General features: G+C 42.6%; 49 protein-coding genes, 2 tRNA genes, 1 rRNA gene and 1 riboswitch (1 of these 53 running past the window's edge). Of the genes, 48 read left to right on the top strand and 4 right to left on the bottom strand.

All coding sequences use genetic code 11. The features are described 5' to 3' along the window. Window positions 1–782, bottom strand: partial view of a lipopolysaccharide biosynthesis protein gene (locus tag BLR42_RS11405; protein ID WP_091869159.1) — the 5' portion only. Its footprint begins 754 nt before the window's first position; 782 of the gene's 1536 nt are visible here — the first part of the coding sequence; the start codon lies at window positions 780–782; the stop codon falls past the left edge of the window. A 65-nt stretch (window positions 783–847) separates the two neighbouring features. On the opposite strand from BLR42_RS11405, the gene BLR42_RS11400 reads away from it, so the two are divergent. From BLR42_RS11400 to BLR42_RS11380, 5 genes are read left to right on the top strand one after another with little or no spacing between them, the layout of a single operon-like run. After that, window positions 848–1903: an NAD-dependent epimerase/dehydratase family protein gene (locus BLR42_RS11400; protein ID WP_022760264.1), complete on the top strand. Its 1056-nt coding sequence runs from the start codon at window positions 848–850 to the stop codon at window positions 1901–1903. After that, window positions 1904–3004, top strand: coding sequence for a DegT/DnrJ/EryC1/StrS family aminotransferase (locus BLR42_RS11395; RefSeq protein ID WP_091869157.1), 1101 nt, complete (start codon window positions 1904–1906; stop codon window positions 3002–3004). A gap of 14 nt (window positions 3005–3018) precedes the next feature. Beyond that, complete coding sequence (locus BLR42_RS11390) at window positions 3019–4608, top strand: DUF6056 family protein (protein ID WP_091869155.1); 1590 nt, start codon at window positions 3019–3021, stop codon at window positions 4606–4608. Between the two features lie 24 nt (window positions 4609–4632). After that, a complete protein-coding gene (locus BLR42_RS11385) occupies window positions 4633–5889 on the top strand; it encodes a hypothetical protein (protein WP_091869153.1) in 1257 nt (418 codons plus the stop codon). Continuing rightward, the gene (locus BLR42_RS11380; protein ID WP_139165146.1) at window positions 5882–7417 is read left to right on the top strand and encodes a glycosyltransferase family 39 protein; all 1536 of its coding nucleotides are present in this window, start codon (window positions 5882–5884) and stop codon (window positions 7415–7417) included. The genes BLR42_RS11385 and BLR42_RS11380 overlap by 8 nt, the downstream gene beginning before the upstream one ends. On the opposite strand, the gene BLR42_RS11375 is transcribed toward BLR42_RS11380, so the two are convergent. Next, entirely contained in the window at window positions 7389–9218 is a 1830-nt protein-coding gene (locus tag BLR42_RS11375; protein ID WP_091869149.1) for a hypothetical protein, read from the bottom strand. The two genes, BLR42_RS11380 and BLR42_RS11375, sit on opposite strands and share 29 nt — an antisense overlap. A gap of 147 nt (window positions 9219–9365) precedes the next feature. Here BLR42_RS11375 and BLR42_RS11370 point away from each other — a divergent pair, with 147 nt between their 5' ends. The 34 genes from BLR42_RS11370 to BLR42_RS11205 all read left to right on the top strand — a co-directional run bounded on the left by BLR42_RS11370 (window position 9366) and on the right by BLR42_RS11205 (window position 49558). Further along, window positions 9366–10361 (top strand): radical SAM/SPASM domain-containing protein, encoded by a 996-nt coding sequence (locus BLR42_RS11370; RefSeq protein ID WP_091869147.1) that lies wholly within the window; start codon window positions 9366–9368, stop codon window positions 10359–10361. Window positions 10362–10380: 19 nt separating this feature from the next. Further along, on the top strand, window positions 10381–12138 hold the full coding sequence (locus tag BLR42_RS11365; protein WP_139165145.1) for a DUF6044 family protein: 1758 nt from the start codon (window positions 10381–10383) through the stop codon (window positions 12136–12138). Between the two features lie 15 nt (window positions 12139–12153). Further along, window positions 12154–13098, top strand: coding sequence for a glycosyltransferase family 2 protein (locus BLR42_RS11360; RefSeq protein ID WP_091869143.1), 945 nt, complete (start codon window positions 12154–12156; stop codon window positions 13096–13098). Window positions 13099–13138: 40 nt separating this feature from the next. Next, entirely contained in the window at window positions 13139–14341 is a 1203-nt protein-coding gene (locus BLR42_RS11355) for an SGNH/GDSL hydrolase family protein (protein WP_091869141.1), read from the top strand. Between the two features lie 53 nt (window positions 14342–14394). Further along, window positions 14395–15798: an MBOAT family O-acyltransferase gene (locus BLR42_RS11350; RefSeq protein WP_091869139.1), complete on the top strand. Its 1404-nt coding sequence runs from the start codon at window positions 14395–14397 to the stop codon at window positions 15796–15798. Between the two features lie 11 nt (window positions 15799–15809). Continuing rightward, window positions 15810–17315 (top strand): hypothetical protein, encoded by a 1506-nt coding sequence (locus BLR42_RS11345; protein WP_091869136.1) that lies wholly within the window; start codon window positions 15810–15812, stop codon window positions 17313–17315. A 47-nt stretch (window positions 17316–17362) separates the two neighbouring features. Continuing rightward, window positions 17363–17989 carry a uridine kinase gene (udk, locus tag BLR42_RS11340; protein WP_091869133.1) on the top strand — a complete coding sequence of 209 codons (627 nt, stop codon included), beginning with the start codon at window positions 17363–17365 and terminating at the stop codon, window positions 17987–17989. A 2-nt stretch (window positions 17990–17991) separates the two neighbouring features. Beyond that, on the top strand, window positions 17992–19170 hold the full coding sequence (locus BLR42_RS11335; RefSeq protein ID WP_091869130.1) for a DUF6077 domain-containing protein: 1179 nt from the start codon (window positions 17992–17994) through the stop codon (window positions 19168–19170). Between the two features lie 12 nt (window positions 19171–19182). After that, a complete protein-coding gene (locus tag BLR42_RS11330) occupies window positions 19183–19944 on the top strand; it encodes a hypothetical protein (RefSeq protein WP_091869128.1) in 762 nt (253 codons plus the stop codon). Then, window positions 19941–21482 (top strand): MBOAT family O-acyltransferase, encoded by a 1542-nt coding sequence (locus BLR42_RS11325; protein ID WP_091869126.1) that lies wholly within the window; start codon window positions 19941–19943, stop codon window positions 21480–21482. The genes BLR42_RS11330 and BLR42_RS11325 overlap by 4 nt, the downstream gene beginning before the upstream one ends. An 18-nt stretch (window positions 21483–21500) precedes the next feature. Continuing rightward, the gene (locus BLR42_RS11320; protein WP_091869124.1) at window positions 21501–22580 is read left to right on the top strand and encodes a hypothetical protein; all 1080 of its coding nucleotides are present in this window, start codon (window positions 21501–21503) and stop codon (window positions 22578–22580) included. 31 nt (window positions 22581–22611) lie between these two features. Next, the gene (locus BLR42_RS11315) at window positions 22612–23586 is read left to right on the top strand and encodes an SGNH/GDSL hydrolase family protein (protein WP_091869122.1); all 975 of its coding nucleotides are present in this window, start codon (window positions 22612–22614) and stop codon (window positions 23584–23586) included. Continuing rightward, window positions 23576–23932: a DMT family transporter gene (locus BLR42_RS11310; RefSeq protein ID WP_026498268.1), complete on the top strand. Its 357-nt coding sequence runs from the start codon at window positions 23576–23578 to the stop codon at window positions 23930–23932. The genes BLR42_RS11315 and BLR42_RS11310 overlap by 11 nt, the downstream gene beginning before the upstream one ends. Beyond that, window positions 23929–24279 carry a DMT family transporter gene (locus BLR42_RS11305; protein WP_022763143.1) on the top strand — a complete coding sequence of 117 codons (351 nt, stop codon included), beginning with the start codon at window positions 23929–23931 and terminating at the stop codon, window positions 24277–24279. Before BLR42_RS11310 ends, BLR42_RS11305 begins: the two co-directional genes overlap by 4 nt. A 61-nt stretch (window positions 24280–24340) precedes the next feature. After that, window positions 24341–25429 (top strand): dTDP-glucose 4,6-dehydratase, encoded by a 1089-nt coding sequence (gene rfbB, locus BLR42_RS11300; RefSeq protein WP_022763144.1) that lies wholly within the window; start codon window positions 24341–24343, stop codon window positions 25427–25429. 99 nt (window positions 25430–25528) lie between these two features. Continuing rightward, entirely contained in the window at window positions 25529–26458 is a 930-nt protein-coding gene (locus tag BLR42_RS11295; RefSeq protein ID WP_091869188.1) for a glycosyltransferase family 2 protein, read from the top strand. Window positions 26459–26597: 139 nt separating this feature from the next. Next, a complete protein-coding gene (gene rfbA / locus BLR42_RS11290; protein ID WP_022763146.1) occupies window positions 26598–27467 on the top strand; it encodes a glucose-1-phosphate thymidylyltransferase RfbA in 870 nt (289 codons plus the stop codon). After that, on the top strand, window positions 27457–27783 hold the full coding sequence (locus BLR42_RS11285; RefSeq protein ID WP_022763147.1) for a hypothetical protein: 327 nt from the start codon (window positions 27457–27459) through the stop codon (window positions 27781–27783). Before rfbA ends, BLR42_RS11285 begins: the two co-directional genes overlap by 11 nt. A gap of 23 nt (window positions 27784–27806) precedes the next feature. After that, window positions 27807–28373 (top strand): dTDP-4-dehydrorhamnose 3,5-epimerase, encoded by a 567-nt coding sequence (gene rfbC / locus BLR42_RS11280; protein ID WP_022763148.1) that lies wholly within the window; start codon window positions 27807–27809, stop codon window positions 28371–28373. Next, a complete protein-coding gene (locus BLR42_RS11275; RefSeq protein ID WP_091869120.1) occupies window positions 28373–29392 on the top strand; it encodes an ABC transporter permease in 1020 nt (339 codons plus the stop codon). Before rfbC ends, BLR42_RS11275 begins: the two co-directional genes overlap by 1 nt. A gap of 38 nt (window positions 29393–29430) precedes the next feature. Next, on the top strand, window positions 29431–30780 hold the full coding sequence (locus tag BLR42_RS11270) for an ABC transporter ATP-binding protein (protein ID WP_091869118.1): 1350 nt from the start codon (window positions 29431–29433) through the stop codon (window positions 30778–30780). A gap of 3 nt (window positions 30781–30783) precedes the next feature. Continuing rightward, window positions 30784–32910, top strand: coding sequence for a class I SAM-dependent methyltransferase (locus BLR42_RS11265; RefSeq protein ID WP_022763151.1), 2127 nt, complete (start codon window positions 30784–30786; stop codon window positions 32908–32910). 28 nt (window positions 32911–32938) lie between these two features. Continuing rightward, window positions 32939–35023: a glycosyltransferase family 2 protein gene (locus BLR42_RS11260; RefSeq protein ID WP_091869116.1), complete on the top strand. Its 2085-nt coding sequence runs from the start codon at window positions 32939–32941 to the stop codon at window positions 35021–35023. Further along, window positions 35023–37086, top strand: a complete 2064-nt coding sequence (locus BLR42_RS11255) for a glycosyltransferase family 2 protein (RefSeq protein WP_091869114.1) — start codon at window positions 35023–35025, stop codon at window positions 37084–37086. The genes BLR42_RS11260 and BLR42_RS11255 overlap by 1 nt, the downstream gene beginning before the upstream one ends. A 73-nt stretch (window positions 37087–37159) precedes the next feature. Further along, on the top strand, window positions 37160–38899 hold the full coding sequence (locus BLR42_RS11250; RefSeq protein ID WP_091869112.1) for a phospho-sugar mutase: 1740 nt from the start codon (window positions 37160–37162) through the stop codon (window positions 38897–38899). A gap of 76 nt (window positions 38900–38975) precedes the next feature. Continuing rightward, window positions 38976–40358, top strand: a complete 1383-nt coding sequence (locus tag BLR42_RS11245) for a glycosyltransferase (protein ID WP_091869110.1) — start codon at window positions 38976–38978, stop codon at window positions 40356–40358. 21 nt (window positions 40359–40379) lie between these two features. Continuing rightward, window positions 40380–41366, top strand: a complete 987-nt coding sequence (locus tag BLR42_RS11240) for a glycosyltransferase family 2 protein (protein WP_091869108.1) — start codon at window positions 40380–40382, stop codon at window positions 41364–41366. Between the two features lie 63 nt (window positions 41367–41429). Then, entirely contained in the window at window positions 41430–42833 is a 1404-nt protein-coding gene (locus BLR42_RS11235; protein WP_022763157.1) for an undecaprenyl-phosphate glucose phosphotransferase, read from the top strand. 79 nt (window positions 42834–42912) lie between these two features. Continuing rightward, on the top strand, window positions 42913–44004 hold the full coding sequence (locus BLR42_RS11230) for an LCP family protein (RefSeq protein ID WP_242879304.1): 1092 nt from the start codon (window positions 42913–42915) through the stop codon (window positions 44002–44004). Window positions 44005–44073: 69 nt separating this feature from the next. Continuing rightward, window positions 44074–45003: a glycosyltransferase family 2 protein gene (locus tag BLR42_RS11225; protein WP_022763158.1), complete on the top strand. Its 930-nt coding sequence runs from the start codon at window positions 44074–44076 to the stop codon at window positions 45001–45003. Between the two features lie 25 nt (window positions 45004–45028). Further along, complete coding sequence (locus BLR42_RS11220) at window positions 45029–45664, top strand: GTP pyrophosphokinase (RefSeq protein WP_022763159.1); 636 nt, start codon at window positions 45029–45031, stop codon at window positions 45662–45664. A 333-nt stretch (window positions 45665–45997) separates the two neighbouring features. After that, window positions 45998–46573, top strand: coding sequence for a hypothetical protein (locus tag BLR42_RS11215; RefSeq protein ID WP_091869104.1), 576 nt, complete (start codon window positions 45998–46000; stop codon window positions 46571–46573). 3 nt (window positions 46574–46576) lie between these two features. Continuing rightward, window positions 46577–48154, top strand: coding sequence for a M23 family metallopeptidase (locus tag BLR42_RS11210; RefSeq protein ID WP_091869102.1), 1578 nt, complete (start codon window positions 46577–46579; stop codon window positions 48152–48154). Window positions 48155–48265: 111 nt separating this feature from the next. After that, on the top strand, window positions 48266–49558 hold the full coding sequence (locus BLR42_RS11205) for a UDP-N-acetylglucosamine 1-carboxyvinyltransferase (RefSeq protein ID WP_026498262.1): 1293 nt from the start codon (window positions 48266–48268) through the stop codon (window positions 49556–49558). A 54-nt stretch (window positions 49559–49612) separates the two neighbouring features. Here BLR42_RS11205 and BLR42_RS11200 read toward each other — a convergent pair whose 3' ends face one another. Both BLR42_RS11200 and BLR42_RS11195 read right to left on the bottom strand, forming a co-directional pair. Further along, window positions 49613–50689: an HD-GYP domain-containing protein gene (locus BLR42_RS11200; RefSeq protein WP_091869100.1), complete on the bottom strand. Its 1077-nt coding sequence runs from the start codon at window positions 50687–50689 to the stop codon at window positions 49613–49615. 137 nt (window positions 50690–50826) lie between these two features. Then, on the bottom strand, window positions 50827–51594 hold the full coding sequence (locus BLR42_RS11195; RefSeq protein WP_091869098.1) for an ECF transporter S component: 768 nt from the start codon (window positions 51592–51594) through the stop codon (window positions 50827–50829). Between the two features lie 77 nt (window positions 51595–51671). Then, window positions 51672–51801, bottom strand: a riboswitch (FMN riboswitch). Window positions 51802–51895: 94 nt separating this feature from the next. Here BLR42_RS11195 and tsaE point away from each other — a divergent pair. From tsaE to BLR42_RS11150, 9 genes are all read left to right on the top strand, one after another. Continuing rightward, window positions 51896–52336 carry a tRNA (adenosine(37)-N6)-threonylcarbamoyltransferase complex ATPase subunit type 1 TsaE gene (gene tsaE / locus BLR42_RS11190; protein WP_091869096.1) on the top strand — a complete coding sequence of 147 codons (441 nt, stop codon included), beginning with the start codon at window positions 51896–51898 and terminating at the stop codon, window positions 52334–52336. A 3-nt stretch (window positions 52337–52339) separates the two neighbouring features. Further along, on the top strand, window positions 52340–53584 hold the full coding sequence (gene tsaB / locus BLR42_RS11185; RefSeq protein WP_091869094.1) for a tRNA (adenosine(37)-N6)-threonylcarbamoyltransferase complex dimerization subunit type 1 TsaB: 1245 nt from the start codon (window positions 52340–52342) through the stop codon (window positions 53582–53584). Next, on the top strand, window positions 53577–54506 hold the full coding sequence (locus BLR42_RS11180; protein WP_091869091.1) for a ribonuclease Z: 930 nt from the start codon (window positions 53577–53579) through the stop codon (window positions 54504–54506). Before tsaB ends, BLR42_RS11180 begins: the two co-directional genes overlap by 8 nt. Before the next feature lie 27 nt (window positions 54507–54533). Continuing rightward, complete coding sequence (locus BLR42_RS11175) at window positions 54534–55124, top strand: DUF6715 family protein (RefSeq protein WP_091869089.1); 591 nt, start codon at window positions 54534–54536, stop codon at window positions 55122–55124. Between the two features lie 63 nt (window positions 55125–55187). Further along, entirely contained in the window at window positions 55188–56273 is a 1086-nt protein-coding gene (tsaD, locus tag BLR42_RS11170; RefSeq protein WP_091869186.1) for a tRNA (adenosine(37)-N6)-threonylcarbamoyltransferase complex transferase subunit TsaD, read from the top strand. Window positions 56274–56305: 32 nt separating this feature from the next. Beyond that, window positions 56306–57022 (top strand): 2-C-methyl-D-erythritol 4-phosphate cytidylyltransferase, encoded by a 717-nt coding sequence (ispD, locus tag BLR42_RS11165; protein WP_170832741.1) that lies wholly within the window; start codon window positions 56306–56308, stop codon window positions 57020–57022. 169 nt (window positions 57023–57191) lie between these two features. Then, window positions 57192–57277, top strand: a tRNA-Ser gene (locus tag BLR42_RS11160). Window positions 57278–57315: 38 nt separating this feature from the next. Next, a tRNA-Ser gene (locus tag BLR42_RS11155) sits at window positions 57316–57404 on the top strand. 192 nt (window positions 57405–57596) lie between these two features. Then, a 16S ribosomal RNA gene (locus tag BLR42_RS11150) occupies window positions 57597–57671 on the top strand; the annotation flags it as partial.

The following is a 57671-nucleotide window of genomic DNA, read 5'->3' as shown; positions in this document are numbered from 1 at the left end:
ACTTTGACTTCAATGAAAGAAGAAATTATCAGAGTATCAGTCTGAAGTCTTGCTACATCGCCCACCTTGTGCATAACGAGAGCTTTGGTCTTTTTCCATACTTCATCGTGTTCATCCCTGGAGAGGGGAGTTACGTCCTTATCTGCAAGATATGGATAGAGTTTATTCAAATAGCTGTTGACGAATATCTTCTGGATAAGCTGAACAGCAGCATCGGTTAGCAGGTACAGGTAGAAATTCGGAATAACAAGGAGGACAATTATCTGGAAAAATACGGTAATTATCTTCGTTATAGTAATAATATTGGTCTGTATGTAGTTTTTCTGCTCGGCATTAACAAGGCTGTACTTATAGGATACAAAGTAAGTGCTTACCGTATTAAACAGAAAGATGAGATAATATAATGTAAGGTCGCGGGGCGTGATATCTCCGGGATTTTTGGTGAGATACTTAAGAAAAGGTGTGAGCGAAAGACCGATCACAGCCACTACAATGGCTATAGTGTGATATGCCTTGCGGTACATCTGCATGTAGGACTTTACCTTCTCTATGTCCTTTTTGGCAACGGGAGCATACAGGCTGAAATTAAGAGCGGTCCCTATGCCGAGCTCAGCCATTGACAAAAGTGATAGGATATTGCTATAGAGTGCATTGACACCAAGAAGAGTCTCGGCCAGTCGATGAATGAAAATGGTACGCAGAATGAAGGACATTAGCGCTGTTGCCAGCTGTCCTACGTATCCGAATGTTATGTTTTTGGCAACAAGCTTTGTTCTGCCCATAAATTGACCTCCGGGACTTTTTTCACTATCATGTTATTATATCATTTTAAGGAGAGTTTTTAGTAATGAAAGAAAAAAATGTTAAGTTAGATGGCAAAACAGTTCTTATCACAGGTGCTGCCGGATTTATCGGCTCTCATCTTGCCGCAAGACTACTTGATGAATTTAAAGATATAAAGGTTGTCGGATACGACAATGTTAATGATTACTACGATGTTCGTCTTAAGGAAGAGAGACTTGAGAAGCTTTCAAAATATGAAGACTTCATTTTTGTAAAGGGCGATATTGCTGACAAAGCAGCTGTGGATGAGGTATTTGCAAAGTATAAGCCTGCAGTTGTTGTAAACCTTGCTGCTCAGGCCGGAGTCAGATATTCAATCGAGAATCCCGGTGCTTATATCGAAGCAAATGTAATCGGCTTCTACAACATTCTTGAAGCATGCAGACATTCCGATCCCAAGGTTGAGCATCTTGTTTATGCATCAAGCTCAAGCGTATACGGCGGAAACACAAAGCTTCCGTTCAGCACAAAGGATCAGGTGGATCATCCGCTGTCACTTTACGCTGCTACCAAAAAATCCAATGAGCTCTTTGCATATTCTTACAGTAATCTATATGACATGGCTACTACAGGCCTTCGTTTCTTTACTGTATACGGTCCCATGGGAAGACCTGATATGGCACTTTTCCTCTTTGCGGATAAGCTCCTCAGAGGTGATACAATTCAGATCTTCAACTATGGTAACTGCAGACGTGACTTCACCTATGTCGATGATATCGTAACAGGTGTTGTGAATGTAATGCAGCACAAACCCGATGAGGATGAAAAGGGCAACCGCTACAAAGTATACAATATCGGTAACCACAATCCCGAAAACCTCATGGACTTCGTGGATCTTCTTCAGAAAGAGCTTGTTGCTCACGGAGTTCTTCCGGAGGATTTCGATTTCGAGGCACACAGAGAACTTCTTCCCATGCAGCCCGGAGACGTTGAGGCAACTTTTGCTGATGTAGACGACCTTATGGAAGATTTCGACTTCAAACCTGACACACCCCTTAAGGACGGCATCCACCGTTTTGTTGACTGGTATGCAGGATACGTAAAAAGAAGAGACAACTAAATGGATAATATAATGCAAAGCCGTATGGATCGCGGCTTCTTAAGACATCAGGATGAATATGAGGCAAAGGCTCTGGAGGTTCTTCGCTCGGGCTGGTATATTCTCGGCAAGGAAGTGGAGAGCTTTGAGGAGGAATTTGCTTCCTATGTCGGGACAAAGTACAGCGTGGGCCTTGCCAGTGGCCTTGATGCACTTTGGCTGGCGTTTAAGGTGCTGGGAATCGGCGAGGGCGACGAAGTTATTGTTCAGGGGAATACATACATAGCAAGCGTTATGGGAATAACCATTAATAACGCAACACCCGTTTTTGTTGAACCTGATGAGTATTATCAGATAGATGTCTCTAAGATCGAAGAGAAGATAACTGACAAAACCAAGGCTATTCTTGTGGTTCATCTCTACGGACAGGCTGCGAGAATGGACAAGATTACCGCTCTTTGCAAAAAGTACAATTTGAGACTTGTAGAGGACTGCGCGCAGTCCCACGGAGCTCTTTTTGATGGTAAGATGACGGGAAGCTTCGGAGATATCGGATGCTTTTCATTTTACCCGTCCAAAAACATGGGTGCCTTCGGAGATGCCGGGGCTATCACTACAAATGATCCGGAACTTGCAAGACTCATGAAAATCTACCGCAATTACGGCAGTGAGAAGCGCTACCACAATATGGTGGTTGGTGCCAATTCAAGACTGGATGAAATGCAGGCGGGACTCTTAAGGGTCAGACTCAAGTATATAGAAGAGATAAATAACGAACGCTATCAAATCTCTCGAAAATATGCTGAGGGTATTACCAATCCCCTTGTTATTAAGCCTCAGGTGGCAGACGGAGCCACCAGCGTATGGCATCAGTATGTGATCAGAATTAAGGATCGCAGGGATGAATTCATGGAATATCTGAAGGATAATAACATAACAACCATTATTCATTATCCCATTCCTCCGCATCTTTCGGAAGCATATTCATACCTGGGAATAAGGGAAGGTGATCTTCCCATATCTGAAAGCTATGCCAATGAGGTTCTGTCGCTTCCCATTTATGCAGGGATGACTGATGAAGAACAGACCTATGTAATAGACTGTATAAATTCCTTTGAGTAAACCGGAGCCGATACATGAAAAAGAATATAAAGGTAAAAAGCCTTAGAATTATTCTGTTTTTGATAAATGTTATAGCCGTTCTCCCCATACTTTTTGTTTCGCTTTATAATGTGCCTTCTGCAGACGATTTCAGCATGGCCTATGAAGTCCATGAAGCCTTTGTCTCCGGCGGCATTTTTGCGGCGATATTTGAAGCTGTATATATGGGAGTATGGTATTACCTGAATTGGACCGGAGTGTATTTCAGTGATGCGCTCACGGCTCTGGCACCTCATGTATTCGGAGAGAAGCTTTATTTTCTCGGAACATGGATTGTTCTTTTGATGTTTACCGTAGGGCTTTGCTATTTCCTTCGGCAGCTTTTGCACAATGTTCTCAGAGTGGAAAAGCACCTCACCGGATGCATAACCGGTGTTATATATTTTATTCTGATACAGTGCATGCCTGCCGGAATGAGCAGAGTGGAGAGCCTTTTCTGGTACAGTGGTGCGGTAAACTATCTTTTTATGTTTGGTCTTGGGCTTTTGTGGCTGGGATTTCTTATGAAAATCGCAAATGCCGAGTATTATAAGAGCTACAAGATTGTCCTTTTATCTATCCTTGGTTTTTTGCTTGGCGGAGCCAACTATATGACTTCACTGAGCCTCGGAATAATATCAGTATGTATTTTAATAATATCAGTGGTATCGATGTGTTCTGGAAAGGCTTCGCTGGAGAAGCAGATTGAATACAGGAAAAAGCTTGTGGTACGTATTGCGGAGCGATTTTCCGGATTCAGAAGAGTTGTTTCTCCTGCTATATGTATGCTAATAGGGCTGATCCTGGCAATGATAGCACCGGGAAATGCTAAGAGATCTTCTGCAGCTGCGTATAATCCCATAAAAGCAATTTTGATGGCGATCTACTATACTTTTGATGCAATGCTTGGGAAATGGCTTACCTGGCCGGTAATTGTACTTCTGGCGCTCCTTATTCCACTTCTGTGGAAGGCCACCGGAAGAATCAAGCGGTTTTACGGATTTGATCATCCGGTTCTTTTTGCTGCATTCTGTTTTTTGCTGACTGCAGCGGAGATAACGCCTCCAATTTACGCAACAGGAAGTATAGAGGCCGGAAGAATTCAGGCGCTTTTCTATATGCAGGGGATGCTCTTGCTGATATTGATCATCGGATATATCTGTGGATGGATTAGATATGTGATTAAACCTGCAAAACTCCTTGATGACGATGCCTTATCAAAGAGAAAACCCGGAGACCTTCTTCAGGATGCCTTTCTTGGAGAACACGCTTCAAAGGTTATAGTTTTTGTCGGTGCAGGATTTATCGCGGCATCTGCTATTGCGTTAAAGCCTGAGATAAATCTATATACCGGGACGGCTGCAGTCAGAGATATCGCATCGCATGATGCAGCGACTTACAAGACAGAGTTTAACGACAGGATAATGGTTTTAAAGAATGACAAGATTAAGGACGCAGAGATTTCACCTTACTCGGTTCATCCCACGCTCCTTTTCTTTTCGGACATAACGGAAGATGAAAAAGACTGGCTTAACAAAGCTGTCGCAGAATATTATCATAAAAACAAAGTTACATTGAAACAATGATTTTCAATGCACTGGGAGGTTTTCTTGAGTACAAACGCAAGGGATAATGGCAATAAAAAGGAAATAAAGGCCGGGGTGACAGGATTTGACAGATGGCTGATTGCTTTTGTTAACGATAATCTCGATAAGCTTGCGCTCTGCGTTTTATTGCTTCTGGCAGTTCTGATAAGAGTAAAAATGATACCGGAGACGACACTCTCTCCGGATTATGAGAGTTACTACCTTCCCTGGGTTCAGGCATACAGAGAGTATGGCTTTTTTGGCGGACTGTCCAAGAATATAGGTGATTACTATGTGCCTTATAACGTCATGTATGCTATCTGCTCGCTTTTTCCCTGTGAGCCTTATATTCCGCTTGCTGTTTTTTCAATGATTGCGGAGTTTGTAAGTGCCTTTTTTGTACGGAAAATTCTTATCCTTATCCTGGCGGAGAGGGGAATTACAGAAGATAAGGCTTCCTTACAGGCTTCCTTTGGCGCGGTGCTTACGCTGTTTCTGCCCTTTGTTGTCTGGAACGGGGCTCTGTGGAAGCAGTGCGATGCCATCTATGTAGTATTCCTTGTTATATCGCTGTATTATCTTTTGAAGGATAATTACAGGACAGCTTTTATTTTTCTTGCGATTTCCTTTGGATTTAAACTTCAGGCAATCTTCTTTGTGCCACTTTTTATGGTGCTCTATTTTGCAAAGAAAAAGTACAGTATTCTGGAGTTCTTCTGGATACCTGTTATGTATTTGATATTGGGACTTCCCTGCGTTCTCTGCAGGAGAGGGCTTAAAGCAACTTATCTTGCCTACCTTGCCCAGACTCAGGAGGTTTCGACTGAAGGATACGGTATGGTGTCCTATTATCCTAATTTCTATAACTTCGGACTTGATAATTTCGATGAGATATTAACTCTCCCCGCTGTTATTATGGCTGTAGTGATTCTTGGAGTTATGGCTGTTTATGTACTAAAACATGTGGAATTTCTTGGAAAGAAGCAAAATGTTCTGTATTTCGGTGTTTTCATGGCATGGACCTGCTGTATGTTCCTGCCGGGAATGCACGAAAGATACGATTATGCCGTTGTACTTTTGATGACTGCGATTTGTCTTACATTGGAGAGACAAAAGCTTTGGGCTGCCGCACTGATGAATCTCGATTCCACGCTTGTATATATTATGGTTTTGTTCAAGCAGGAAACATTACCGATTACAGTAATATCTGCAGTTCAGATCGTTGTTTATGCAATGGTGGCATTTGACCTTATAAAGAGAATTGGAGGTCATCGTGCATAGGGCTTTACGAAAACTTGCAATGATATTTTTTGTGCCGTTTACAACGCTTAGTCTGCTTATTCTTGCGGCAAGTGCGGTGACCACAATATATTACGACACTGATCAGGGAGCGGATCTTCCGAGATTCGGCGCGCAGAATTATCTGATTCTGATAGTAGGCGCTGCTTTGTTTCTTTTGGCAGCTTATTTCCTTACCAAAACGCATGAAAAAGTTCTTTTTCCGATCGTTCTTATCGCAGAAGCACTTCTGTGCCTTGTGATAATTTTTACTTCGGATGCGGTGGCGGTAACGGACGGGCTTACGCTGGATAAAATAATAAACGCATTCAATGCCGGGGATTACAGCAGCCTTGAGAAGGGCGGCTACATGTTTGTGTATCCGTTTCAGATTGGTTACGTGGCGATCGGGCAGATATTAGCTGACGTCTTCGGGCCAAGTAATTATCTTGTGTTTCAGATAATCAATCTGGCGGCGATACTAGTGAGCGTTATTTTTTTACACAAAATAACCCGTGAACTTTTCGAAGATGATGGAATCTGCGAGGTGCTTGATCTTTTATCGCTTCTGATGTTTTTCCTGTATTCTTATGTTACTTATGTATACAACGACATCTGGTCAGTAGCACCCGGAATTCTGGCATTGTACTTTGAGATATGTTATCTGAAAAAGCATGAGATAAAGGATGAACTGTTTGCCGCGCTGTTCCTTGGTCTTGGGTGTCTTTTAAAGACAAATCTTTATATAGCGCTTATTGCGATGGCTATTCTCCTTGTGGCAGATCTGCTTCAGGGTGCTCTGACTAAGGCTGATAAGCTCAAGGGAAGATGCGTCATGAGCGCTGCTTTTATCATTCTTCTTGTGGTCATGGCTCTTTGTCCGCTGAAGCTTATAGGAAATGTATATGCGAAAAAGGCCGGACTTTCTGAATATCCTGATGGCGTTCCCAGTTCAACCTATTTTGCCATGGCGATGCAGGAGGGAGAAGGAGAGTGGGGATGGTATAACGGATTTAACTGGAATACCTACGCTGAAGCTGACTATGACCCCGAACTCACCGGAGAAAAGGCAAAAGCAGCAATAGATGAAAGACTCTCCGAATTCAGGGAAAGACCTCTGCATGCAGTTAAATTCTATGTAAGAAAGCTCCTTAGCCAGTGGGCGGATCCCACACATATTTCTCTTAGAAATTATGAATTGTCCATGAGACATTCAGATTCGAAGTCAGCGTTTGCCCATTCTCTTGTCTATGGCACCTGGTCTAAGATTTTTCAGGCAGTAATGGATGTAGCTCATTTTCTGGTATATTTCGGTGTATGCATCTATTGCTTTATTACCATAAGAAAAAAGAGCCTTGATTTACCTCAGGCTCTTCTGATACTGTTTGTTTTCGGAGGAATGCTATTCCACGAGATATGGGAGGGATCATCAAGGTATATTATCAGGTATTATCTAACGCTTCTTCCTTTCGGAGCGTATGGGATAAAAAATACTATATCCTTTATTTCCGGTTTGATGAAGAGGAGATAACACAGAAGTTACCAAAAGCCTTAATGTCCATGTTTTCCGCATTATATCCGGGGATTTGTTCCAGAGCCGGCCGCTGGGTATTATGAAGAATAAAAACACTGCCCTCCGCAAGATATAATGCAAGGTTGTCATTCATATCATCCGGGAGACCGAACCTGAAATGGGTGAAGGAATCGGCAATTCTGAATTCAGCAAGAGGATCTTTATAGTGCACCGTCTGAAGGAAATCTTCCGGCGGTGTTTTTGTGTAATAAAGGGCAATCATGAAAGGCGCCGAAACATGCTCATAGGTTGAGAAAATCGTGCCCTCCTTTGAAATAATATCCTCTGCATACGCGCAGGCTTCTCCGTAGCCGGGCATAAAAGCTTCCGCACTAAGACTGTTGTAATCAGTGAAATAAACCTGTGCAAACAAAAATGCGCCGATAAAGAAAAGAGCCGGAGGCAGGGCTTTTGCGGCTACTGCCAGAGCCTTGATATGTTTTTGGTAGGAGCTTTTCTGTACAGTGACAAATTCATCCACAACAAATACAAACCCGCGAGCCAGGAAAAAAACAAGCGGGATAAAGATTAGCACCATCCGGGTTATATCTTCTTCCACGAAAAGACCGAAGATAAATGAGGGATAAAAAAGGCTGTTCATCATCAGGTCCATAAAAGAACCGCCCTTGGCACGAATAAAGCTGATAACTATTCCGAGAATTGTCATTGGAAAAGTAAAAGCCAGAAGCGGAGGAAATCCGGGTATATAGCTTAGTATTTGCTCGGAAGAATTACCGAGAGTCATATTTTTTATCATGGTGATGAAATTAACGAAAATAGCAGGAAACAAACCGGCTCCGGAAGCAAATATCGACCTTTTCGCAGTAAACTTTGTGATTGAAAAAATCGGAGTAATGATTTCCGGAAGATTAAGGAAATTAACTGCGTAAAATACAAGGAGAGGCAGGGATACCAGGAGGAAAATACCAACACCTAGTTTTACCTGAGACATCGTCATTCTTCCTGATTTTACACAGATAATGCACATGATGATAAGGTGAAGGGGGATGACAAAGGTTGCAGCCCCGTAGCTGTACAGACAAAGAGAATAAACGATTGCGGAAAGTGCATAAAATATGGTTCCGCGTTCTTTTTTTGCCCCTCCGAGTGTAAATAGCAGGAGCGCAGAAACGACAAAGAAAGGCGTGGTATTACAGTCAAGGCTCCATCTTGAGAGCATTACATGCCATGGAACGAGTGCCATTATGGCAACACTTACGAGAGGAAGCCACAAATATTCTCCTGTTACACGCTGGAACGGTATGGCGCTTTTTTCACTTAAAAGGGTTTCCCTGCTGAGAATTCTGATAAGAAAAAAGAGAACCACAAGCGTTGCTATTCCCAGGATAGCCGGAAGAATTCGAAGAGAAAGAGCACTGCTGTCCAAAAGCTTAGTGGTAATAACATTTAAGTAGATCATAAGGGGGCTGCCGCCGCCTGAGCCATAGGTTATGGGATAAATGGGAAACGGGTTGCCGTCGCGGTCAAGTCCGAAGGCAGAGAGAATGTAGGCCTCATATCCGATGGAAGCCTCGTCCTGATGGAGTCCTGCTGGAATGCCTGCAAGCCGGTAAAGTCTTAAAGCGGCACCTATCAAAATGATAGCTGTGGGCAAAAGGACAGTGTATACTTTATTGAAAATAACATCTGATACATAAACCTGATAGGCAGAGTTCTTATTGTTTTTGGTGTGAAGAAAAAGAGCAAAAACAATCATCCCCAGATAGATAATAAGTGATACCGTATTAGCTGTCCCCATAAACTTCTCCCAAGAAAGAATTAGAAAAAATCCCCCAATGCCTTAATTATAGGGAACATGAGCACCCTAAGTCAAACGCTATGTTGAAAAAAATACTACCTATGATATAATAAGCGCTGTTGTAGTTATTATTTTGGAGGAAGTAAAATGCCAATCAAGGTTAACAGTTTTATGGGTAAATTCGGATGGTTCGCAAGGAAGCATTTTCCCATGCTTGCCAGCGAAGCTTATCTTAAACTTCAGTTTGCTACGAGACACAAACAGCAGCAGGCTTATATAGATTATTTCATGAATGCAAAAGAAGTACCGATGCCGAACGTGGTTAACATCGAGACCATCAACAGATGTAATTCCACCTGCGCTTTCTGTACTGCCAATGTTCATGCTGAGAAGAGACCTCTTTGCAAAATCGATGACGATCTCTACAAGAGCATAATCGATCAGCTCGCAGACTGGGGTTATAAGGGACATCTTACACTCTATGGTAACAACGAGCCCTGGCTTGATACCAAGATTGTTGAGCGTCATAAATATGCAAGAGAGAAACTTCCGGACAGCTTCATCTTTATGAGTACGAACGGACTTATCCTTAATATTGATAAGGTTAAGCAGATTAAGCCTTATATCAATCAGCTCATAATCAATAACTACAGTATGGAGTTCAAGCTTCATAAGAATATTCAAGAGGTTTATGAGTACGTTAAGGCTAATCCCGATGAGTTTAAGGATCTCGAGATAGAGATTCAGATGAGATATCTTGAAGAAGTACTTACCAACAGAGCAGGTTCTGCTCCCAATAAGCAGGCAACCGAGAAGGTAATCAAGGAGACCTGTCTTCTTCCCTTCACGGATATGTGGATAATGCCCAACGGAAAGCTTGGACTTTGCTGTTGTGATAACTATGAAGTGACCAATTACGCAGATCTTTCGACTACAAGTCTTAAAGATGGCTGGGCTTCGGAAGAATTCATGGCAGTAAGAAGAAAAATTGCCGAGGGACGTCAGAATGAGCCTTTCTGTAAGCACTGCGATTTCATAGATGCAGGCTTCAGAATGACAATTGTTCAGGCTATTCTTGAGGGAAGAGATCCCAATAAGCTCGGCGGACATGAGAGAATGGGCCTTTTCAAAAAGGAAGACTAAGTCAGCGATTGGAGGAATTGTGGGGTCAATAACCGTTAAAATCGCAACAAGGTGGTATATCTGCCTTATCAGCATTTTTATGATAGCTGTTTTTGCTATGTTTATGATAGTAGGAGAGAACAGCTACATAGCTATACCCGACAATCTGGACCTGTTCGTGGCCCAGTATAAAATGATGAAAAACACAGGGACATTCTTTGCTCAAGGCGCGAATGTCCCATTTCTTAATGGAATAAGCAGAGACAACCTTCCAGGTGAGTTCTACTTATACAGTGTTCTTTTTATGCTCTTTCCCACATATATCGCATATGTTCTCGGATATTTACTGAAAATAGTGATAGCGATTGTATCCTGTCTGCTTCTTGCAGGGGATATGATGGAAAATGAAAACCCCGGTGACATCGCCTGGATATGTGCTTTTGCTTATGGGATTTTGAATCTTTTCCCGGCCTTTGGTATAGCCTTTGCCTCAATACCTCTGGTTATTTATCTTTTGAGAAAAATATACAGGCTGGGGTTTAGCCGTGCCTGCGTAAAATATTTCATTCTTTTATTCCTGTATCCGGTAGTATCATATTTTTCATATTTCGGAATGTTTATTCTGGGATATCTGGTACTGGCAATTATATGGAGACTGATAGCAGACAGAAAGCTTTCACTGCCGCTTTGCCTTGCGCTTGTTATCCTTGCTCTTGGGTTCGTAGCCTTTGAATACCGGCTTTTCGGTGAGATGCTCTTTTCCGATGAAGTGACCATAAGAAGCAGCATGAAGGATGCTTCGATGGGATTTTCACAGATAATGGGCGAGTGTGCGGCTGTATTTACAAGCGGTATGATGCACGCGGATGACGCTCACCGTTTTCTGGTTCTTCCGATATGCACGGTCTACTTCATTTTCCTGAATGTGAGATATATTCTTCGCAGGGATTTCAAGGGTATGGTGCATGATATCTACAATCTCTTTGCGGTTCTTCTTGTGTTTAACAGCCTGATATACGGCCTGTATTACAGCGAGGAAATGAGAAATTTTGTGGCTTTTTTACTCCCGCCGCTGACAGGGTGGCAGTTTAACAGAACCATTTTCTTTAGCCCGTTTATATGGTATGCATCTTTGTTTGTTGTATGCATAAGAATGGCACGAAAAGAGAATGTGGTTTTCAGGATTGCGGCAAGAGTGATACCGATCGCAGCTGTATTTGTAATACTGCTTTGTTCAGAGCATTACAATGATGTATATGACACCGCCTACGGCACAGCATACAGGATAAAGACGGGGCAGGAGGTAGACAGGCTAAGCTACAGAGAGTTTTATTCCAGCCGGCTTTTTGATAAAATAAAAGGCGATATCGGTTATGATGAAAGTCAGTGGGCGGTTGCCTACGGAATGCATCCGGCCGTGCTTGAGTATAACGGGATATCTACACTGGATGGCTATCTTGGCTTTTATTCCCAGGAATATAAAGAGAAGTTCCGAAAAGTAATAGCCCCGGCGCTTGATAGAAAAGAGAATACCAGAATCTATTTCGATGATTGGGGTGCACGCTGTTATCTTTATTCCGGAACGGACGATTCTATCGTAATGGCTACAAGGAGCTATACCGGCGTCACTGACACGGATATTTACATAGACACGAAGGCTCTTTCGGAGCTTAATTGTAAATACATTTTCTCCAGAATAGAGATAGGCAATGCCTCGGAGAAGGGGCTTTACCTCGAGGGAACCTATGAGGATCCTTCATCTCCGTATATTATTTATGTCTACGGATTAGAAAACTAAAAAGGTGAAGAAAGAATGGATAAGATCGCAGTACTGATTCCCTGTTATAACGAGGAACAGACGATAGAAAAAGTAATAAAAGACTCAAAGGCAGCGCTTCCGGATGCTGTGATATATGTATACGACAATAATTCCACTGACCGCACATCGGAGATAGCCAAGGCAAACGGTGCGGTTGTTCGCCATGAGTATGTTCAGGGCAAGGGCAATGTAATCAGAAGAATGTTTCGCGAGATTGATGCTGAGTGCTATGTCATGGTTGACGGAGATGACACATATCCTATGGATGCCGCTCCGGGAATGTGTAGCCTTGTGCTTGAAAAGAATGCCGATATGGTAGTCGGAGACAGGCTTTCATCGACATATTTTACAGAGAATAAGAGACCTTTTCACAATTTTGGCAATAGCCTGGTAAGAGGAAGCATTAATCGCCTCTTCGATTGCGATATCAGAGATGTTATGACAGGATTCAGGGCTTTTAGCTATGAGTTTGCAAAGACCTTTCCTGTTTTATCTACCGGTTTTGAGATTGAGACCGAGATGACAATACATGCGGTCAATAACCACATGCAGATTGAAAATTATATCATCGAATTCCGCGACAGACCTGCGGGATCAGAGTCCAAGCTCAATACATATTCCGACGGCATGAGAGTTCTCATGACAATTGCACGACTTTACAGGGACTATAAGCCCATGGGATTTTTTTCGATCGTTTCACTGATTCTGGCAGTTATATCGCTTGTATTTTTCATTCCGATATTTGCTGAATACCTTGAAACCGGTCTTGTTGCCAAGTTTCCTACACTTATAGTCTGCGGATTTGTCATGCTCGCAGCGGTATTATCATTGTTTGCGGGGATGATATTACACAACTTAACCATAAATCACAGAAGAGAATTTGAGATGAGACTTATAAGTCTCCACTCAGAGAAAAAGCGCCTTATGCGTAATTCCTGAACCCGGTTTGGGAGAGGTGCTTTCTATTAGGAGGAATATTATGAAAAGAAAAATAGCGATGTTAATGACTACCATTATACTTGGTACGTCTCTTTTTGGGTGCGATGATCCTTCCCAAACTAATAGTGAGGGAGGTGAACAGGCTTCCATGGCCGGTACTGAAGAATCTATAGCTGCAAGTGACGCTGCGGACAGTGCATCATCTGTAGAAGAAAGTTCAGGCGATGCGGGGGAGGCAAATCCTGCAGATACAGCTTCCTCAGAACCCGATGCAGCATCAAATTCGTCAACAGAAGCGGTTTCTTATGTTCCGGAAGAAATAGTTGAGCCTGAGATTCCCGCAGAGGAGCCGGTACAGCCGGTAAACCAGACTGCTGCAGAGGAGCCCGAGCAGCAGGCAGAAACCGCGACAGAAACTCCGGTCGAGGAAGATAAAAACTATGATATTGTTTTCATGGGAGACAGTCAGTTTGATAATGCGAGGGGGACAGCTTCAGAGATTCCCGCATACACCTGCTGCCTTCTCGATAAGGATGTTAAGTTCTATAACCTTGCAATAGGCGGAACTTCAGCATCACTTGGCAGAGAGGATTATCTTGAGGTTTCAAGCTTTAACGATTCCTGCTTCGTTGGAATCTGCTATGCGCTTGCAGGAGTTTGCCCATCCGATTATCTTGGCTCATATGCTATGTACGAGGATTTTCAGAAGGTTAAACCGGAAAATGTTGACCTTTATGTTATTGAATACGGAGCAAATGATTACATAAACGGTAAGGACCTGTTTAATCCCGGCAACAACAATGATATTCACACCTATAACGGTGCGCTTACAGAGGGTGTTGAGACCTTGCAGAAGATAAGCCCCAAAGCGAAGTTTATTATCTGCAGCCCTTCATACTGCGTATGGTACAACGGCTCCGGACAGCTTATCGGAGACAGCAATGTTGTCAGCAAGGGAATAGGACCTCTTTCAGAGTATGCGAATACAGCAAGCAATTTTGCTAACTCTGCAGGCTTCCCTTACCTTGATTCAATGTATGCCTCCATGTTTGATCTTAAGATGGAGACCTTTGAGGATTATCTGTCAGACGGACTTCATTATACAGAGAAGGGAAGACAGATCTATTCAGCAGTTTTGGCTCATCTTATAGAGAAGGTGCGCGGAAAGGAAGTGGAGGATCTTCCTTACTTTACGATCAACAATTTTGATTTCTGGTATTACAAGGACAGTATCGGCCGTTAATACTACAGTCTCTTAAGAGACAAAAAATAAAATGATAGTAATGAGGTCAAATAATGCAGCTGATTTCAATACAGTTTTTAATATTTCTGCCCGTGATGGCATTTATCTATTTTCTCATACCCGAGAAAGTGCGTTATATCTGGCTCTTTCTTATAAGCTGGGCTTTCTATTTATCCCTTGACCTCAGGGGATTTCCGGTGCTTCTTTTCACATCGGTATCCACCTATGTGGGAGGAAGACTGTTAGAAAAGCTTGAGGGCGGAAAGAAAAAAGCTGTATTAGCTGTTGTAATATGTGCGAATCTTCTGGTTCTTGCTCTGTCAAAATATACGGGATTAACTTTCCTGTCGGCAGCAGGTATGTCGTTTTTCATGTTTATGGCAATCGGATACCTGGTTGATGTCTATAGGGGGGATCTGTATGCAGAGAAGAACTTTCTTTTGTTGTCGCTGTTCATCTCATTTTTTCCGCAGGTTACTTCGGGACCTATCGAGAGAGCGGGACATATGCTCAGACAATTCAGAACTCCCCAGAATTTCAGCTATGACAGGATGAGAGACGGACTTTTGCAGATGATGTGGGGCTATTTTATGAAAATGGTTATAGCCGACAGATGTGCAATACTTGTCTCTTCCATCTATGCGGACCCCGTTAAGTATGCGGGAACTGCTACGCTCATAGCATCCATACTCTATACCTTCGAGATTTACTGCGATTTTGGCGGATACAGCAATATCGCCATAGGCTGTGCCAAGGTGCTTGGATTTGATCTTATGAAAAACTTCGATGCGCCCTATACATCGGCAACTGTTCAGGAATTCTGGAGAAGATGGCATATCTCACTTTCTTCCTGGTTTAAGGACTATCTGTATATTCCTCTTGGAGGAAACAGAAAGGGAACTGTCAGAAAGTATATAAACATACTGATTGTTTTCGTGCTTAGCGGTTTGTGGCACGGTGCTACCTATACCTTTGCTATTTGGGGGCTTTTGCACGGAATCTATCAGGTTCTGGGTCACGTACTTAAACCGCTTAGGGATCGCCTGTGTGATACCTTTAATGTGGTAAGAGACAGTTTTTCTCACAGACTTTTAAAAACGCTTATCACTTTTATGCTTGTGAACATTGCCTGGATCTTTTTCAGGGTTCAGGATTTTAAATCCGCGCTCTATATGGTGCTTCATATTTGGAAGACGGCACCATGGTTTATCAGCAAGGGGACAGTATACGAGCTTGGTCTGGACAGACCAAATGTTTTGCTTCTCCTGATGTCCATAGGCCTTCTTATAGGTGTGGACATCGCCAATAAGCATGGAATAAAGGTGGCTGAGAAGATAACTACGCAGGGAATATGGCTGAGATGGCTTATATACATAGCAGCGGTTACTCTGATAGTTACCTGTGGAATCTGGGGACCGGGCTATGATGCCGCCGGATTCATTTATCAAAACTTTTAAGGGATTATGTCATGAAGAGAAAAGTTAGTCTTGTAATAAAAACAGCGGTTTTTCTTGTTATGCTCGCAGCTGTTCTGCTTGCTGTGATGGTTGTTACTGAGAGAAAAACCAGCTACATGAAGAACAAGAGCTTCTTTGAAGAGGCAAAAAAAGATCATCTGGATGTTCTTTTCATAGGATCATCTCATGTTATAAACGGCATAAATCCCATTGATCTGTATGAGGATTACGGGATTACATCTTATAACCTCGGCGGTCACGGAAGCCTTCTGAAGGAAAGCTACTGGCAGCTCATAAGAGCGCTCGATTACTGCAAGCCAAAGTATGTGGTGGTTGACTGCTTTATGATGGACAGAAATTATGAGTATGTAGATGAGATGTATGAGGAGACGCCGGAGGAATTCAGGCAGGCGGCTATAAGTCAGCTTCATTTGAATATGGATGCTTATCCTCTCAGCAAGCTGAAGATCGCGGCTGTGAAGGACCTTGTACATGATCCAAAGATTCAGTATCAGTATCTTTTCGATTTTATCGTATATCACAACAGATGGAGCGAACTGGAACAGAAGGATTTCCAGAAACTTTCCGGTGACGGGGAGTACAATATGCTCATGGGTGCTGAGATGAAGCACGAGCTTGAGTGGAATACCAATGATATGACTGAGTATAACCCTGAGGAGAGACTTCCCGAGCACACTGTCTGTGAAGAATATCTTATGAAGATAATAGATGAATGCCAGAGGGACGGTATAGGAATTGTTCTTACCTATCTGCCGTTTTCAGCAGAGGTTCAGGATATTCAGTCTGCCAATTCAGCTGCGGATATTGCTGCAACCTATGGTGTTCCTTACATCAATATGCTGAATATGGACGGAATCATTGATCCGATGACAGATCTTGCAGATCCGGGACATTTATCTTCCACCGGAGCAAAGAAGGTCACGGACTACATCGGAGGGTGGCTTTCTGAGAACGCTAACCTTATCGATCACAGAGGAGACGAAGCTTATTCGAACTGGGATAAGCTGGGTAAATCCTATAACAAGGAGGTCAGATCCTTATCGATCAGGCAGCGGCTTCTGACAACACAGCTCAATATGCTTACTCTTGGAAAAACAAGCGCTATAGTATATGTAAACGAAGACTCGCCCGCACTTCAGGATCCGTGGTTTGTTCATCTGATTTCAAACCTGACGGGGACTGAAAAGGTATATGAGGCTTCGCGGAATCATCAGCAATATTTCATGCTCATAGACAGGGCTACCGGCAATGTGTATGAAGCTGCGGATTATGAGCAGCTTGAGAATATGTCAACAGCCATGGGTGAGATGACTTACATTCCTGTTGAAAAAAGATTCAGGCTGTTGTATCTTACATCGGATGAGGATACCAATTTCCTCTATGATGATGAGCATTTAAAGGATGATGTTCAGATCATGACCTATGATAATGAGAACGGCGAAATCCTTTCACATATCTACTGTGAGTCGTCTCACAGCTATGAGATTGATGAATAAGGAGTCCGTAACTCGGGTTAAGTTATAAAAGATAGTGAGGTTTTAGAATGAAAAAAATATGTATCGTAGGAATCGCGGGAGGATCAGCTTCCGGAAAGACCACCATCGTAAACAGAATAAGAGAGAAATTCGGTGATGACATTGTGGTTATAAGCCATGATTCATACTATAAGGCACACAATGATCTTACTTATGATGAGAGATCAAGACTTAACTATGACCACCCATCATCCTTTGATACCGAGCTTCTTATCAGGGATGTTCAAAAGCTCAAAAACGGCGAAGCAGTGGATATCCCGGTTTATGATTATGCAATCCATAACCGTTCAGATCAGACAATACATATTGTACCTAAGCCGGTAATTCTTCTTGAAGGCATTCTTATCCTCGAAAACAAGGAACTGAGGGATCTTATGGATGTTAAGGTATTTGTTGACACTGATGCGGACGAGAGACTTATGCGCCGAATCAGAAGGGATACCATTGAGCGTGCAAGAAGCGTATCATCGGTACTCACACAGTACGCAGAGACCGTTAAGCCTATGCATGAACAGTTTATCGAGCCCAGTAAGAAATATGCTGATCTTATTATCCCCAGAGGCGGAGAGAACCTCACGGGAATTAACATTTTTGCAGAACACCTTGAAGCTATGCTGAGGGAGGAGGTTAACTGAGTATGTGGGTGACGTCCGCACTGGCTCTATTATTGTGGCTGTTTATAGTGCCAATGGGTATGGGATTTTTAGTTCAGAGAATCCTGCCCTTTACCAAAAAAACAATAGGCATTACCTTTTTGTGCGGATACCTTCTGTCCTTTGCTGTTTTTGAGGTTATCGCAATCTGGTGCATGCTTAAGATACAATATGGGGCATTCCATAAATGCAGTATAGTCTATGCGGGAGTGGAAATATTTCTTGCGATTGTGGGCTTTGCTGCAAGACTATGGGACGTTCAAAGGGCTTATACAAAGGGAGCAAATATCTTTTTTTTGTTTTTTCCGGGGGATCAGAGAGCAAAGCCGGAGGCAATGATAAGCCCCAGAACTGATGTCAGAGTAATGAAGTTTCAGTATGCCAGAGAGAGTCTGATTTATTGGGGGCTTTTTGCACTGATAGTAGCATTTCAGCTTGTTATGGCTGTTGTAAAGGCACCCTTTGATGGCGATGATGCTTATTACGTGGTGGAATCAGTCCTTGCCCAGCAGGCTGATGTCATGAACACTATTCATCCCTATTTAGGAATCTCAACTCCGCTTGGTAGCAGGCATGCTTTGGCTGTATTTACGATGTGGATAGCTTTTATTGCAAAAATGAGTGGTATTCACGCAACTATTGTTTCACACGTGGTAATGCCAATCGTTTTAATTCCAATGACTTATCTCATCTATTTGGAAATTGGACGTATTCTTATGGGAAGAAGGCAGGATCTTTTGCCTGTTTATATGATTTTTATTTCGCTTATGGCGATGTTTGGCAACACTTCCATATACACTCCTGAGACATTTCTTATGATGAGAACCTGGCAGGGGAAATCCATGGTGGCGAATTTTGTTTTACCGTTTGTCATCTGGCTGTTTCTGTGGATGTTTGATGACTGCAGAAAACCGGGATTTTTATGGAATGAAGAAACCGGCGGAGGATTAAGGGTTGTTCGTAACAGCACATGGATACTTCTTTTTATTCTCAATATGGTTTCGGGAATCATGAGTTCCATGGGAATTGTTTTCGGGACAGGTCTGGCAGGACTCTTTTCGCTGCTTCTTCTTATATATACGAGAGATTTTAGGATAATTCCCAAGGCTATACTGTCAGTTGTACCTACCGGGATTTATCTGCTGATATATGCGTCATTATAGTGAGGTGACTAAATGTACGGTATTTTTATGGAGGCCTGGGTTATATTCAAGCAGTATGGAGGCAATGGCTATCTTCTTGTGCTGTTCTTAGCTTCAATGCTGTATCTTCTTATTGCCGAAAAGGATATGAGGAAAAAGCTCGTTATGGCCGTGGCTCCTCTGATTGTTTTAGTGGGATTTTTTATTCCGGTAACCAGAATTGCATATGTGGCAAAAATTCCGGATGGCGGAGATACTTATTACAGAATTTTATGGCTTATTCCCATGAGTGCGATAATAGCTTATGCAGGATGCAAGTTATTCATGGAGCATAAGCGGATAGGACTGGTGGTTGTCAGTGCACTTATAATCCTTAGCGGAAGCCTGGTTTATAAAAATGAGTATGTTAAGGATGCAGAAAACGTTTACCACATTCCGCAGGTTGTTATCGATGTATGTGATGAGATAAGTCCGGAGGAGGGAGAACCCAGAGTAAGAGCGGTGTTCCCGGAGGAGTTTATCCATTTTGTAAGGCAATATGACACGAATATTCTTATGCCTTACGGACGTGACGTCATCCATAATGATTATTACAATGCCGTTTACGTAGCTTTTCAAAAACCCGAAGTTATCAATGCAGAGGAACTTTTAGAGGCTACGAGACAGGCTCAGTGCAATTACATTGTTATGTACAAAGACAGACAGATTGATGTAAAACTTGAGGATATGGGACTGGAATTAGTAAATATGGTTGGTGGATACAATATCTATAAGGATCCGGAGATTGCTCAGTGACATTTAATTCATATTCCTTTATTTTCATATTTCTCCCCGTCTTCCTTTTGGGAGTATGGGGGATTCAGCGTTTTTTATCTGAAAATGAGAGAGCGGATACGCTGATGAAGCTATGGCTGATAGTAATGTCAGCCTTTTTCTTCGTGGGATACGGAGCTTTTTCTATCTGTATCTTTCTTTTGAGCATTGTCTGGAATCTGAGCTTTACATATATACTGTGTAAAAAATTAAGAAATGTAGCTTTTGGGAAAGAAGGTACAGTGACTGCAATAAAGGCGGTTGCGATAGCAGGTAATGCCCTGCTTCTTGCGGGCTTTAAGTTTTTTGGCGGCGGCGCGATGCCTGTTGCGGTGAGCTTCTACACCTTTTCTCAGATAATGTTTATAGCTGAGCTGGGAAAGGAGATAAAAGCAGATTTCAATCCTGTCGATTATCTGTGCTACATTCTCTTTTTTCCTAAAATTCTGCAGGGTCCGATTGCCGATTATAAGAGTGTAATGGGTGGCCTTAAGGATCTTAGTAAAAAAAAGCTAAAAGCAGAGGATTTCATATACGGAATAATGCTGTTTTCCATGGGACTTGCTAAAAAGGTGCTCCTTGCGCAGGTGCTCGGAAAAGCAGTGGATTTTGGCTATGGCGGCGTTACGACTATGTCAGCGCTCGATGCCATTTTGGTTGCTGTTTCCTATTCTTTCCAGCTGTATTTTGACTTCAGCGGATACTGTGATATGGCGGAAGGAATCTGCAGGATGATTGGAATGGAGCTCACTAGAAACTTTGATGCTCCGTATACCTCTGAAAATATAGCTGAGTTTTGGGACAGATGGCATATTTCACTTACGAAGTTCTTTACAAGATATGTCTACATACCGCTGGGAGGCAGCAGGAAGGGAATTTCAAGGACTTATATCAATATTCTGATAGTATTCCTGGTTAGCGGAATATGGCACGGAAATGGTCTGAACTTTGTTATGTGGGGTATGATGCACGGCGTGCTGATGGTGCTTCTAAGGATTTTTCGTGCAGCCACGCATGCCAAAGATGAAAGTGAAAAAGATCTTGCTAAGACTAAAAATGTAATGGCCTTAGGATTTAGACATGCCATTAATACAGCTCTTACTTTTATATATGTGACAGCAGCCTGGGTCTTTTTCAGGGCAAAAGATATATCTGAGGCACTTACTCTTCTTGGCAAAATTGTCAGTATCGATGCCTGGAGAGGTCTCCATATATCAATCAAGTATGCGGAATGCTTTATGATGGATGAAATCTGGTATATGTTTAAAATCACACCTATACCCAGATGGAGTAAGAGTAATTACATTTGTATGTGGATAATACTGATTTTTTCTGCAATTATGATTTTTGGCGGCAATACAGCGAGGAAAATAGCAGAGAAAAGTGCAGCTTTTATATGTAAGAAAGAGGATGCTTCAAGGGTGGGATCCCTTGCCGTATCAATGTTCTACGGAGTGCTTTTTGTATGGGGAGTTCTGAGCCTTGGCGGTGTCAGCACCTTTTTGTATGTTAATTTCTGATAGTTTGAGGTATGAAATTTGAGTAAAAGAAATGCCAAAAACTTCATATTCAGCTTTTGCGCAGTGGTACTGGTGCTGCTTTTTTTTGTATCGGCGATAGTTATTTATGTTGATCCGTTTTTCCATTTTCATGCGCCGCTCCAGGGATTTCCCTATATCGTGGATAATCAGCTTTCCCAAAATCCCGGAATGGCGGAGAGGATGGATTATGACAGCTGTATAATAGGATCATCTATGACTGTTAATTTCCATACGGATGATTTTGGTGAGCTTATGGGACTAAATACGCTCAAGCTCTCCTACAGCGGGGCTTATCCGCGAGATGATTACAATATCTTAAGTATTGTATTTGACAAAAATACTCCAGCAAGGAAGAAGAATCCCGTTAAGGCTGTGTTTTTAGGGCTTGATATACCGACTATGACTGCGGCTACGGATGAAATTAAGTATGAGCTTCCGATGTACCTTTATGACAAAAATCCCATAAATGATGTGAAGTACCTCTGGAATAAGGATGTGATTCTTGAGTATATCCTCAAGCCGGTTATCCAGAAAAAGGGAACAAATCTGTCCGAGGTCTACGCCAGCTGGTGGACGGAGGATTACTACAATATTCAGTATGTTATGCACGGCTATGAGGCCCCGGAGGCTGTTGTCGATGAAATGGATGCTGATCTCCTGATACCTCAGACGAAAGAAAATCTGGAGACAAATATTTTACCTTTTATAAAAAATAATCCGGATACGGTTTTTTATTTTTTTTTCCCGCCCTACAGCATTCTTTACTGGAATAATGTGCTCACGGAAAATCATTTTGAAGCTACGATGAAGCAATATGAGTTTGCGGCAAACGAACTTTTGAAGTATGATAATGTGCGTCTGTTCTATTTTCAAAATATGGAGGAAACAGTGACAGACCTTAATAACTATGCGGATTATACGCATTATAATCCGAGAATAAACCGCTATATGACCGAGTGTTTTGCTGATGGAACGCATGAAGTCAGAAGCATTGAAGAGTTCAGAGATGAACTTCAAAAGATGCGGCGGATAATTGCGGAATTCGATTTTGAAGAGTTGCTTTCTGCTGAATACTGATTAGGATCTATTTAGGCAAGTGAGGTTTTTTATGACAGATTTCAGATCAGAGGACAAAGGAAACAGAAACGGTGGAGGAATACCCGGATGGGTGCATCTGGTGATTCTCGGTCTCATCGTTATATTGATTGGTTATGGATCTTTCAGGCTGATCAAGTGGAACAAAGGAAGAGATGTTGAGCAGGTCGACGAGGATACTTCGGAATATGATGTAGAAATCCTTGATCAGATTTTTCTTCTGCCTTCCGATAAGAGAGAGGGGCATGAGGATGATGGCCAGGAGACCATACTTGTACTCGGTAATGATTCCGTTACTTATGATCTTTCCGAAGACGGTGTATGTGAACAGATTGCCCAAAGTACAGGAAGCACTGTGATAAATGCAGGATTTGGCGGAAGTACAGTTGCACTGGGAACTGCTGATGGCCAGGGCGACATCATGGATAAGTTCAGTTTTTATAACTGTGCAAAGGCATTAACGCAGGATGGCACGAAGGAAATTCTTGATGCAGCCTGGACTTTGGGAGATATCACACTGGAGCAGCATGCTCAGGCGCTCTGTGATCTTGATATGAATACTGTTGATACTCTCGTTATTTACTACGATGCTTCAGATTATATCAAGCTGCGTCCCGGTATGAATCCCGGAGATAAGATGGATCCTGTAACCTACATGGGAGCTTTGGATTCCGGTATCAGAATGATTCAGGAAAAATATCCTTTTATCAGAATTGTATGTATGTCCTTTACCTTCTGCTATGCCTACGATGCAGACGGACTTCTTAAAAACGGAGACAGGGTGGATTTCGGTAACGGTAAGCTTACCACATACCTTCAGCATATGATCGATACCTGTGGTGAGACCGGAGTCTCCTTTATAGATAACTATTACGGGACTATAGATGAGGGGAACAGTGCAGAGAATCTGCTTGATAACATTCATGTAAATAAGGATGCCAACAAGCATATTGCCACTCATTTCGCGGAGGCTATATATGGGAAATAAGATTCGGGCTATCATAGTTCTTCAGGGAGCTGTTTTCATTTATTCCCTGACGACGGTTATAAGTAAACTTGTTTCCAACTACAAGCTTTTATCAAAAGAGTTTATATTACTGTATCTCCTGGATTTTGCTGTTCTGGGTATATATGCGATACTCTGGCAGCAGCTTTTAAAGCGATTTGAATTGTCGATAGCCTATGCAAATAAAGCAATGACTCTTCTGTGGTCGCTTTTGTGGAGTACAATCCTTTTTCATGAAGGAGTGACACTCCTCAAGGTTATAGGCGTGGCGCTTGTAATAGCAGGAACAATTGTACTTAATTCTCCTAATAAAGGAGGTGCGGCATGATTCCTTTTATTGCACTTGCCCTTTGCGGACAGCTGATAGCTTCAATATCACAGATGCTTCTTAAAAAGAGCTCCGGAACAGAGTATCCGAACTTTATCAGACAGTATCTGAATATACTGGTTATCGGAGGATACGGATTACTGGTGGTATCGATGTTTGTGGCAATCATCTGCTACGGACATATGCCTTATATGTATGTCGTAATAATAGAACCTATCGGATATATCATGGTCATGTTTCTTAGCAGAATTTTCTTCAAGGAAGGGATTACGAAAAACAAACTGATAGGAATGGCGCTTATACTTGCCGGCATTTTAATTTTTTATCTCCCCGGCAATTTGCATTAATTTATGTAAACAGTTAGAATACAAAATAACTTATAAAGATTTTCTTTTTGGAGGATATTTAATGAGAACTTATCTTGTGACAGGTGGTGCCGGATTCATCGGTTCCAACTACATACACTACATGTTTAAGAAGTATGACAATGAGATCCGCATAATCAATGTGGATGTACTTACCTATGCAGGTAACCTTGAGAACCTCAAGGATGTCGAGGGCAGAGACAACTATACATTTGTTAAGGCAAATATCTGCGACAGAGATGCCATCAACAAGATTTTTGAGGAAAATGACATCGACAGAGTTGTTCATTTTGCAGCAGAGAGCCATGTTGACCGTTCAATCGTTAATCCCGAGATCTTTGTTGAGACCAACGTTCTCGGAACAGCTACAATGCTTAATGCAGCAAAGAAGGCATGGGAGCTTCCCGATGGTTCCTTCAAGGAAGGAAAGAAATTCCTCCATGTAAGTACCGATGAGGTTTACGGATCACTTCCCGAGGATCCCAACGCTTATTTCTATGAGGATACACCTTATGATCCTCACAGCCCTTACTCAGCAAGTAAGGCAAGTTCAGATATGCTTGTTAAGGCTTATATGGACACATATAAGTTCCCTGCAAATATAACCAACTGTTCCAACAACTACGGACCGTTCCAGTTCCCGGAGAAGCTTATACCTCTTATGATTCACAATGCTCTTGAGGGTAAGGCACTTCCCGTTTACGGCGACGGTAAGAATGTCCGTGACTGGCTCTATGTTGAGGATCATGCCAAGGCAATCGATATGGTTCAGGAACAGGGCAGACTTTTCGAGACCTACAACATCGGCGGACACAATGAGAAGCAGAACATTGAGATCGTTCAGACCATCATCGATGTACTTCGCGAGTCTCTTGATGATTCAGATCCCAGAAAAGAGAAGCTCACATATGACCTCATTACATATGTTGAGGACAGAAAGGGCCACGACCGCCGCTATGCTATCGCTCCCGATAAGATCAAGAAGGAGATTGGCTGGGAGCCTGAGACGATGTTCAAGGAAGGCATCAGAAAGACCATCAAGTGGTTCTTTGCTAACGAGGACTGGATGGAGCATGTAACAAGCGGAAATTATCAGAAATATTATGACAGTATGTATGGCGACAAGCTGTAATACATTATCCGTAAGATAGGACATTACAATAACAGGAGAGCTTTGGTAAGGCTATTTACCGGGCTCTCTCTTGTTGCGTTTAAGAGCAATGGAGAAAAGATGAGCAAAATATCAATTGTCGTTCCGGTTTATTACAACTCAGACACCCTGGAGATGCTCTACGATGACATGAAGGAGAAAATCTTCGATAAACTCGGAGATTACGAACTTGTCTTTGTGGATGACGGATCCGGAGATAACTCCTGGGAAATCATGAATAAGATCGCAGAGAAGGATGAGAATGTTGTCTGCACGAGACTCTCAAGAAACTTTGGTGAGCATGCGGCCATACTTGCAGGATTATCTGTGTGTACCGGTGACTGCGCCGTTACAAAGCAGGCGGATCTTCAGGAGGATTCAACCCTTATTCTCGATCTCTACGAAAAGTGGAAGGAAGGGAATAAGGTAGTACTTGCGATAAGAGCTGAACGCGATGAAGGTGCGGTTAAGAAGTTCTTTGCCGGAATGTATTACTGGCTTGTGAGAAAGACAATCAATAAGGATATGCCTCAGGGCGGCTGCGACTGCTACCTTCTGGACAGACAGGCAATAAATGTTCTGCAGATGATGGATGAAAAGAACTCATCGCTTACACTTCAGGTCATGTGGATAGGCTTTAAGTCCGCCAAGGTATACTTCCACAGAAAGGACAGGACAGTCGGTAAATCACGTTGGACCTTTGGAAAGAAATTTAAGCTTGTGGTGGATTCCATGATGAGCTTTTCCTATTTCCCGATCAGGATGATGAGCATTTGCGGAGTGATTTTCGCCATAGCTGCATTTGTAGGCATTATAAGCGCAATCTATGAGAAGCTCACCGTCGGAACTCCGATAGCGGGTTATGCATCCCTGATGTGCGTGGTTTTGTTTGCATCCGGAATGATAATGCTGACACTCGGAATTCTCGGCGAATACATTTGGAGAGTACTGGAAGAATCCAGAAAGAGACCACCGTTTATAATTGATACGATTCGTAAAAACGATAAATAATATATTTAATATTAAACCCATGATATAAATGGCGTTTTTATGTTATATTATAGGGTGATGTAGTTTTGCATACATCAAAGACAGCTGTGATATTACTTGAGAAAAAATGTTTTTGAATATACAGATTTGGAGGCCTTTTATGAAAGGAATTATACTTGCCGGAGGTTCCGGAACAAGACTTTATCCGCTTACCAGAGCTATTTCAAAGCAGATCATGCCGGTTTATGATAAACCTATGATCTATTACCCGCTATCTACCCTTATGCTTGCGGGAATACGCGAGGTTCTTATTATTTCTACTCCGAGAGATCTTCCGATTTTTGAGGACCTTTTCGGAACAGGAGAGCAGCTGGGTATGTCATTTTCATATGCTGTTCAGGAAGAGCCCAGAGGTCTTGCCGATGCGTTCATAATCGGCGCAGAGTTTATTGGCAGTGACAGTGTAGCACTGGTTCTCGGAGATAATATTTTCTATGGCCAGAGCTTCTCCAAGTTACTGAGGGAAGTGGCATCCAGAGAAAAGGGAGCGACAATTTTCGGTTATTACGTTCGTGATCCCAGAGAATACGGCGTAGTTGAGTTTGATGAGAACGGCAAAGCCCTTTCAATCGAGGAAAAACCGGAGCATCCTAAGAGCAATTATGCGGTTCCGGGACTTTATTTCTATGATAATGACGTAATTGAAATAGCAAAAAATGTTAAGCCTTCAGCCAGAGGAGAGATTGAAATTACAAGTGTTAACAATGAGTATCTTCGCAGAGGTACTCTTCGTGTTGAGACTATGGGCCGAGGCTTTGCATGGCTTGATACGGGTAATCATGATTCTCTTCTTGATGCCGCTGATTTCGTATGTGCATTCCAGAAGAGACAGGGACTCTATGTATCCTGCATAGAAGAGATTGCATATAAGAGAGGATTCATCAATAAGGAGCAGCTTCTTAAACTTGCTGAGCCTTTGATGAAGACTGACTACGGCAAATATCTTGTTGAGGTAGCAAATGGACTCTAAGGCGTTTAGATTGTCTATATTGGCGATTATTACCACGATTGTTCTCATCGGGGTGGTTGTTTATGCTGCAAACAGAGACCGCATAAATTCACTGATTGGTTCAGAAGGTGAATCGGAGGCTGTTGCCACACAGGCGGAGGAAGCAGTATCTACTACCGAATACGGAGAGCAGATTGGCGATAATCTTAAGGGCTTTCTTACTGCCGGAGATTTTTTTGATAAAAGCGAGCAACGTCCGTCCGTTGTAGTAGTGGTGGATAATGTTCCGGTACCGGCCAATGCGGATCCGGAAATATCAGGCGGAAATGTAGATTAATAGTTTGGAGGATCAAATATAAAATGGGACAGTTACAGGTTGAGACATGTGAGATTGAAGGACTTAAGGTTATCACTCCTCAGGTTTTCGGTGATGAGAGAGGATACTTCATGGAGACATATTCCAAGAGGGATTTTGAGAAAATCGGTATCCCCATGGAGTTTGTACAGGATAACCAGTCGGCTTCCAAAAAGGGAGTACTGAGAGGCCTTCATTTTCAGAAGAACTTTCCTCAGGATAAACTTGTTCGTGCAATAAAGGGAGAGGTTTTTGATGTTGCGGTAGATCTTCGTGAAGGCTCTGCAACTTTTGGAAAGTGGTTCGGAGTAGTCCTTTCGGCTGAGAACAAGAAACAGTTCTTTATTCCCAAGGGATTCGCACATGGTTTTATGGTAATGTCCGATTATGCTGAATTTGCATATAAGTGCACAGATTTCTATCACCCCGATGATGAGGGAGGTATTTTGTTCAAGGATCCCGAAATCGGTGTAGAGTGGCCCTATGAGGATGAGTCAGAGCTTACACTCTCCGATAAGGATACAAAGTGGGGTACACTTTCAGATTATAAAAAAGACCGCGGAGTTAAATAATGACAAAGGAAAAGACAGATAAACTGCCTTTTATAAGTGAGCTTCCCAAGCAGGTGGGGCTGGGCATTTTCTATGCGATAGCAATTGCTCTGATGCTGATCATCGTTTTGCACACCAATGTGCTTGCGGATCAGCATACCGAGATGCTTAAGAAGATATGCGCATGCATTCTTATCGTGATGTCGATGATACTCGTTACCGCCTGGTACGATAAGCTCATGGTTTTGCCGGTGGAGCTTTATAATTCGAGGAAGCTGATCCGGAGACTGGCGGTTAATGATTTTAAAAAGAGATATGCCGGCTCGTATATGGGCATTGTGTGGGCACTGGTGCAGCCGGTGGTCACTGTTTTGATGTATTGGTTTGTGTTTGACAGAATATTCAAGCAAAAGCCAATGGCAGCAGGCGAGATCGATGTGCCCTATGTTTTGTTTCTTACGACGGGTCTGGTGCCGTGGTTTTTCTTTAATGAAGCACTGATGAACGGAACGACAGCTCTTCTTGAGTATAACTATCTGGTTAAAAAGGTTTTGTTCAAGATCAGTATACTGCCCCTGATAAAAATAATAGCCGCTCTTTTTATTCATGTATTTTTCGCGGGGGTAATGATTGCTATTTCATGCATGTATGGCTACTATCCTACGATTTATACAATCCAGATCATTTATTATGCGATATGTGAATTTATACTGGTTCTTTCCATATGCTATACAACCTGTGCTGTAGTGGTATTTTTCAGAGACCTCACACAGATTCTGGCTATAGTTCTTCAGGTCGGCCAGTGGGCAACTCCGATATTGTGGGATATAAATATGCTTCCCGACAATCTTAAGTGGATAATAAAGCTTAACCCCATGACGTACATCGTAAACGGATACAGAAATTCGATGTATGGTAATGAATGGTTCTTTGAGCATTTTTATTCAAGTACTTATTTCTGGATAGTTGTAGTGGCACTGTTCTGCATGGGTTCTTTGATATTTAAGCGCACCAAAACGCATTTTGCGGATGTGCTCTGATGGAATAGCTGGAGAAATATACCGGGAAAGTATGGTTTATGGATAAAGACTTAGCGATTCAGGTTACCGACCTGACTAAAATGTATAAACTTTATAGTAAAAACTCAGACAGGTTAAAGGATGCACTTGGTCTGCTAAAGGGTAATGATTATACGGAGCACCTTGCTCTCAATCATGTAAATCTCTCTGTAAAAAAAGGTGAGACCATTGGAATTATCGGAACTAACGGTTCGGGAAAATCGACAATCCTTAAGATAATAACAGGAGTATTGTCACCGACTTCCGGATCGGTTGAAGTGGATGGCCATATTTCAGCCCTTCTTGAGCTGGGTGCCGGCTTTAATCTGGAGTACAACGGAATAGATAACATTTTCCTTAACGGTATGATGATAGGCTTTTCAGAGGAAGAGATCAAAGCCAGAATGGATTCCATTTTGGAATTCGCCGATATTGGTGATTATGTTTATCAGCCTGTTAAGACCTATTCGAGCGGTATGTTTGTGCGACTTGCATTTGCCGTTGCCATAAACATCGATCCCGAGATACTTATTGTAGATGAGGCACTTTCTGTCGGTGATGTATTTTTCCAGGCGAAGTGTTATCACAAATTTGAGGAATTTAAAAAGCAGGGGAAGACAATTCTCTTTGTATCACATGACCTCTCGACTATAAGCAGGTATTGTGACAGAGCGGTTCTTCTTAACCAGGGTGTTATTCTCGGAGAGGGAACACCCAAGAAAATGATTGATATATATAAGCAGGTACTGGTTGGACAGTATCCGCTTCCCGAAAATGACTTTAAGTCCCTTCTTGAGGATGAGGACATAAGAGAGGCTGCAGGGAAAAAGGCAGATGCTGCTAAAAATGGCGATGCCGCAAAGAGTGCGCCCAAGGAAGAAAAATCCGATGCGCAAAATGAGATGGAAAATCCCGAGCTTCTGGAATACGGAAATAATGGAGCAAAGATTACAGAGTTCTATGCTACCGATTCAAAGGGACTTAGGACAAATTCAGTAATAAAAGGAACAGAATTCACCATACACATGAAGGTTAAGTTCCTCAGAGACATTAGTGCTCCGATATTCGCTTATACCATAAAAAACATTATGGGAATAGAGATTACCGGAACAAATTCTATGGTTGAAAAAGCATTCCTGGAGCCTGTTCATGAGGGTGATGAAAAAGAGATCACTTTCACGCAGAGAATGCTTTTGCAGGGAGGGGAGTATCTTGTTTCCTTCGGGGTAACAGGATTTGAACAGGATGATTTTGTAGTATACCACCGACTTTATGATGCGCTGAATATCACGGCTGTTTCCGATAAGAACACCGTCGGATATGTCGATATGGAATCGACGGTCAGTGTAACCGATGCTAAAAAGGAATAAGACATGCAGGAAGAAGTATTTATTGGGAATGTAAAACTGAATTTCAAGCATTATGCCGGACTGGATCTATACAGTGACGGGCCGATTGAGAAGGAAATCTTCGATATAGTCAGGAAACACAAGAAGGAAGAGTATCCTGAAATAATCGAGAAGAAGGCAAGTTGGCCTATTTTGTATCACCTCTCTGAGCTTAGAAGCAATATTGTAGAGTGGATTCCCATGACAGGAAAGGAAAAGGTTCTTGAGGTAGGTGCCGGATGCGGTGCCATTACCGGCATGCTTTCTGAGAAGGCAGGAGAGGTTATCGCCTGTGATCTTTCGAGAAGAAGAAGTGAGATTAATGCCACAAGAAATTCCGAATGTGACAACGTCACCATTCATGTAGGAAATTTCAGGGATATTGAGCCTGATCTTCCCGACAATTTTGATTTTATTTTCCTTATTGGTGTGTTTGAGTATGGACAGGGCTATATCGGAACGGAGAATCCGTATGAGAACTTCCTTACGATGCTTCAAAAGCACCTTAAGGCGAACGGACGAATAGTAATTGCCATCGAGAACAGGATAGGTCTTAAGTATTTCGCCGGAGCACCGGAGGATCACCTCGGAGGATACTTTGACGGAATTGAGGGCTATTCCAAGGATTCTGTAGCGAGAACTTTTACCAGAAATGGTCTGATTCGTATTTTCAAGAAGTGCGGCATAAAGGATTATCATTTCTATTATCCTTATCCGGACTACAAACTGATGACATCTCTCCATTCAGACAAATATCTCCCGGCATACGGAGAATTGCAGGATAATGTTCGTAATTACGATAGAGACAGACTCCTTTTGTTTAATGAAAAAAGAGCATATGAGTGTCTTATTAATGATGGGATGTATGGTGAATTCGCCAATTCCTTCGAAGTTATTTTAGGTCCCGGTTTCGATACTGTTTACTGTAAGTATTCCAACGACCGTGCCGATGAGTTCAAGATAAGAACTGATATCACAATCGATAAGCTCGGAAGAAAGCTTATCAAGAAATACCCTCTTACCGAGGCAGCAGAGGACCATATTTTCGGTATGCAGGATGCATACTATGCACTTCGTGAAAGATACAGGGGCGGAGACCTTGAGGTTAATGACTGCCAGCTTGATGAGAAGTCGAGATGTGCGATGTTTTCATATGTTAACGGAATTCCTTTGACAGCACTTTTTGACGCGTGTCTGGAATCGGATGATATGGATTCCTTTAACGCCTTGTTTAGAGAATATATGAGAAGAATCGGCTACAGACCTGATTATCCGGTTACGGATTATGATCTTATTTTCCCGAATATTCTTGTTAACGGACCTATCTGGACTATCATAGATTATGAGTGGACTTACGGAAAATGCATTCCGCCTAAGGAGTTGGCATTCAGAGCTCTTTACGGATATATGCTTGAGGACAGAAGCCGTGATAAGCTCGATGTAAAGGCTCTGTATGAACAGATTGGACTTACTGACGAGGAAATAAAGGGCCTTCTTAGCGAGGAGGCAGACTTCCAGAAGTATGTAACCGGTAGAAGAAAATCATCTGTAGAATTGTGGAAGTCAATCGGAAGGACTGCCATTGTTCCGAAGGAACTTGCCGGAAGCAGCGATACGGCCAGAAGCGCCGAGGAAATCCAGGTATATGTGGATGAGGGAGACGGATACAGTGAAGATGACTCCATTTTCCCTGATGAGACCTATGATGAGCACAATGAAGTTACAATTGATATCGAATGCAACGATCATGTGCAGAATATCAGAATTGATCCCGCATTTGCATGTTGTATTGTAACGATAAAGCAGGTTGTCTGGAATGATGTTTCGGTCGAGGAGGGAGAAGCCTTCATCTCAATTCATCCGAACGGCTCCTGGATATCCGAGGACAGTATTGTATTCGGAACAGATGATCCTAATATTGAATTTGGCTTTGCGGATAACAGAGTTGATAAAAAGAGGGAAAACCATCTTAGGGTAACAATGATGACAACTCTTATTCCAAAGGAAACAGCGGTGGCTTTGGAGGACTCACTCAGAGTTACCACTGATGAGAACGAAGAGGAGAAGGGAGAATTTTTTCGCAAGATTAAGAAAAAACTTCTTTCCAAATAAGGGGAAGCCTGGAACAGGGCAGTAAGAGATGCTGAAAGAGATTGCAAAGAATTTTCTTATCAACAACAGAAAAAGAGGCTACCAGAGTAAAGTTAAGGAATGTAAAAATGCCTATAACATCTGGGAGCACAAGCAGGAGAAGCATCCCATTTATGTATCAGGGGGGAGCGCTTATGAGGTCACGGGGAGACTTCAGCTTGTAACGGAGGTTGTTTCCTACACTAAGGTGTGGAGAGAGGCAGACCCAACGGCTACTGCTGAGACGATCCTTATTTTCGTGAGCCCCAAAGGAAAGCTTGCCGGACATGCTGTAGAGAATATCAGGCGATACTTTCAGGCTCATCCGGAAATCAATGTCGCGTATGGCGATGAGGATGAGATGGTCGGAAGAGGCAAATACGGTCATCCGTATTTTAAGCCGGACTGGTCGCCGGATACGTATCTTAATGCATTTTATATCGGAAGTGTATTTGCATGCAGGGCAAATACATACGAAGCAGCGGCTTCCGAGTATGATAATGCTCTTAGAATGCTCGGTGGAACGACAGGAGTAAAGAAGAATTCACCCGAAGCGGTGGGACGTGAAGCAAGCATGCTTTCAGCCGACGTTCTTTTCTGTATGCTTGCCATAGAAGAGAGAGCATTCGGAAAGAGACAGGGAACGGAATTTCCGATAGGGCATATAGGAGAGATTCTGTTCCACAGAAATCCTGATACGGATGTTTTTTACGGAAGAGGTTTTCATAATTCAAGACATATGCTGATGAAGCCGGCAACGGTCAGCATTATAATTCCGACAAAGGATCATCCCGAAATTTTATATCAGTGCATGAAATCCATTGTTAATACCACTCATGAAAAGAACATTAAGTATGAGATAGTAATAGTGGATAATGGCAGCAGTGCATATAACCGTGTAAGATACGGTTCATATATTAATCAGATTGACAAAGTAAACGGATTAACAAATATTTCATATTTATATAAAGTAGAGGAATTTAATTTTTCTCATATGTGTAACCGCGGTGCGACAAGGTCGGGAGGCGAGTATCTTCTTTTCCTTAACGATGATATCGAGGCTACGCAGGATGGGTGGATGCGAGAGATGCTTTCTCAGGCACAGCTTCGCCATGTCGGAGTTGTGGGCGCTAAGCTCCTCTATCCGGACTCCGATCTTATTCAGCATGCCGGAATTACTAATGTCAGACTCGGCCCTGTGCATAAGCTCCAGAAAATGCATGATCAGAAGTCGCATTACTTTGGCTTTAACAGAGGGATTCATAATCTGATAGGAGCGACGGGAGCATGTCTGATGCTCAGCCGCGAGAAGTTTAATGAGGTTGGCGGCTTTCCGGAAGAACTTCCGGTTGCTTTTAATGATGTGAATCTTTGCTACAGCGTATTCCAGAAGGGATATTATAATGTCTGCTGCAACCACATAAGCCTCTATCATCATGAGTCCCTGAGCAGAGGCCTTGATACTCTTGATATGAAGAAGATGGAGCGCCTTGCTGCAGAGTATGAGGTACTTATGAAAAGGCATCCCGGTTTTTATAACCATGATCCTTTTTACAGTCAGTACCTTACTGATGATGAGACCATAAGCGCCATAATTCCGTGTGAGGACTTTACTCCGGTACTTGATATTCCTTTCCATAATATCAAGGTGCATGAGAATGGGTTCGCCGAGGCCAGAGAGGATGCCTGCCTCAGAGTCGGAGTTGAGTATGCCGGAACCATGGAGAATTGGATGTACGGCGTCAGAGACGGCGATGTGGTAGACGGATATTTTGTTAAGGGCTACAGCTTTGTAATTGGCTCAGATAATGCATTTTTTGAAAGAAGACTCGTTCTCAGGCAGGTAGAGAGGTCTGATGAAGGTGCAAGACCGGCATCTTCTGTTGTATACAGTATGCCTGTTTATACCTGGTACAGACCGGATATTAAACTGAGATTACAGGATCAGATAGATGTTGACCTTACCGGCTATAAGGTGAGGATTGCGCCCGGGAAACTTGACCCTGGTTATTATCAGGTGGGAATGGCTGCCCTTGACCAGACGGGTAGTTTGAAACTCATAAACTGGGTGCCCAATTTACTTAAGGTGAAATAATGACTGAAAATACAGATTTTGATTTTAAAACAGCATATGAGAAAGAAAAGCTTAAAAGTGCAGATCTTGCGCAGAGAGTGGCTGACCTTGAAGATAAGAATCAGGAGCTTGAGTTTAAGCTTAACAGGATTAAATCCAATCCAATCTGGAAGGCAAGTACTCCCGCAAGAAATGTAATGCATTTCGTTATAAGGCAGAAGGACCGTGTGAAAAATGCAGGATCAGTAAGGGGAGTTATTGCCAAGCTTAAATATAAGCAGATTGAGCGTAAGGCGAAGGTTCACTATGGAACCGAAAGTTTTCCTTCTGAGGAGACAATTGCAACAGAGAGAAATGCCAGATTTGAAAAGATGCCGCTTATCAGTATTCTGGTTCCTCTTTACAACACTCCCGAGAATTTCCTCAGGGATATGATAGAGTCTGTTCTTAACCAGACGTATACAAACTGGCAGCTTTGCCTTGCTGATGGCTCAGATGCAGAGCATGGCTATGTAGAAGAGATTGTCAAAGAATATCAGAAGGACGAAAGAGCCGGGCGCGGAGAAGCCGACGGTGCCGGTATTCTTTATCACAGACTTGAGAAGAATACAGGAATTTCAGGTAATACAAATGAGTGCCTTAAGCTTGCGTCGGGTGAGTACATAGGACTTCTTGATCATGATGATATTCTTCATCCCGAAGTTCTGTATTACTATGTCAAAGCTATCAATGATGAGAATGCGGACTATCTTTACTGTGATGAAGCCACTTTTTCAGGTAAGAGCATTGATCACATGATAACGATGCACTTTAAGCCTGATTATGCGCCTGATAATCTGAGAGCAAATAATTATATCTGCCATTTCAGTGTATTCAAGAGATCACTCCTTGACGGCACAGAACTTTTCAGATCGAAATTCGACGGAAGTCAGGATCATGATATGATCTTGAGGCTTACGGACGCTGCAGAGCATATAGTTCACATCCCGAGACTATTGTATTACTGGAGATCTCATGCGGGTAGTGTGGCATCGGACATCAGCGCCAAGAGCTATGCTATTGATGCAGCCAGAGGAGCTGTGGCAGATCATCTTAGAAGACATGGTTATGAACACTTTAAGATAACCAGTACCAGAGCGTTTGAGACGATTTTCAAGATCGCCTATGAAGTTGAGGGCATGCCCAAGATTTCTATCATAATCCCCACCTGTGAGCATATGGAGGATTTGAAGAGATGTCTCGACTCTATATATGAAAAATCGACCTATGATAATTATGAGATTATCGTAGTAGAGAATGGAAGTACCTCAAAAGAGATAAAGAGCTATTACGATGAGCTCAGAAACGGAGCCATGAGCTCTGTTTTAAAGATTGTTGATTATTATGAGGATAAGAATAACCTGAATGAAGATGGATCAAAGCCTCCGTTCAATTATTCTGCGGTAGTTAATTACGGTGTTAAGCATTCGACAGGTGATTACATTCTGCTTCTAAATAATGACACACAGGTTATTACCGTTAACTGGATGGAAGAACTGCTTATGTACGCGCAGCGCGCGGATGTCGGAGCGGTCGGAGGAAAGCTTTATTTCCCCAACAGAAAGATTCAGCATGCTGGTATCGTACTGAGGCTTGGAGCACACAGAACAGCCGGCCACTGCCACTACGGACAGGAAGGAATGAATCTTGGATATATGGGAAGACTGTGCTATGCACAGAATGTCTCAGCTGTCACAGGCGCCTGCCTTATGGTATCAAGGTCTAAGTACGATGAAGTCGGCGGATTTGATGAGGGATTCAGGGTTTCATTAAATGATGTGGATTTCTGTCTTAAGCTAAGGGAGAAAGGATACCTCAATATATTCACTCCTTTTGCGGAGATGTATCATTTTGAATCCGCGTCCAGAGGGCTTGACCTGGAGGGCGAGAATGCGAAGAGATATGATGCGGAATCTGAGCATTTTCGTGCAAAATGGAAGGAAGTCCTTGATAAGGGTGATCCGTACTATAATCCCAATTTTTCTCTGGACCGAAGCGATTTCTCTCTGAATGTTGAGGGCTACAGCAGTTTACGCGATGCATAATTTGACTTTTGGAGTTAGGAATGATTAACTAAATATGTTGAGGGGATAACCTCACATTTTAAGGAGGATAAAGATGAGTGACGTTTCAAAACAGCTTGAGTATTGGTTAAATGATCCTTACTTTGATGAGGATACAAAAAACGAATTATTATCTATCAGAAATGATGAGAAAGAGGTTCAGGACAGGTTCTATCAGGAGCTTGAGTTTGGTACCGGTGGACTTAGAGGTGTTATCGGAGCAGGCACAAACCGTATGAACAAGTACGTTGTTCGTAAGGCTACTCAGGGTCTTGCTAATTATATCAAGAAGAATGGAGGAGCTGACGGCGCTAAGAGAGGCGTTGCTATTTCTTACGACTGCCGCAGATTCTCACCCGAATTCGCGGACGAGACTGCAAGATGCCTTGCAGCTAACGGCATTAAGGCATATGTATTTGATGAGCTTCGCCCTACACCCGAGCTTTCATTTGCTCTTAGAAAGCTTAATTGTATTGCGGGCGTTATGATTACAGCAAGCCACAATCCGCCGGAATACAACGGATATAAGGCTTATTGGGAGGATGGTGCTCAGGTTACTCCGCCTCATGATACAGGTATTATTTCAGAAGTTAAAGCTATTACTGACTACAACGATGTTAAGACCATGTCTAAGGACGATGCCATGAAGGCAGGCCTTTATGAGATCATCGGAAAAGATATAGATGATGCGTACATGGTAGAGCTTAAAAAGCAGATTATTCACCTTGATGCTATCAAGGAGATGGCTGAGAAGCTTACAGTTGTATATACACCTTTCCACGGAACAGGACTTGTTCCCGTAAAGAGAGTTCTTGCTGAGCTTGGCTTTAAGAATGTGTATATAGTTCCTGAGCAGGAGCTTCCGGATCCTGATTTCACAACTCTTGATTATCCTAATCCCGAGGATCCCAAAGCATTCAAGCTTGCTCTTGAGCTTGCGAAAGAGAAGGATGCAGACATCGTTCTTGCAACAGATCCCGATGCGGACAGACTTGGAGTATATGCAAAGGATACTAAGACCGGAGAGTACGTTCCTTTCACAGGAAATATGTCCGGAATGCTTATAGGAGAATATATCCTTCGTGAGAGAAAGGCTACAGGCACTATGCCTGAGAGACCTGCATTCGTCACAACCATCGTTACAACAAATATGGCAAGACGCGTTGCTGAGAAATATGGTCTTCACTACATTGAAGTTCTTACAGGCTTCAAGTATATCGGTGAGCAGATAAGACTCTTTGAGGAGAATAATCAGGAATACAATTATGTATTCGGTCTCGAGGAGAGTTATGGATGCCTTGCAGGAACACATGCGCGTGATAAGGATGCGATCGTTGCCGTTATGATGCTCTGCGAAGTTGCTGCTTTCTGTAAGAAGAACAACCAGACCCTCTGGGATGCTATGATCGATATGTATGAAGATTACGGCTACTATAAGGAAGGTCAGTATTCCATCACCATGAAGGGCCTTGAGGGTGCTAAGGAAATTGCTGCTCTTATGGATAAGCTCAGAAATAATCCGCCCAAGACATTTGGTTCATGGACTGTTGAGGAATTCCGTGATTACAAGACAGGAGAGACAGTTAACCCTCAGACAGGAGAGAAGGGTAAGACCGGTCTTCCGGAGTCCAACGTACTTTATTTTGCACTGGATAACGATTCATGGTGCTGCGCACGTCCTTCCGGAACAGAGCCTAAGATCAAGTTCTATATGGGTGTTAAGGGTACCAGCCTTGAGGATGCTGCTAAGAAGCAGGATGAACTCACAGCAGCTGTTAAAGCTCTTATCGATTAATTACAAAAGAAAACTTGTTAAAAAGGGCTGTCAGTTTGCCTGACAGCCCTATTCTTATCAAATACTTTAGCTTAGCATGATCAATAATATTAGAAAGACAATATCATATGCGAGAAGAAACGGCGTAGGAAGTGCGGTTGTCGCTGCCATGGAGAGACTCCGTAATCAGAGGGATGAGAATTACTCATATAAAGAGCCCACTGAGGAGGAACTTGAGAAACAGAGGAAGTGGTATCGTGCTTTATTAAATAATGCCGAAAAATCAAGAATGCTTCCTTTAATAAGTATTCTTGTGCCCTGTTACAACACGGACAGGGAGTTCTTTAAAGAGATGATAGAATCTGTCAAGAATCAGACCTACGGAAAGTGGGAGCTTATTCTTGCAGAGGCTCCGGTGGTCTCAAAGGGTAAAGCTATTTATCCTTTAACCGATATAATCGAGAGTTACTCCGGAGTAGATGGCAGAATAAGACATATCTGCCTTAAATCCAACGCCGGAATATCTGAAAATTCAAATGCTGCTCTTGATGCGTCAAGAGGAGATTATATGGCACTGCTTGATCACGATGATGTCCTTACAAAGGATGCTCTTTGTGAGGTTGCGATAGCTGCGATAAAGAATTATCCGAGACTTATCTATTCTGATGAGGATAAGTGTAATGCTGACGGGACCAGGTTTTTTGACTATCACAGGAAAAAGAAATTTAATCCCGATCTTTTTATGTCAAATAATTACATCTGTCATTTTACTACAATAAGATCCGATGTAATTCACACCTGTAGATTCAGAGGAGAATATGACGGTGCTCAGGACTATGATCTGTTCCTCAGAGCAGTAGGAAGGATCATGTGGAGCTCTGATTATGAAAAGCAGATAGTTCATATTCCCAAAGTGCTTTATCATTGGAGAAGCCATGACGGTTCTACTTCAGGTAATCCGCAGAGTAAGATGTACGCCTATGAGGCCGGCGCCAGGGCTTTAAGAGACTTTCTGAGGGTCAGCGGAATTAAGGCAACAGTATCGCATCTTAAGCATGTTGGGTTTTATCGTGTCAGTTACGATGACATTCTTGAAGCCAGAAAGGATATCGGAGTAATTGGCGGAAGAATCACGGATAAAAACGGAACTCTTATCGGCGGCAATTACCGCGCTGACGGAAAAGTAAGATATAAGGATCTTCCGAGAGGCTTCAGCGGAGGGCTACAGCATCTGGCAGTTCTTGAGCAGGATACGGATGCAGTAGATATCAGATGTATGAGGATAAGAAGTGATCTGCTTGATCTTTATAAGCAGATATTCGGAATTCCCTATGATATGACCCTGGAAGGGAAGGTTATAGATGTTACCTCACTGGGTACTGAAGAGGAACTGAGGGACAAATGTATTCGTTTCGGACAGGCTGTAAGGCAGCTTGGATATAAAGTGCTTTGGGATCCGAATTACGAGACAACAATCTGATCGTTATAAGAGGAATGAATTTTGGCAGATAATAAAGTGACAATAGTTATACCCAATTATAATGGTGCCAGGTTTCTTGATGCCTGCCTTAGAAGTCTGAAAAAGCAGACAATGGCAGCACCGGTAATAGTTGTGGACAATGGCTCTACCGATGAAGGTATTAAAACGCTGAGAAAATCTATGGAAAAACACAGCGGCTGTTATCCGGATGTAACTATTCATGAGCTATCTGAAAACACAGGTTTTGCGAATGCGGTAAATGTCGGAATAGAACTTTCCGAAACGGAATATGTTCTGCTGCTTAACAATGATACTGTCGCAGAAGAGAGAATGACCGAAAGGCTGCTTTCAGCTATCAGTAAAAACGATAAGGTTTTCTCTGTAGGTGCAAAGATGTTGCAGATGAAAGAGCCGCATAACATTGACGACAGCGGGGATCTGTACTGTGCCCTTGGCTGGGCATTTTCACCCGGAAGGGATAAGGACGGCAGCAGCTATGCAAAAAGGGCTGCTGTGACTTCAGCCTGTGCTGGAGCTGCCATCTACAGAAAATCGATTTTTTCAGAGATAGGAGGCTTTGACGAAGAGCATTTCTGCTATCTTGAGGATGTGGATGTCGGTTACAGAGCCAGAATATACGGCTATAAGAATCTTTATGAGCCTACTGCCGTGGTGTATCACGCCGGCAGTGGAACAAGCGGATCAAGATATAACGAATTCAAGGAAGAACTTACAGCCGCTAATAACCTTTATATGATATACAAGAATATGCCTGCACTGCAGATTCTGATAAATCTGCCGCTTTTACTTGCGGGCATAATCGTAAAACAGATATATTTTTCAAAAAAAGGTCTCGGAAAAGCTTATTTTCTGGGACTTCTGGGAGGATTAAAAAAGATTTCCAAGGGAAAAAACAGAAAGGTCTTGTTTAAAAAGAAGAACCTGCTTAATTATGTTGTTTTGGAGCTGGAACTTCTTATTAACGTTGTCCGTAGATTTGTGGGTTAAAATGTAGTAAAATTTCAAAGACTTTTTGTTTTTCACTATGAAATGTTATAAAATATTGTAGATATGATAAAAGACAACCAGAAAAATCTGAACATGCTGCACGTCGTTGGGGACGGCATTATTGTAGCCTGTTCCTATATGCTGGCTTTCTATTTGAAATTCGAATCACCGATTTCGAAGCCGGAGGGAGGCTACCTTTCAATGGGGACATACTTTACTGCCCTCTATTTTTTGGTGCCTGCATATATGGTTCTGTACAATATGGTGAACCTGTATATGCCCCGCCGTGCGACAAGGATAAGGCATGAACTATATAATATCTTGAAGGCCAATTTGATTGGTTTTATAGGATTTATCGTTGTACTGTACATGATAAATCAACCGGATTTCTCGAGAACTATGATCGCGATGTTCTCGGTTATCAATGTGTTTCTGATGAGTATTTCCAGGGTGCTTTTGAGAAGGATCCTTAAATATTTCAGACGAAAGGGTTATAACCTTAAACACATATTGCTTGTAGGATATTCCAGAACCGCTGAAGGTTACATCAGCAGAATAAATAATAATCCGCAGTGGGGATATGTTGTTTCGGGAATACTTGATGATGTAGTTCCGCTTGGAACTACCTATCACGGAGTAAAGGTAATAGCTAAGATCAGCAAACTTACGGATTATATTCGTGAAAACGAGTACGACGAAATAACAATTACGCTTCCGCTGGACAGATATGACAGACTTGAGGATCTTGTTGATATTTGTGAAAAGTCAGGAATACATACAAAGTTTATTCCGGATTACACCAGTCTTTTCCCAAGTAATCCATATACAGAAGATATCCTTGGACTTCCTGTTATCAATATAAGATATGTACCTCTTACCAATGGATTTAATGTTTTTGTTAAGAGAGTTACCGATATTATTGGGGCTCTTTTCGGCATGATTATTTTTTCTCCGGTTATGCTGGCAGCTGCTATAGCTGTTAAGCTTTCAAGCCCGGGGCCGATAATTTTCAAACAGGAGAGAGTGGGGCTTCACGGTCAGAAATTTATGATGTATAAATTCAGAACCATGGAGATGCAGTCTGAGAAATCCGAAAAGAAGGCCTGGACAACAAAGGATGATCCAAGGGTTACACCTATCGGAAGATTTTTGAGATCGCACAGTATCGATGAGCTTCCGCAGTTATTTAATATTCTGATTGGCGATATGTCGCTGATAGGACCAAGACCGGAACGCCCGCAGTTTGTTGAGAAGTTCAGACAGGACATCCCCCGCTATATGGTTAAGCATCAGGTGCGCCCCGGACTTACCGGATGGGCACAGATTAATGGCTACAGAGGCGACACTTCTATTAGAAAGCGAATCGAGTACGATATTTATTATATTGAAAACTGGACGATGGAATTTGACGTCAGAATTCTGATAGGAACGATTTTTCATGGATTTATCAATAAGAATGCCTATTGATGACCTTTTGCTTGTATAATTTATGTTTTTATGGCAAAATAGGACATTGGAAAACATAAATTATAAGGAGATTTTTGATATGTCGAATCGCAGGAGTGGAAACTCAGGCAGAAGAGGCAGAAAGAAGAACACAAAGCGGGCACTTATTATTTTTGGTGTTGAGATTGTTGTTCTGCTTATACTTCTTTTTATTGTATGGACTTTATTTGGCAAAATGAAGGTTGACAAGGTTGGTAAAGTAAACCTTGATGAGGAAGTAATTGCTGAGAGTGTTAATACCGGAGTTGAAGAGAATGAGCAGATGACCGGATATACTAATCTGGCACTCTTCGGTGTAGATTCACGTGAAGGTGATCTTGATAAGAACACCAGAAGTGATACCATCATTATCGCTTCAATTAACAATGAGAATGGTGAGATCAGACTGGCATCTGTTTATCGTGATACATATCTTAACCTGAGTAATGATACTTACAACAAGTGTAATGTTGCATATGCGAAGGGCGGTCCCCAGCAGGCAATTTCCATGTTGAACATGAATCTTGATATGGATATTACTGATTTTGTTACTATTGGTTTTGGCGGACTTACTGATGTTATTGATGAGCTTGGCGGAGTTGATATTGTTATTGAAGAGAACGAGATTACTCACCTCAATAACTACCAGTCCACAATGGCAGAGGAGCTGGGCCTTAAATATACACCCGTTACACAGACAGGAATGCAGACTCTTAACGGACTTCAGGCTACAGCTTATTGCCGTATCAGATATACTGCAGGAGATGACTTCAGAAGAGCTGAGAGACAGCGAACTGTCCTTATGGCTATTTTGACCAAGGCTAAGACCATCAGTCTTCCCGAGCTGGAGAATGTAGCCAGCAAGATATTCGGAGAGACCTATACTTCTCTGGATCTTCAGGATATTATTAAACTTTTGGGTAATATCACCAACTACAATGTAGTATCAAGTGATGGATTCCCGACCTCAAGCATGAGAGCAACAGGCACAATTGGTAAAAAGGGAAGTTGCGTAGTCCCTGAAGACCTTACTTCAAATGTAAAGTGGCTTCATGAATTTTTATTCGATGATACTGAATATGAAGTATCACCGAGCGTACAAGAGTATAGTCAGAAAATCGCTGCTGATACAGATGAGTATATCGACAGATAAACGACTTACGAAACGTGGCCCCGGTATCAGCCGGGGCTTAATTTTTCTTTGTGATAAAAAAGGGTACAGATGCAGACAGTAGATGTAATTATTCCAACCTATAAACCGGGAGCAGAGCTTTCGATGCTTATTGATGAGCTTGAAAAGCAGGCGTACAGACCGGAAAAGATCATCATTGTAAATACAGAGAAGCATTATCTGGTTGAAAGAAAAGATGCGATGGACACAATAAATAAATACGATAATATTGTGGTACATCATATTTCAAAAAAAGAATTCGACCATGGTGAAACGAGGAATCTTGGAGTCAGTATGTCTAATGCCGATCTCTTTTTGATGATTACTCAGGATGCTGTGCCAAGAGATCTTTCGCTTATATCCAATCTGGTCAAGGCTCTCGAAGATCCGCAGGTTGCTGCGGCATATGCAAGACAGTATCCCAAGTCTGATTGCAATCTCGCTGAGCGGTATTCCAGAAAGTTTAATTATCCAACCGTTGCTATGAAGAAGACTATCAAAGATCTGCCTAAGCTGGGCATCAAGACATTTTTCTGCTCTAATGTATGTGCAATGTACAGAAGAGATGTTTTCGATAAGGTGGGCGGTTTTTTACATAAAGCAATTTTCAATGAGGATATGGTATACGCCGGTAATGCTATGTATCAGGGATATGCAATATGCTATGTGCCTGAAGCGGGAGTGATACATTCACACAATTATTCCTGCGCGCAGCAGTTCCATCGGAATTTTGACCTCGGAGTGTCACAGACGGATCATCCTGAAATATTCGCAGGTATAAAATCGGAGTCTGAAGGAAAAAGGATGGTGAGGGACACCATCAGACATTTCGAGCACATCGGAAAGTTTTATCTTGTGCCGCATTATGTGATAATGTGCGGGTTCAGATTTGTGGGCTACAGGATGGGAAGAAGATACAAGAGACTGCCCAAGGGCCTTGTAAGAGCCTGCTCGTTAAATAAGGCTTATTGGGATAAGTAATCGAAATGTTTTAGGGGGAATTATTATGGGATCCAGATTATCTGACGGAGATATAAAAAGCTGGGAGGAGGTCAGTCTTCTGTATAACTCTGCGCTTAAGCAGATAAATACCAAAATTGAGATATTAAATGATGAGTTTCAGGAAGTTCACAGATATAATCCTATAGAGCATATTAAATCCAGAATAAAGACGCCGGAAAGTATAGTGAAGAAATTGAAGCGTCACGGCTACGAGTCAACTCTGGAAAATATGATGAAATATATTAACGATATAGCCGGAATCAGGATTATCTGCTCATTTACTTCTGATATTTACAGAATTGCTGATATGATCAGTAATCAGAAAGATATCAAGGTTCTTACGATAAAAGATTATATAATGAATCCTAAAACCAGCGGATATCGTAGTTATCACATGATTGTAGCAGTTCCTGTGTATCTTTCGGATCATACTGCTGAGGTTAAGGTAGAGGTTCAGATAAGAACTGTTGCTATGGACTTTTGGGCAAGTCTTGAGCATAAGATACAATACAAGTTCGAAACTAAGGCACCGGCCAATATTAAAGCGCAGCTTTTTGAATGTGCCAGAATGGTGGCGGAGCTGGATGACAGGATGCTGTCACTCAACGAGGAGATTCAGGCTATTACTCCCCCGAAGTGATCGGTCATGTCTGCGTAATTAAGGAAGAAAATAAGCCCATTAATGAGGAGTGCCCAGGCACCTCTCGGCACCCGGGCTATTATGAAAAAATTTATCTATCTATCGGAGCTTCTATCAGAGCTTCGTAATGAACCTTGTTCCCTTGGTTCTGTATAATTATAACAATGATTTATGAACAAAATATTAATAAAGTTTAAACTCGGGGTGAATATCTACAAAAGATTAAACATAATAAAACTATTATTGTGCGAAATGCATAAATGATGTAACCTATTATTTAGCCGCTTAGTCGGAGGACATTTTAAAAGAGTTTGTTCAAATTTGGGAGGAGCCATGGACAACATGATTGGAAGAGTTGATGGGAAGATCAGTGCACAGGAAATGATTAAAGCCAATACAGCTGCTGAAGCTGCACACAGGGAGCAGATCGAGAGCCAGAACAAGCAGTATGAAGAAGAGATAGCCGTTCTTCGTCAAAATGCTAAAAAACTTGAAGACAGACTGAATAATATAGAAGATGTTCTTGATGATTTGAAAAACGGCAAAATTGAAGCGGATAGAATGTCCAAAGAGCTTGGCAGTGCCGTAAAAGAGCTTAATGAAAGTCTTGCTGACAGATTTGACAAGAGTGATGAGGCAACGCATGATGTAGGCGTCAGAATATACAGGAATGTTCAGGCTTCAGTGGCAGATGAACAGAAAAAGCAGCTTGATGAAATACGTGAAGATTTAAAGAAACAGATGGAATCAATAAGAAGTGAGTTTACAGTGCTCGTAAGACAGCTTGATTCCATGCAAAGAGCTAACAGAGCAAAGAATAGAGGGCTTATGCCTCTTGTTGTTGTAACATTATTGGCTGTTATAGCTAATCTTGCATTATTAATCTTAAGAATTGTAGGTTTGGTTTAAAGAATGAAGTTTTCAGGTCACAAGAAAATACGTATAGGCATGCTTAAGGGCGAGATTCTTGCGATTGCTGTCTGGATTATTTTGATATTACCTATTTTTTCTCCTATCAAAAATACAGGTGATAACATTTTCACAGTATTTCTTAACGGAGTTGAGGTCGGAACTCTTGGATCAAAGCAGGCAGCAGAAAAGTGCCTTCGTGAGGCGAGAAGACAACTCTCATCGGGTAGTGATGAACTTATCCTGACGGACGCAGAGCTTAGTCTGAAAGGAAGCGAAGTGCTGCTTGGCAAAGTGGATTCAAGGAAATCCGTAAGAAACAAAATGGTGGAGGTTCTTGATAAGAGCAGATTATCCACTCTTGAGCGTTCGTATACAGTAAAAATAAATCAGTATTCAGTCAATCTGGCCAGCAAAGATGATGTATTTACGCTTCTTTCAAAGGCACTTGGCAAATATGATACCGAGGGAAAATATAAGGTGGATCTTGTTACGGATCCTTCCAGAGAAGTGAATGTGCTTACTTCACAGATAGTATCGGTTGAGGAGGCACAAAAAGAGGAAGAGGAGACAAGACTCCCGGAGGCAGGTATAGACCTTGCAATTTCCGATGTGTTCAGAAAGATTAAGCCTTTAATAGAAGAAAAGAGCTTTGAGGATTATCAGCTTGGCCTTATGTCCATAGATTTCGGAGATAAGGTTGAAGTGGTTGAGAGTTATTTGCCGTCCTCAGAGATAAAAGATATTAACACAGCAATAGATGAGGTAACAAAGGATCAGGAGACAAACCAGATTTACGAGATAAAGACCGGCGATACGCTGGGAACTATCGCTGAGGATTTTGGACTGCCTCTTGATGATCTTATTGCGATGAATGAGACAATTGATAGTGAGAATTCCACTATCAGAGCCGGGGATGAGATTATAGTAACCGTTCCCGAGCCGGAGCTTTCAGTTGTATATACTACACAGCAATATTATGAGGAAGACTACGAAGCTGATGTAATCTACAGGGATAATGATTCCTGGTATACGACAAGAACTGAGGTGGTTCAGGAGCCTTCGGCAGGTCACCGCAAGGTGGTAGCAAAGATATCTTATGTTAATAATTCCGAGACGGGACGTGATATTCAGAAGGAAGAGGTTACCTACGAGGCGGTTCCCAAGATTGTTGAGCGCGGAACTATTGTGCCTCCTACATATATTAAACCTATCTCGGGTGGAAGACAGACATCCGGATTCGGAAGAAGAAATGCTCCGACCAAGGGTGCCAGCACCTTCCATAAGGGTGTAGACTGGGCTACTCCTGTGGGAACAGCGGTAATGGCTTCAAATGCCGGCGTTGTAACCAGAGCAGGATGGGGCAGAGGCTATGGATATGTTATTTATATAAGCCATTCTGATGGCAGAGAGACCAGATACGGACACTTGTCCAAGATTCTTGTTAAGCCCGGACAGAGTGTTTCTCAGGGTCAGAAGATTGCGCTTAGTGGTAATACAGGTGTAAGTACCGGAGCACATCTCCACTTTGAAATTCTTATAAACGGAGCGCAGGTGAACCCGCTTAATTACTTGAACTGACGAACCTGATTTTACAAATTTGCTATTTTGTGGTATAACATAAGCCGTTAATAAATTATGGGGAGAAGTTTATCAACTTGGTGATTCACAAAGGCGTGAATGAATAAGATTATGGAAAAATATGTAATTAAAGGTGGTACACCACTTGTAGGAGAGGTTGAAATCGGCGGTGCCAAGAATGCAGCGCTTCCGATTCTGGCAGCCGCTTCTATGACTGATGAGACCGTATATATTGATAATATGCCTGACGAAGCGGATACTAACATAATGCTTCAGGCACTGGAGAGCATCGGTGTCATGGTTAACAGAACCGGACGCCATTCAGTGACTATTAATGCTGCTAACGTCAACACATACAAGATTGAAAACGAGTTTATTAAAAAGATCAGAGCATCCTACTATATGCTCGGAGCCTTTTTGGGAAAGTATAAGGACGCACAGGTCGTAATACCCGGCGGATGCAATATCGGGCTCAGACCTATCGACCAGCATATCAAGGGATTCAATGCCCTTGGTGCCAATGTATCCATTGATCATGGACTTATAAGTGCCCATGCGGACAGACTTGTTGCCAATCACGTTTATCTCGATATTGCCAGCGTTGGAGCTACCATCAATATTATGATGGCTGCTTCGATGGCTGAAGGTAAGACTATTATCGAGAATGCAGCCAAGGAACCTCATGTCGTTGACCTTGCCAACTTCCTGAACAGTATGGGAGCCGATATCAAGGGTGCAGGTACAGATATTATTCGTGTCAGAGGTGTGGAGAAGCTCCATGGCACAGAATATACCATTATTCCCGATCAGATAGAGGCGGGAACATTTATGATGGCAGCGGCTGCAACTAAAGGCGATATAACCATTAAAAATGTAATCCCCAAGCACTTGGAGTCTATCAGCGCAAAACTTATTGAAATGGGATGTCAGGTGCTTGAATCTGACGATGCTGTAAGAGTTGTAGCAACAAAGCGTATGAAGAATGCTCATGTTAAGACTCTGCCTTATCCGGGATATCCCACGGACATGCAGCCACAGATAACCGTGGTGCTCGGTCTTGCAAGTGGTATCAGTCTTGTTACGGAGTCGCTTTTTGAGAACAGATTCAAATATGTGGATGAGCTCACCAGAATGGGAGCTAATATCAAGGTAGAAGGCAGTACAGCCATCATAGAGGGTGTTGATCAGTATACGGGCGCAGAAGTAGCGGCTCCTGATCTTCGAGCTGGTGCAGCTCTTGTAATTGCCGGACTTACCGCCGATGGATTTACCACTGTTGAGGATATAAGATATATAGAGCGTGGCTATGAAGACTTTGATGAAAAGTTAAGAGAGCTTGGTGCTCAGATACAGAAGGTAGATACTGAAAGAGAACTTCAGAAGTTCAAATTAAAATTTGCATAATAAAACCACCATATGAATTTTCGAGAGAGTTCATATGGTGGTTTTTTATCGATACTATAATATTTCTTCGATGTATAGCTCGGGATGCATCGTCAGATCAAGATATTCTTCATCAATTTTGATAGTCGGTCTTGATAGGTGATCTCTGTTTATAAAGATTATCTCGCCTTCACGGCCGTCATTTAAACGTACCCTGTTAAGAAGATAGGTGTTAACTATATTCTGCAGGAAGGTCATAATGGCATTTGTATCATATTTCTGCAGACCTTCAGATTCAAACATTTCGATTGCGATGAAAGGACACAGAGGATCTCTGTAAACTCTGGCCGATGTCATCGCATCATATACATCAGCTATTGATACACATTTTGCAAAGAAATCAATCTGAGGACCCTTGAGATGAGCGGGATAACCGGTTCCGTCGCAGCGCTCGTGGTGCATGAGGGCTGCATTTTTTACATGGTCGCTAAGATTGAGGTCAGTTAAAATAACATAACCCTGGGCCGGATGCGTCTGTACTACGGTATACTCAGCTGTAGTAAGATCTGCGGGCTTGGTAATGATTTCGTTGGGAATAAGGAGCTTACCAATATCATGAAGTAGTCCTGCTTCAGTGAGAATCAGAATATCGTCATCGCTCATCTTAAGCCATTGCCCCAGGATATTGCATATCATAGCAACACTAATGCAGTGAACATAAGTGGCATCATCATAAGATCGCAGGCTATGCAGCATATCAAAAAGATTAGAGGAACTGTTTCCCTTGTGGACGAGATCATATATGGGCGATATCATGGAGTCCACATCAAAGTGCTCTTTATCGTTTATGAGGACTTCAATACCAGCTTTAAATTTGGACGCACAGTTCTCAAAATCTCTCTTGAACTCCTTGAATTCTGCAGTCTGACGAAGCCTCGAGGCATAGGATTCCTTGTTGTCATTAGCCGGCATAATGTTTTCCGGAGGATCCTCCACCAGAACGTTCAAAATAGAATAGAAGGACAGCTTTGTTATAGCCTGATTATCCAAAACAGTTCCCTTGGGCAATACAAGCTGGTTGTTATCATGTGCGTATACGTTGTCCGACAAAACCATGCCGGGAACTAGTTTTTTAGTAATCAACCGTTTCATCAAGAAAGCGCCTCATTGACATTATTTAGTGAACAAAGATACAAATTAATCTTATGGTTCACTCGGCTAAAAGTCAATAAAGGCGCTATTTTCATGCTATAAAAAAATGATAAACAATATATAAAAATAAATTCTCTTTAGATTTCCGATTCAGCAGCACGCTTTTCGGATGCTGTAAGGGAAGCGTTTTTGATCACAGGGCTGAGCTTCTTGTATACAAGAAGAGTGATCCCACTGATTACGGAACCCTTTAAGAGATTGATGGGAGCTACAGCAAAAAGGATGAAGGTAAACATATTGTTTATTGCGGGATTGATTGCGGTGCCCATTCCGATAAGAGCATCAAGCGGCATTCCATAAAGCTTTGCAAAAGCAGGAAGCAGATAGAATGCGTTGAGTGAGCTTCCGACGAGAGTGATGATCATGGTTGCTGTAAGGCAGGAGATCATGGCAATCTGACGGTTCTTTTTGAAAATATAAATGATGGAAGCAGGAAGTACATAGCTGCATCCAACGATAAAGTTTGCAAGCTCTCCGATGAAAGCTGTCTGAGTTCCGTTAAGAATAAGATTAAGAAGAATCTTAATAAACTCAATCATAACTCCGGTTATGGGACCAAATGCAAATCCGCCGATTACAGCAGGTAAATCTGAAAGATCAAGCTTGTAAAAGCTCGGTGCGAACGGCATCGGAACCTCAAAAAGCATAAGAACAGCGGATATTGCTGAGAATATGCCGATTATAACCATTTTTCTTGTGGTCATCCCCGGATTTACGTCCCCGTTCTTCTTTGCAACGTAGGTCTCTGCAATTCTGGCAGCGACAAACATAGCCACAATCAGCAGTATAAAGACTGCTACAATCACGGTGTTTTCCATAACGGAAGCAAATAAGTTGTTGTTCATGGTGTTTTTCCTCCTGATTTTATCGGGGAGGATAATGACTAGATAATGTGCGATTTGATGTTTTGAAAATAAAAAAACGCCATCTTCTATCATCCAGACTATACTGTCGGTTTTGGAATTTCACCAAATCGGCCGCCGTAGCGGTTCGCGGACTTCTGAAAATCAGTCACCGCCGGTAGGGAATTGCACCCTGCCCCGAAGATTATTTTTATCAAGAATCATTATATAACAGCTAAAACTGTCGTCAATACCTTTTTTGCTGTGACTTGCTTTTTTTGTGACGCTGGAATATTCTGATTATATGAGTACAATTTTAGTAACATATTCCGCGGAGGAGACCTTCGCATTCGGAAAGCGTATAGGAGAGACTGCTGAACCCGGATCAGTTTATACCCTGATCGGGGATCTTGGTGTGGGTAAAACCGTATTGACGCAGGGAGTAGCGGCCGGTTTAGGAATAGAGGGACCGGTTAACAGTCCTACTTTCACAATCCTTCAGGTGTATGACGAGGGAAGAATTCCCTTTTACCATTTTGATGTATACAGAATCGGTGATGTCAGTGAGATGGATGAGATAGGCTACGAGGACTACTTTTACGGACAGGGACTCTGCTTTATCGAATGGGCCAATCTTATAGAAGAAATACTTCCGGAAAAATATATGGAAATCCGCATAGAGAAAGACCTTAAGAAAGGAACGGACTATCGCCGCATAACGCTGGATACGATAGATAACAGATAAAAGATGAAAATATTGGCACTGGATACATCGGGACTCGTTTGCACGGTTGCCGTTACAGAGGACGACAGACTGCTGTCTGAGTTTTCTATTCAGCACAAAATCACGCATTCCGAACTTTTACTCCCGATGATGGAACAGATAAAAAACAGAATATCACTGGATCTTAATACGATAGATGCAGTTGCGGTTTCGGCAGGACCAGGATCTTTTACGGGACTTCGAATCGGATGTGCTACCGCAAAAGGCCTGTGCCTAGCGATGAATAAGCCAATGGTTGCAGTACCTACGCTGGATGCGATGGCGTATCAGTTTTATGGCAGTGAATATGTGATCTGCCCCATGATGGATGCAAGGCGTAATCAGGTATATACCGGAGTTTATATATTTGTTCCGGAAAAAGAAAACGAGAAACATCGGGAAATCTTTTTCTCTATGAAGACGATAAAGGCTCAGTCAGCAATGTCGGTAAATGATATTGCCGAGGAGCTCAATAATATAGGAAAAACAGTTATACTTCTCGGCGACGGAATCCCGGTATACAGAGATAAGCTTGAGGAGCTGCTCAAGGTAAATTACATTCTGGTACCTGCCCATATGAACAGGCAGAGGGCGTCCGCTTTGGCTGCGCTTGCTACAATATACTTAAGAGAAGGGAAGACGGTGGATGCCGACAGTTTTTCACCCGAGTATTTGAGGGCATCACAGGCGGAGCGTGAGGCTGCGGAGAAAGCAGCAGGAAAAAAAGAGACCAAGGCCGATTCCGGGAAAAACGGCAGAAAATCCGGGATAGCCAGCCCTATTTATATAAGAGATCTAAAAGCTGAGGATATTACAGCTGCTGCTGAAATTGAAAAGGCTTGCCTCGGTGCGGAGGCCTGGACCGAGAAACAGCTTCTTGAAGCTGCTACCCGCGATGATACGGTTTACCTTGTCGCTGAAGTATCAGGAGAGGTGGCTGGCCTTTGCGGAGTTCGCAACATTTCCGGCGAGGGTGAAGTAACCAATGTATCGGTTTCCGAGAGCAGCAGAGGAAAGGGAATAGCTTTTGAAATGCTGTCCAAGCTCCTCCTTCGCGGAAAAGCGATTGGCTGCGAGAGCTTTACATTGGAAGTACGCGGCGAAAACAAGGCGGCGAGAGGACTCTATGAAAAACTGGGATTTGTTAATGAAGGAACAAGGCCCGGCTTTTACGAGAGCCCTAAGGATGATGCAATAATTTATTGGAAGAGAAATAATACGAATGATTGATGTATGTCTACTTGGAACAGGCGGAATGATGCCGCTGCCCAACAGATACCTTACTGCACTTATGGTGCGATATAACGGAAAATGTATATTGATAGATTGCGGCGAGGGCACGCAGATAGCTTTGAAAAAAAGCGGCTGGAGCCCAAAGCCGATTGATATGATCTGCTTTACTCATTATCATGCGGATCACATATCGGGACTTCCCGGGATGCTTCTGACCATGGGAAATGCAGAGAGAACAGAGCCCCTTCTCATGGTAGGGCCCAAAGGACTTGAGCGAGTGGTTAAGGCTTTAAGAACAATCGCTCCGGAGCTCCCTTTTCCTATAGAATATCACGAGATTACCGATATAAATGATGAACTGACACTTCCGGGGATGCCGGAATTTAAGATTAAAGCCTTTAAAGTTAATCACAATATCACCTGCTACGGATACTCCATGGAGCTTGAACGAATTGGACGATTCAATGTTGAAGCGGCCAGGGCTAATGATATTCCGCAGAAATATTGGAATCCGCTCCAGAAGGGTGAGATTATTCAGGCTGAGGATGGCCGGACCTTTACGCCTGATATGGTGCTCGGAGAAGCGAGAAAAGGAATACATCTGACCTATGTTACGGATTCAAGACCTACACCGGGCATAGTGGAAAAAGCGATGAATTCCGATCTTTTCATATGCGAGGGCATGTACGGAGAGCCCGATAAGCTGCAAAAGGCCAAGGAAAACAGGCATATGACCATGTACGAAGCGGCTGAACTTGCAAAAAAAGCGCAGGTTAAGGAAATGTGGCTTACACATTACAGCCCATCACTGGTTAACCCCAAGGAATACCTTCCGAAGGCGAAGGAGATTTTTTCAAAAACGGTTGCGGCAAAGGATGGCAGAACTACTACGCTACGGTTTGAAGAAGACACCGAATAGATTTTTGCTTTTTTATGAGGAGGCACTATGGACGAGTCTACTAAAAACGGCATTATTAAAGCAATTGTTATAATGGTTCTTGCTGCTCTCATAGTGGTATCTGTTTTTGTGATATTGACCAGAAACAGAAAAGGAACTAATACCACGACTGAAGAACTGGAACTCACCGAGGTTCAAAAGATCACTACTATAGATTTATCCAAGAGCTACCCGAAGACTCCGCCGACAGTAGTGGATCTCTATGCACACACCATGAAGGTTCTGTACAAAGAGAACTATACTGATGAGGAGTTTGAGAAAATGGCCTCGGTTCTTTCGGGAATCTTTGACTCTGAATTTTTGCAGGCTCAGCAGAGTTGGCCTTCGGGGCTAAAGAGCGAAGTAGAACAGAAAAAGAAGGATGATTGTTCTATTCCCAAATATGAGGTCCTTACTTCAGACCTTCAGGAGAAGAGAGATAACGGCGAAGAAATTGCCAACGTCGTTGCCAAGTTTCACATTAGAACCGGCACACACACAACACCATACAATTATTTATTTGTCCTGCGCAAGGATTCAAACGGACTTTGGAAAATCATGGGCTGGACAGTATCGGAAGCGACGGACACGGAACAGTAAATTATGGATAATATGAATTCTGAAAAGATCATGCGCCGTACCGAAGAGGACGGCGTAATCTTTATGTCAATTAAAAATGAAGATGAGAAGGCTGCGGAGTCAACAGACAAGGATATCACTATTCTTGCCATAGAGAGCAGCTGCGACGAAACGGCAGCAGCTGTTGTGAGAAACGGCAGAGAGGTTCTGTCCAATATTATATCTTCCCAGATTGCGCTACATACCGTTTACGGCGGCGTGGTTCCTGAGATTGCCTCAAGGAAGCATGTCGAGAAAATAAACGGATGTGTTAAAGCTGCTTTATGTGAGGCGAAGCTGACACTGGAAGATATAGATGTTATCGCGGTGACATACGGTCCCGGGCTTGTAGGTGCACTTCTTGTGGGAGTATCTGAAGCTAAGGCTCTAAGCTTTGTTACGGGAAAACCGCTTGTCGGAGTACATCATATAGAAGGACACATCTGTGCGAATTATATAGAAGATAAGACCTTGGAGCCGCCTTTCATGTGCCTTGTGGCATCCGGAGGTCACTCGCATCTTGTTTATGTAAAGGATTACGGCGAGTATGATATCATCGGTCAGACAAGGGATGATGCTGCTGGAGAAGCCTTTGATAAAGTTGCCAGGGCGATAGGACTCGGATACCCCGGAGGCCCGAAGGTTGACGCTGCGGCGAGGGAAGGAAATCCCGATGCCATTGCTTTCCCCAGAGCTAAGACTACGGAAAAATCCTACGACTTCAGCTTCAGCGGACTTAAGTCTGCGGTTTTGAATTACCTCAATCAGGCAGAGATGAGGGGGGAAGAGGTCAACAGGAACGATGTTGCCGCATCTTTTCAGAAGGCAGTTGTGGATGTCCTCACGGAGCATACCATGGAAGCCGCGGCAGAATACAGATGCAAAAAGATTGCAATTGCCGGAGGCGTTGCTTCAAATACTTCCCTCAGAAAGAGACTTGAGGAAGAGTGTGAAAAGCGCGGATATTCCTTCTACAGACCATCACCGACTCTGTGTACCGATAATGCAGCTATGATAGGCTCGGCTGGTTACTACGAGTACCTCAAAGGTGCAAGGAGCGGCATGAATCTCAATGCCGTACCCAATCTTCCGCTTGGAAACAGGGAAAGAAGATATCATGGAAGATCATGAAGTGAAGAATAGTTTTGCGGTAGGAATATATTATGAAAACAACAGCGATAGTCCTTGCTGCGGGAAGCGGCAGCAGAATGAAAAGCGATGTAAGAAAGCAGTACATGGAAATAAAGGGTAAGCCCTTGCTTTTGTACGCGCTTGAAGCATTTGAAAAAAGCTTTATAGACGATATTATCCTGGTGCTCCCCGAAGCGGATATAGAGCACATAAAGGAAGAGATAATCGAGCCGGCAGGATTTTCCAAGATAAGAGCCGTGGTAGCGGGCGGAAGCACGAGATACCACAGTGTAAGACTTGGACTTGAAGCGGCCTCTGAAGATACAGAGGCTGTTTTTATTCATGACGGGGCAAGACCTTTTATCGACGATGACATCCTTGAAAGAGCGATGAACGCAGTAAAGGAGTACGGAGCCTGCGTTGTAGGTATGCCTGTAAAGGATACGATTAAGCTTGCAGATGAGAACGGCTTTGCAAAAACTACTGTGGACAGGGACAAAACCTGGATGATCCAGACACCTCAGGTCTTTCTGTATCCCGAAATCCTTGAACTATATGAGGAACTTGCAAGGCGCGAAGAGGAACTCATTCAAAAGGGAATAAATATCACCGATGATGCTATGGTTATGGAGACCCTTGGAAACCGGAAGGTCAAACTTGTTGAAGGGTCGTATGATAATATCAAAATTACAACTCCCGGAGACATATCTCTCGCAGAATCCATAATAGAAATGAAAAATCAGGGCTAAAAACTCTGCGCTGATAGTGCACAAAGCCGCATGTTTTCTGGACTTTTGAAAAAAGATCAAAATTTATAAAAAAATAATCAAATTCGTATTGACAACCCCTACCCATATGGATATAATAAATTTCGCGCTGTTGCGATAAGGCTTGTAAACAGCGAGATAAATAATAAATGGAGCGATATCGAAGCGGTCATAACGAGGCGGTCTTGAAAACCGTTTGGCGGCAACGCCACGAGGGTTCGAATCCCTCTCGCTCCGCTCAAAATTGAAGAGTGAACATATAAGTCAACACTTTTGCAGAAGTACTCAAGAGGTTGAAGAGACACCCCTGGAAAGGGTGCAGGTCGTTAACAGCGGCGCGAGGGTTCAAATCCCTCCTTCTGCGTTCCTCATCAGCAACATCGATGAGATGCACTTTGACAATAAAATAGTAATGCAACCCTGAAAATTCCAAAAAAGAATATTCAGAGAACAAAACAACCTAACTTAGGTAAAAACGGACAGAACAAAGCCAAGCAATGTTCTGACCAGAGAGAACTTGATTGCTGAGACCCGAAAGGGCTTAAGTAATAGATTTAAACGTGAGAGTTCGATCCTGGCTCAGGATGAACGCTGGCGGCGTGCCTAACACATGCAAGTCGAACGGAGATTT

Source organism: Butyrivibrio sp. INlla16 (assembly GCF_900104155.1).
Classification (GTDB): domain Bacteria; phylum Bacillota; class Clostridia; order Lachnospirales; family Lachnospiraceae; genus Butyrivibrio.
The sequence above is the reverse complement of the archived record's forward strand: the minus strand, read 5'-3'. Positions and strand labels throughout refer to the sequence as shown.

Bases quoted from the DNA above. Each gene is read 5' to 3' on its own strand.
- BLR42_RS11400 (WP_022760264.1), top strand. From the start codon at position 848: ATGAAAGAAAAAAATGTTAAGTTAGATGGCAAAACAGTTCTTATCACA.
- BLR42_RS11395 (WP_091869157.1), top strand. From the start codon at position 1,904: ATGGATAATATAATGCAAAGCCGTATGGATCGCGGCTTCTTAAGACAT.
- BLR42_RS11390 (WP_091869155.1), top strand. From the start codon at position 3,019: ATGAAAAAGAATATAAAGGTAAAAAGCCTTAGAATTATTCTGTTTTTG.
- BLR42_RS11375 (WP_091869149.1), bottom strand. From the start codon at position 9,218: ATGGGGACAGCTAATACGGTATCACTTATTATCTATCTGGGGATGATT.
- BLR42_RS11370 (WP_091869147.1), top strand. From the start codon at position 9,366: ATGCCAATCAAGGTTAACAGTTTTATGGGTAAATTCGGATGGTTCGCA.
- BLR42_RS11360 (WP_091869143.1), top strand. From the start codon at position 12,154: ATGGATAAGATCGCAGTACTGATTCCCTGTTATAACGAGGAACAGACG.
- BLR42_RS11355 (WP_091869141.1), top strand. From the start codon at position 13,139: ATGAAAAGAAAAATAGCGATGTTAATGACTACCATTATACTTGGTACG.
- BLR42_RS11350 (WP_091869139.1), top strand. From the start codon at position 14,395: ATGCAGCTGATTTCAATACAGTTTTTAATATTTCTGCCCGTGATGGCA.
- BLR42_RS11345 (WP_091869136.1), top strand. From the start codon at position 15,810: ATGAAGAGAAAAGTTAGTCTTGTAATAAAAACAGCGGTTTTTCTTGTT.
- udk (WP_091869133.1), top strand. From the start codon at position 17,363: ATGAAAAAAATATGTATCGTAGGAATCGCGGGAGGATCAGCTTCCGGA.
- BLR42_RS11335 (WP_091869130.1), top strand. From the start codon at position 17,992: ATGTGGGTGACGTCCGCACTGGCTCTATTATTGTGGCTGTTTATAGTG.
- BLR42_RS11330 (WP_091869128.1), top strand. From the start codon at position 19,183: ATGTACGGTATTTTTATGGAGGCCTGGGTTATATTCAAGCAGTATGGA.
- BLR42_RS11315 (WP_091869122.1), top strand. From the start codon at position 22,612: ATGACAGATTTCAGATCAGAGGACAAAGGAAACAGAAACGGTGGAGGA.
- BLR42_RS11310 (WP_026498268.1), top strand. From the start codon at position 23,576: ATGGGAAATAAGATTCGGGCTATCATAGTTCTTCAGGGAGCTGTTTTC.
- BLR42_RS11305 (WP_022763143.1), top strand. From the start codon at position 23,929: ATGATTCCTTTTATTGCACTTGCCCTTTGCGGACAGCTGATAGCTTCA.
- rfbB (WP_022763144.1), top strand. From the start codon at position 24,341: ATGAGAACTTATCTTGTGACAGGTGGTGCCGGATTCATCGGTTCCAAC.
- BLR42_RS11295 (WP_091869188.1), top strand. From the start codon at position 25,529: ATGAGCAAAATATCAATTGTCGTTCCGGTTTATTACAACTCAGACACC.
- rfbA (WP_022763146.1), top strand. From the start codon at position 26,598: ATGAAAGGAATTATACTTGCCGGAGGTTCCGGAACAAGACTTTATCCG.
- BLR42_RS11285 (WP_022763147.1), top strand. From the start codon at position 27,457: ATGGACTCTAAGGCGTTTAGATTGTCTATATTGGCGATTATTACCACG.
- rfbC (WP_022763148.1), top strand. From the start codon at position 27,807: ATGGGACAGTTACAGGTTGAGACATGTGAGATTGAAGGACTTAAGGTT.
- BLR42_RS11275 (WP_091869120.1), top strand. From the start codon at position 28,373: ATGACAAAGGAAAAGACAGATAAACTGCCTTTTATAAGTGAGCTTCCC.
- BLR42_RS11270 (WP_091869118.1), top strand. From the start codon at position 29,431: ATGGATAAAGACTTAGCGATTCAGGTTACCGACCTGACTAAAATGTAT.
- BLR42_RS11265 (WP_022763151.1), top strand. From the start codon at position 30,784: ATGCAGGAAGAAGTATTTATTGGGAATGTAAAACTGAATTTCAAGCAT.
- BLR42_RS11260 (WP_091869116.1), top strand. From the start codon at position 32,939: ATGCTGAAAGAGATTGCAAAGAATTTTCTTATCAACAACAGAAAAAGA.
- BLR42_RS11255 (WP_091869114.1), top strand. From the start codon at position 35,023: ATGACTGAAAATACAGATTTTGATTTTAAAACAGCATATGAGAAAGAA.
- BLR42_RS11250 (WP_091869112.1), top strand. From the start codon at position 37,160: ATGAGTGACGTTTCAAAACAGCTTGAGTATTGGTTAAATGATCCTTAC.
- BLR42_RS11245 (WP_091869110.1), top strand. From the start codon at position 38,976: ATGATCAATAATATTAGAAAGACAATATCATATGCGAGAAGAAACGGC.
- BLR42_RS11235 (WP_022763157.1), top strand. From the start codon at position 41,430: ATGATAAAAGACAACCAGAAAAATCTGAACATGCTGCACGTCGTTGGG.
- BLR42_RS11230 (WP_242879304.1), top strand. From the start codon at position 42,913: ATGTCGAATCGCAGGAGTGGAAACTCAGGCAGAAGAGGCAGAAAGAAG.
- BLR42_RS11225 (WP_022763158.1), top strand. From the start codon at position 44,074: ATGCAGACAGTAGATGTAATTATTCCAACCTATAAACCGGGAGCAGAG.
- BLR42_RS11220 (WP_022763159.1), top strand. From the start codon at position 45,029: ATGGGATCCAGATTATCTGACGGAGATATAAAAAGCTGGGAGGAGGTC.
- BLR42_RS11215 (WP_091869104.1), top strand. From the start codon at position 45,998: ATGGACAACATGATTGGAAGAGTTGATGGGAAGATCAGTGCACAGGAA.
- BLR42_RS11210 (WP_091869102.1), top strand. From the start codon at position 46,577: ATGAAGTTTTCAGGTCACAAGAAAATACGTATAGGCATGCTTAAGGGC.
- BLR42_RS11205 (WP_026498262.1), top strand. From the start codon at position 48,266: ATGGAAAAATATGTAATTAAAGGTGGTACACCACTTGTAGGAGAGGTT.
- BLR42_RS11200 (WP_091869100.1), bottom strand. From the start codon at position 50,689: ATGAAACGGTTGATTACTAAAAAACTAGTTCCCGGCATGGTTTTGTCG.
- BLR42_RS11195 (WP_091869098.1), bottom strand. From the start codon at position 51,594: ATGAACAACAACTTATTTGCTTCCGTTATGGAAAACACCGTGATTGTA.
- tsaE (WP_091869096.1), top strand. From the start codon at position 51,896: ATGAGTACAATTTTAGTAACATATTCCGCGGAGGAGACCTTCGCATTC.
- tsaB (WP_091869094.1), top strand. From the start codon at position 52,340: ATGAAAATATTGGCACTGGATACATCGGGACTCGTTTGCACGGTTGCC.
- BLR42_RS11180 (WP_091869091.1), top strand. From the start codon at position 53,577: ATGATTGATGTATGTCTACTTGGAACAGGCGGAATGATGCCGCTGCCC.
- BLR42_RS11175 (WP_091869089.1), top strand. From the start codon at position 54,534: ATGGACGAGTCTACTAAAAACGGCATTATTAAAGCAATTGTTATAATG.
- tsaD (WP_091869186.1), top strand. From the start codon at position 55,188: ATGTCAATTAAAAATGAAGATGAGAAGGCTGCGGAGTCAACAGACAAG.
- ispD (WP_170832741.1), top strand. From the start codon at position 56,306: ATGAAAACAACAGCGATAGTCCTTGCTGCGGGAAGCGGCAGCAGAATG.